General features: G+C 68.1%; 54 protein-coding genes and 1 tRNA gene (2 of these 55 only partly in view). 32 read left to right on the plus strand and 23 right to left on the minus strand.

Going from position 1 to position 56,791, the window contains the following annotated elements; translation table 11 throughout:
- On the minus strand, window positions 1–704 hold the 5' portion of the coding sequence (locus G3T37_RS05410; RefSeq protein ID WP_163472399.1) for a GAF domain-containing protein. It extends 532 nt beyond the left edge of the window; 704 of the gene's 1,236 nt are visible here — the first part of the coding sequence; its start codon is at window positions 702–704; the stop codon falls past the left edge of the window.
- Between the two features lie 114 nt (window positions 705–818).
- On the minus strand, window positions 819–2,183 hold the full coding sequence (locus G3T37_RS05415) for an O-acetylhomoserine aminocarboxypropyltransferase/cysteine synthase family protein (protein ID WP_338401192.1): 1,365 nt from the start codon (window positions 2,181–2,183) through the stop codon (window positions 819–821).
- Window positions 2,184–2,306: 123 nt separating this feature from the next.
- Here G3T37_RS05415 and G3T37_RS05420 point away from each other — a divergent pair, with 123 nt between their 5' ends.
- Window positions 2,307–3,626 carry an LLM class flavin-dependent oxidoreductase gene (locus G3T37_RS05420; protein ID WP_163472400.1) on the plus strand — a complete coding sequence of 440 codons (1,320 nt, stop codon included), beginning with the start codon at window positions 2,307–2,309 and terminating at the stop codon, window positions 3,624–3,626.
- A gap of 296 nt (window positions 3,627–3,922) precedes the next feature.
- Here the strand turns inward: G3T37_RS05420 and G3T37_RS05425 are convergent, their stop codons facing one another.
- Window positions 3,923–4,534: a VTT domain-containing protein gene (locus G3T37_RS05425; protein WP_163472401.1), complete on the minus strand. Its 612-nt coding sequence runs from the start codon at window positions 4,532–4,534 to the stop codon at window positions 3,923–3,925.
- 158 nt (window positions 4,535–4,692) lie between these two features.
- On the opposite strand from G3T37_RS05425, the gene G3T37_RS05430 reads away from it, so the two are divergent.
- The 15 genes from G3T37_RS05430 to G3T37_RS05500 all read left to right on the plus strand — a co-directional run bounded on the left by G3T37_RS05430 (window position 4,693) and on the right by G3T37_RS05500 (window position 23,347).
- On the plus strand, window positions 4,693–7,815 hold the full coding sequence (locus tag G3T37_RS05430) for a DEAD/DEAH box helicase (protein ID WP_163472402.1): 3,123 nt from the start codon (window positions 4,693–4,695) through the stop codon (window positions 7,813–7,815).
- A gap of 46 nt (window positions 7,816–7,861) precedes the next feature.
- Window positions 7,862–8,071, plus strand: a complete 210-nt coding sequence (locus tag G3T37_RS05435; RefSeq protein WP_163472403.1) for a hypothetical protein — start codon at window positions 7,862–7,864, stop codon at window positions 8,069–8,071.
- 77 nt (window positions 8,072–8,148) lie between these two features.
- Window positions 8,149–8,649, plus strand: a complete 501-nt coding sequence (locus G3T37_RS05440) for a nucleotidyltransferase domain-containing protein (RefSeq protein WP_163472404.1) — start codon at window positions 8,149–8,151, stop codon at window positions 8,647–8,649.
- A complete protein-coding gene (locus tag G3T37_RS05445) occupies window positions 8,646–9,005 on the plus strand; it encodes a HepT-like ribonuclease domain-containing protein (protein WP_163472405.1) in 360 nt (119 codons plus the stop codon). Before G3T37_RS05440 ends, G3T37_RS05445 begins: the two co-directional genes overlap by 4 nt.
- A gap of 367 nt (window positions 9,006–9,372) precedes the next feature.
- A complete protein-coding gene (locus G3T37_RS05450) occupies window positions 9,373–9,894 on the plus strand; it encodes a hypothetical protein (RefSeq protein ID WP_163472406.1) in 522 nt (173 codons plus the stop codon).
- A gap of 334 nt (window positions 9,895–10,228) precedes the next feature.
- Entirely contained in the window at window positions 10,229–11,221 is a 993-nt protein-coding gene (pstC, locus tag G3T37_RS05455; RefSeq protein WP_163472407.1) for a phosphate ABC transporter permease subunit PstC, read from the plus strand.
- Window positions 11,218–12,489, plus strand: coding sequence for a phosphate ABC transporter permease PstA (pstA, locus tag G3T37_RS05460; RefSeq protein ID WP_174247735.1), 1,272 nt, complete (start codon window positions 11,218–11,220; stop codon window positions 12,487–12,489). The genes pstC and pstA overlap by 4 nt, the downstream gene beginning before the upstream one ends.
- Window positions 12,490–12,542: 53 nt before the next feature.
- Window positions 12,543–14,234, plus strand: a complete 1,692-nt coding sequence (locus G3T37_RS05465; RefSeq protein ID WP_338401193.1) for a phosphate ABC transporter substrate-binding protein PstS — start codon at window positions 12,543–12,545, stop codon at window positions 14,232–14,234.
- 1 nt (window position 14,235) lies between these two features.
- Entirely contained in the window at window positions 14,236–16,947 is a 2,712-nt protein-coding gene (locus G3T37_RS05470) for a hypothetical protein (protein WP_163472409.1), read from the plus strand.
- A 133-nt stretch (window positions 16,948–17,080) separates the two neighbouring features.
- Window positions 17,081–18,169, plus strand: a complete 1,089-nt coding sequence (locus G3T37_RS05475) for a substrate-binding domain-containing protein (protein ID WP_163472410.1) — start codon at window positions 17,081–17,083, stop codon at window positions 18,167–18,169.
- Window positions 18,170–18,237: 68 nt separating this feature from the next.
- The gene (locus G3T37_RS05480) at window positions 18,238–19,587 is read left to right on the plus strand and encodes a carboxypeptidase-like regulatory domain-containing protein (protein ID WP_163472411.1); all 1,350 of its coding nucleotides are present in this window, start codon (window positions 18,238–18,240) and stop codon (window positions 19,585–19,587) included.
- 110 nt (window positions 19,588–19,697) lie between these two features.
- Entirely contained in the window at window positions 19,698–20,822 is a 1,125-nt protein-coding gene (locus tag G3T37_RS05485) for a WxL protein peptidoglycan domain-containing protein (RefSeq protein WP_163472412.1), read from the plus strand.
- 245 nt (window positions 20,823–21,067) lie between these two features.
- Window positions 21,068–21,466, plus strand: a complete 399-nt coding sequence (locus G3T37_RS05490) for a hypothetical protein (RefSeq protein WP_163472413.1) — start codon at window positions 21,068–21,070, stop codon at window positions 21,464–21,466.
- Window positions 21,467–21,606: 140 nt separating this feature from the next.
- Window positions 21,607–22,419, plus strand: coding sequence for a sortase domain-containing protein (locus G3T37_RS05495; protein WP_163472414.1), 813 nt, complete (start codon window positions 21,607–21,609; stop codon window positions 22,417–22,419).
- Window positions 22,420–22,537: 118 nt separating this feature from the next.
- Window positions 22,538–23,347, plus strand: coding sequence for a phosphate ABC transporter ATP-binding protein (locus G3T37_RS05500; protein ID WP_163472615.1), 810 nt, complete (start codon window positions 22,538–22,540; stop codon window positions 23,345–23,347).
- A 133-nt stretch (window positions 23,348–23,480) separates the two neighbouring features.
- Here G3T37_RS05500 and G3T37_RS05505 read toward each other — a convergent pair whose 3' ends face one another.
- Window positions 23,481–23,918 carry an SRPBCC family protein gene (locus tag G3T37_RS05505; RefSeq protein WP_163472415.1) on the minus strand — a complete coding sequence of 146 codons (438 nt, stop codon included), beginning with the start codon at window positions 23,916–23,918 and terminating at the stop codon, window positions 23,481–23,483.
- Window positions 23,919–24,080: 162 nt separating this feature from the next.
- Between G3T37_RS05505 and G3T37_RS05510 the strand changes: the two genes are divergently transcribed.
- Window positions 24,081–24,911 (plus strand): COG4705 family protein, encoded by an 831-nt coding sequence (locus tag G3T37_RS05510; RefSeq protein WP_163472416.1) that lies wholly within the window; start codon window positions 24,081–24,083, stop codon window positions 24,909–24,911.
- 58 nt (window positions 24,912–24,969) lie between these two features.
- Here the strand turns inward: G3T37_RS05510 and G3T37_RS05515 are convergent, their stop codons facing one another.
- From G3T37_RS05515 to G3T37_RS05530, 4 genes are all read right to left on the minus strand, one after another.
- Window positions 24,970–25,785, minus strand: a complete 816-nt coding sequence (locus tag G3T37_RS05515; protein ID WP_163472417.1) for a hypothetical protein — start codon at window positions 25,783–25,785, stop codon at window positions 24,970–24,972.
- 87 nt (window positions 25,786–25,872) lie between these two features.
- A complete protein-coding gene (locus tag G3T37_RS05520) occupies window positions 25,873–27,177 on the minus strand; it encodes a HipA domain-containing protein (RefSeq protein ID WP_163472418.1) in 1,305 nt (434 codons plus the stop codon).
- Window positions 27,170–27,514 carry a helix-turn-helix domain-containing protein gene (locus tag G3T37_RS05525; protein ID WP_163472419.1) on the minus strand — a complete coding sequence of 115 codons (345 nt, stop codon included), beginning with the start codon at window positions 27,512–27,514 and terminating at the stop codon, window positions 27,170–27,172. The genes G3T37_RS05520 and G3T37_RS05525 overlap by 8 nt, the downstream gene beginning before the upstream one ends.
- 255 nt (window positions 27,515–27,769) lie before the next feature.
- A tRNA-Lys gene (locus G3T37_RS05530) sits at window positions 27,770–27,842 on the minus strand.
- Between the two features lie 75 nt (window positions 27,843–27,917).
- Between G3T37_RS05530 and bcp the strand changes: the two genes are divergently transcribed.
- The gene (bcp, locus tag G3T37_RS05535) at window positions 27,918–28,394 is read left to right on the plus strand and encodes a thioredoxin-dependent thiol peroxidase (protein WP_163472420.1); all 477 of its coding nucleotides are present in this window, start codon (window positions 27,918–27,920) and stop codon (window positions 28,392–28,394) included.
- Between the two features lie 12 nt (window positions 28,395–28,406).
- On the opposite strand, the gene G3T37_RS05540 is transcribed toward bcp, so the two are convergent.
- Window positions 28,407–28,796: a hypothetical protein gene (locus tag G3T37_RS05540; RefSeq protein WP_163472421.1), complete on the minus strand. Its 390-nt coding sequence runs from the start codon at window positions 28,794–28,796 to the stop codon at window positions 28,407–28,409.
- 171 nt (window positions 28,797–28,967) lie between these two features.
- Here G3T37_RS05540 and G3T37_RS05545 point away from each other — a divergent pair, with 171 nt between their 5' ends.
- The gene (locus G3T37_RS05545) at window positions 28,968–29,216 is read left to right on the plus strand and encodes a WhiB family transcriptional regulator (RefSeq protein WP_147784762.1); all 249 of its coding nucleotides are present in this window, start codon (window positions 28,968–28,970) and stop codon (window positions 29,214–29,216) included.
- A gap of 140 nt (window positions 29,217–29,356) precedes the next feature.
- Here G3T37_RS05545 and G3T37_RS05550 read toward each other — a convergent pair whose 3' ends face one another.
- Genes G3T37_RS05550 through G3T37_RS05560 form a run of 3 tightly spaced genes read right to left on the minus strand, consistent with a single transcriptional unit; the run spans window position 29,357 to window position 32,810 of the window.
- The gene (locus G3T37_RS05550) at window positions 29,357–30,853 is read right to left on the minus strand and encodes a histidine kinase N-terminal domain-containing protein (RefSeq protein WP_163472422.1); all 1,497 of its coding nucleotides are present in this window, start codon (window positions 30,851–30,853) and stop codon (window positions 29,357–29,359) included.
- Entirely contained in the window at window positions 30,801–32,159 is a 1,359-nt protein-coding gene (locus G3T37_RS05555) for a CpaE/TadZ family protein (protein WP_179465140.1), read from the minus strand. The genes G3T37_RS05550 and G3T37_RS05555 overlap by 53 nt, the downstream gene beginning before the upstream one ends.
- Before the next feature lie 3 nt (window positions 32,160–32,162).
- Window positions 32,163–32,810, minus strand: coding sequence for a hypothetical protein (locus G3T37_RS05560; RefSeq protein ID WP_163472423.1), 648 nt, complete (start codon window positions 32,808–32,810; stop codon window positions 32,163–32,165).
- A gap of 112 nt (window positions 32,811–32,922) precedes the next feature.
- On the opposite strand from G3T37_RS05560, the gene G3T37_RS05565 reads away from it, so the two are divergent.
- Window positions 32,923–33,222, plus strand: coding sequence for a helix-turn-helix domain-containing protein (locus G3T37_RS05565; protein ID WP_163472424.1), 300 nt, complete (start codon window positions 32,923–32,925; stop codon window positions 33,220–33,222).
- Here the strand turns inward: G3T37_RS05565 and G3T37_RS05570 are convergent.
- Complete coding sequence (locus tag G3T37_RS05570) at window positions 33,194–33,847, minus strand: hypothetical protein (protein WP_163472616.1); 654 nt, start codon at window positions 33,845–33,847, stop codon at window positions 33,194–33,196. The two genes, G3T37_RS05565 and G3T37_RS05570, sit on opposite strands and share 29 nt — an antisense overlap.
- Before the next feature lie 168 nt (window positions 33,848–34,015).
- On the opposite strand from G3T37_RS05570, the gene G3T37_RS05575 reads away from it, so the two are divergent.
- Window positions 34,016–34,486, plus strand: a complete 471-nt coding sequence (locus G3T37_RS05575) for an Rv3235 family protein (RefSeq protein ID WP_163472425.1) — start codon at window positions 34,016–34,018, stop codon at window positions 34,484–34,486.
- 64 nt (window positions 34,487–34,550) lie between these two features.
- Here G3T37_RS05575 and secA read toward each other — a convergent pair whose 3' ends face one another.
- The 6 genes from secA to mtrA form a co-directional block, all read right to left on the minus strand.
- On the minus strand, window positions 34,551–37,373 hold the full coding sequence (secA, locus tag G3T37_RS05580) for a preprotein translocase subunit SecA (protein ID WP_163472426.1): 2,823 nt from the start codon (window positions 37,371–37,373) through the stop codon (window positions 34,551–34,553).
- Between the two features lie 210 nt (window positions 37,374–37,583).
- Window positions 37,584–38,282: a ribosome hibernation-promoting factor, HPF/YfiA family gene (hpf, locus tag G3T37_RS05585; protein ID WP_163472427.1), complete on the minus strand. Its 699-nt coding sequence runs from the start codon at window positions 38,280–38,282 to the stop codon at window positions 37,584–37,586.
- A 106-nt stretch (window positions 38,283–38,388) separates the two neighbouring features.
- Window positions 38,389–39,057 (minus strand): ComF family protein, encoded by a 669-nt coding sequence (locus tag G3T37_RS05590; protein ID WP_163472428.1) that lies wholly within the window; start codon window positions 39,055–39,057, stop codon window positions 38,389–38,391.
- Between the two features lie 57 nt (window positions 39,058–39,114).
- On the minus strand, window positions 39,115–40,782 hold the full coding sequence (locus G3T37_RS05595; protein ID WP_163472429.1) for an LpqB family beta-propeller domain-containing protein: 1,668 nt from the start codon (window positions 40,780–40,782) through the stop codon (window positions 39,115–39,117).
- Window positions 40,775–42,409, minus strand: coding sequence for an MtrAB system histidine kinase MtrB (gene mtrB / locus G3T37_RS05600; protein ID WP_163472430.1), 1,635 nt, complete (start codon window positions 42,407–42,409; stop codon window positions 40,775–40,777). The genes G3T37_RS05595 and mtrB overlap by 8 nt, the downstream gene beginning before the upstream one ends.
- A gap of 6 nt (window positions 42,410–42,415) precedes the next feature.
- A complete protein-coding gene (mtrA, locus tag G3T37_RS05605; RefSeq protein WP_163472431.1) occupies window positions 42,416–43,096 on the minus strand; it encodes an MtrAB system response regulator MtrA in 681 nt (226 codons plus the stop codon).
- A gap of 112 nt (window positions 43,097–43,208) precedes the next feature.
- Here mtrA and G3T37_RS05610 point away from each other — a divergent pair, with 112 nt between their 5' ends.
- The 6 genes from G3T37_RS05610 (at window position 43,209) to aqpZ (ending at window position 49,386) form a co-directional block, all read left to right on the plus strand.
- Window positions 43,209–44,366, plus strand: a complete 1,158-nt coding sequence (locus tag G3T37_RS05610; RefSeq protein WP_163472432.1) for a glycerophosphoryl diester phosphodiesterase membrane domain-containing protein — start codon at window positions 43,209–43,211, stop codon at window positions 44,364–44,366.
- Window positions 44,357–45,010: a DUF4129 domain-containing protein gene (locus G3T37_RS05615; protein ID WP_163472433.1), complete on the plus strand. Its 654-nt coding sequence runs from the start codon at window positions 44,357–44,359 to the stop codon at window positions 45,008–45,010. Before G3T37_RS05610 ends, G3T37_RS05615 begins: the two co-directional genes overlap by 10 nt.
- Window positions 45,007–46,224: a DUF4350 domain-containing protein gene (locus tag G3T37_RS05620; protein WP_163472434.1), complete on the plus strand. Its 1,218-nt coding sequence runs from the start codon at window positions 45,007–45,009 to the stop codon at window positions 46,222–46,224. Before G3T37_RS05615 ends, G3T37_RS05620 begins: the two co-directional genes overlap by 4 nt.
- A gap of 57 nt (window positions 46,225–46,281) precedes the next feature.
- Complete coding sequence (locus G3T37_RS05625) at window positions 46,282–47,238, plus strand: AAA family ATPase (protein WP_163472435.1); 957 nt, start codon at window positions 46,282–46,284, stop codon at window positions 47,236–47,238.
- A 19-nt stretch (window positions 47,239–47,257) separates the two neighbouring features.
- On the plus strand, window positions 47,258–48,550 hold the full coding sequence (locus G3T37_RS05630) for a DUF58 domain-containing protein (RefSeq protein WP_163472436.1): 1,293 nt from the start codon (window positions 47,258–47,260) through the stop codon (window positions 48,548–48,550).
- Between the two features lie 113 nt (window positions 48,551–48,663).
- Window positions 48,664–49,386, plus strand: a complete 723-nt coding sequence (aqpZ, locus tag G3T37_RS05635; RefSeq protein WP_163472437.1) for an aquaporin Z — start codon at window positions 48,664–48,666, stop codon at window positions 49,384–49,386.
- Here aqpZ and G3T37_RS05640 read toward each other — a convergent pair.
- Together G3T37_RS05640 and G3T37_RS05645 are read right to left on the minus strand one after the other, a co-directional pair.
- The gene (locus G3T37_RS05640; protein WP_241732101.1) at window positions 49,383–50,750 is read right to left on the minus strand and encodes an MFS transporter; all 1,368 of its coding nucleotides are present in this window, start codon (window positions 50,748–50,750) and stop codon (window positions 49,383–49,385) included. The two genes, aqpZ and G3T37_RS05640, sit on opposite strands and share 4 nt — an antisense overlap.
- Window positions 50,747–51,742, minus strand: a complete 996-nt coding sequence (locus G3T37_RS05645; protein ID WP_163472438.1) for a stage II sporulation protein M — start codon at window positions 51,740–51,742, stop codon at window positions 50,747–50,749. Before G3T37_RS05645 ends, G3T37_RS05640 begins: the two co-directional genes overlap by 4 nt.
- 16 nt (window positions 51,743–51,758) lie before the next feature.
- Here G3T37_RS05645 and G3T37_RS05650 point away from each other — a divergent pair, with 16 nt between their 5' ends.
- Window positions 51,759–52,619, plus strand: a complete 861-nt coding sequence (locus tag G3T37_RS05650; protein WP_163472439.1) for an RDD family protein — start codon at window positions 51,759–51,761, stop codon at window positions 52,617–52,619.
- An 86-nt stretch (window positions 52,620–52,705) separates the two neighbouring features.
- Here G3T37_RS05650 and ahcY read toward each other — a convergent pair whose 3' ends face one another.
- Window positions 52,706–54,160: an adenosylhomocysteinase gene (ahcY, locus tag G3T37_RS05655; RefSeq protein ID WP_163472440.1), complete on the minus strand. Its 1,455-nt coding sequence runs from the start codon at window positions 54,158–54,160 to the stop codon at window positions 52,706–52,708.
- Window positions 54,161–54,289: 129 nt separating this feature from the next.
- On the opposite strand from ahcY, the gene G3T37_RS05660 reads away from it, so the two are divergent.
- Entirely contained in the window at window positions 54,290–54,646 is a 357-nt protein-coding gene (locus G3T37_RS05660) for a DUF4190 domain-containing protein (protein WP_163472441.1), read from the plus strand.
- Between the two features lie 10 nt (window positions 54,647–54,656).
- Here the strand turns inward: G3T37_RS05660 and G3T37_RS05665 are convergent, their stop codons facing one another.
- Window positions 54,657–55,169: a macro domain-containing protein gene (locus G3T37_RS05665; protein ID WP_163472442.1), complete on the minus strand. Its 513-nt coding sequence runs from the start codon at window positions 55,167–55,169 to the stop codon at window positions 54,657–54,659.
- Window positions 55,170–55,520: 351 nt separating this feature from the next.
- On the opposite strand from G3T37_RS05665, the gene G3T37_RS05670 reads away from it, so the two are divergent.
- The 3 genes from G3T37_RS05670 to G3T37_RS05680 form a co-directional block, all read left to right on the plus strand.
- Entirely contained in the window at window positions 55,521–55,883 is a 363-nt protein-coding gene (locus G3T37_RS05670) for a hypothetical protein (protein ID WP_163472443.1), read from the plus strand.
- Between the two features lie 374 nt (window positions 55,884–56,257).
- Window positions 56,258–56,689: a hypothetical protein gene (locus tag G3T37_RS05675; protein WP_163472444.1), complete on the plus strand. Its 432-nt coding sequence runs from the start codon at window positions 56,258–56,260 to the stop codon at window positions 56,687–56,689.
- Window positions 56,690–56,718: 29 nt separating this feature from the next.
- A protein-coding gene (locus G3T37_RS05680; protein WP_163472445.1) for a YajG family lipoprotein crosses the window boundary here: on the plus strand, window positions 56,719–56,791 show its start. It continues 500 nt past the right edge of the window; the window shows 73 of its 573 coding nt (coding positions 1–73); the start codon lies at window positions 56,719–56,721; the stop codon falls past the right edge of the window.

Consider the following 56,791-nt stretch of genomic DNA (forward strand, 5'->3'; position numbering starts at 1 on the left):
ATGTCGAGCGCGAGAAGGATGGGGGCGACCCCGTCGACGATCGGGCGCGCCCACGCCGCGTAGGTGCGGGGACTGTGAAACCGATCCGGGTCGAGCTGGGGTCCGATCGGCATCTCGACGAGGTGGACGCCGCGCGCCGCATCGGCCACGGGTCGCAGTGCCTGGTTCAAGCGGCGCGCTCGCGCGTCGGCGTACAGCCGGGACACGAGCGGGAGCGGCATGAGGCGCGACGGTGTCGGTACCTCCAGGACGAGAACCGGGAGGGCGGCATCGCGGCGCACGCGCGCGACCAGGTGCGCGAGCTGTGCGACCCACCACCGGGCGGAGGCGCCGTCGAGGGCATCCTGCACGCCCGTGCTCAGGATGACCGCGTCGTAGCCGCGCAGGTCGACGGTCGCCGCGAGCGCCAGGGCTCCCGCGATCGTCGAGTCGCGTTCGACGACCACGTCGATGTCGATTCCCCGGCCGACCCGCGTGGCCAGCTGACGCGCGAGATGGCCCGCGATCGCGAGATCCTGCGTCGCGACGCCATAGCCCGTCGCGATCGAGCCGCCGAGCAGCAGGATGCGCAGCGGAGCGCCGCCCGAGGCGTGCACGACGGCTCGCTCGGGAGCCTGCGGTCCGCTCGACCAGCTCCCCGGGAACAGCCACCGCCACACCCGCAGGGCGGGCGGCAGATCGATGGCGTGCTGAAGCCTCCCCACCGCAGATCCCCTCACTTGCCACGCATGGACCATGGCGCCCCAGACGAGACAAGCGTAAGAGAAGGGCGTGCGGAGGTCAGGATCCGCCGCTACCCCAGTACGGGGTGGACGGGGTCAGGCGGCCACCGAATCCCGGGCGGCGAGGCTCTCCCGCGTCGCCTCTGACGCGCGGAGTTCGGCGAACGCGCGATCGAGGTCGCGGATCAGGTCGGCCTCGTCCTCGATGCCCACCGAGAGCCGAATGAGGCCGTCGTGGATGCCCAGCCGCGCTCGATCGTCGGCGGAGAGGTGAGCGTGCGAGGTGGTGCCCGGGTGCAGGATCATCGAGCGCACGTCGCCCATGTGCGTCATCCGGCTGAACAACTGCACGGCGTCGATGACGGTGCGCGCCGCCTCCTGGCCTCCGCTGAGGGTGAACCCGAAGACCGATCCCTGCCCGCGGGGGAAGTAGCGCTGCGCGAGCGCGTGATGCGGACTCGACGGCAGCCCGGAGTAGTCGACCGAGGCGACTTCGGGCTGGCGTTCGAGCCAGCGGGCGATCGCGAGCGCGTTGCGCGAGTGGCGCTCGACCCGTAGCGACAGCGTCTCCAGCCCCTGCTGCAGCAGGAAGGCGTTGAGCGGCGAGAGTACGGGACCGAGGCGCGAGGCGATCGTCGAGCGCGTGTACTCCAGATAGGCGCGTCGACCGAACTTCTGCACCCGAGTGGGGCTGCCCGGCGCGCCGAGCGGCGTCGAGAACTGCGGGTAGCGATCGGGGTGCGCCGCCCAATCGAAACTGCCGCCGTCGACGACCACCCCGGCCAGCGATGCACCGTGGCCGGTGAGGAACTTGCTGGCGGAGTGCACCACGATCGAGGCGCCGTGGTCGAGCGGGCGCACCAGGAAGGGGGTCGCGGCGGTGCTGTCGACGACGAACGGCACGCCGGCCTCCCGGGCGACCCCGGCGATGAGCTCGAAGTCGATGAGGTCGTTCTTGGGGTTCGGGATCGACTCGCTGAAGATCGCGCGGGTGGTGGGACGCAGGCGACGGCGCCATTCGCCGAGGTCGTGCGGGTCATCCACGAACTCGACCTCGATGCCGAAGCGCTCGAAGTTCTCGCGGAAGAGCGTCTTGGTTCCCTCGTAGAGACTGCGCGTGGCGAGGAAGTGGTCGCCGGCCCGCAGGATTCCCAGCATCGCCACCGTGATCGCCGCCTGCCCACTGCCGACGAGCAGCGATTCCACGCCGTGTTCGAGCGCGGTGATGCGTTCTTCCACGGCGGCGTTCGTGGGGTTGGCGACGCGCGAGTAGGTCCAGCCGCCGTCGTCGCCCTCGAAGCGGGCCTTGGAGTGGTCGAAGGAGTCGAACAAGAAGCCCGCTGTGAGGTAGATGGGCGCGATGCGCGGCGCGTAGGCACCATCGAAGCTCTCCCCGGCGTGCACCTGCTCCGTGCTGAAGCCGAAGCCGCCCGTGCCCCACTCGTCCTGCGTCGACGTCACGCGGTCCACCCTTTCTCGTCTCGTGCCCCACGGTAGGGTCTTCGCGCTGCCCCGGGCGAGCCGCGCCTTCACACAACGACACAAACGCTCACCTCGTGCACGAGCCTCGTAGGGTCGGATGCCATGGCACGGCTTCAGCACTTCGGATGGTTCTTCGCGCGCGGCTTCGGCCCGCAGGGCTGGGGTCGCCCCGACTACGCCTGGGACTACCGCTGGCAGGAACCGCGCCTCTACCAGCAGTCGGTGCGCGAGCTGGAGCAGGCGGGGCTCGACCTGCTGATCATCGAGGACGCCCTCTCCCTCGGGTCGCCGGAGACCCTGGACCTCCGCGTTCGGCGCGCCTACGGCGGACCCAAGCATGACCCGCTCATGCTCACCCCCTACCTGTTCGAGGCGACCTCGCACCTCGGCATCGCCCCCACCGTGAACGCCGGCGCGTATCCGCCGTACCTGGCGGCGCGGCAGTTCGCCAGCCTTCAGCACCTGAGCGGGCACCGCTTCGGCATCAACGTGGTGACGGATGTGAAGAGTGCACGCCACTTCGGGCTGGAGGAACTGGGGCATGATGCCGCCTACGACCGGGCGGAGGAGTGGTTGTCGGTCATCCGCGAGCTCTGGCACAGCTGGGACGACGGCGCGCTCGTCGCCGATGCCGAGACCGGGCACTACGCCGACGCGAGCCGGATCCGCGCCGTCCACCACGAGGGCGAGTACTTCCGTCTCGACGGCCCGCTCAACGCGATCCCCTTCGCCGAGGGCGACCCGTTCATCGTCTCGCCGGGCGGCTCCGGCCGCGGCCTCGGCTTCGCGGGCGGCAACTCGGATGTCCAGCTCGCGCTCGCCCCCCTCTCCCCCGGTGCCGTGCGCGACTATCGCGCGACCATCCACGAGGCCGCGATCGCGCGCGGACGCTCGCCGCGCGACATCAAGGTGCTCTTCGTCTTCGCTCCCGAGATCGCCGCGAGCGAGGAGGAGGTCGACCGGATCGTCGCCGCCTCGCAGCACCCGGGCGACGAGGTGCTGCTGCGGATCCTCGAGGGACAGTCGAGCGACCTCGAGACCGACCTCACGACGCTCGACCTCGACCGTCCCCTCGACCCGTCGATCTTCGGCCAGCACGTCTCGCGCGGCACCATCCGGGGGCTGCTCGGCGGCAGCGAGGACTTCTCCTCCCAGACCCTGCGGCAGATCGCCGAGCGCAAGGCGCGCAAGGGCCGCATCGCCGACGGCTCGGGCTTCGTGGGCACCGTCGAGCAGGTCGCCGACTTCATCGAGTTGCTGGGCGAGGAGGCCGACAACGACGGGTTCATCTTCTCGGGCGACCTCCACCCGGTGACGCTGCACCGCACGCTCGACCAGCTGGTTCCCGTGCTGCGCCGGCGGGGCGTGCTGCGCCGCGAGTACGGCACGGGCGGCGCGCGGGCGAACATCCTGGACTTCTGACGCGCCCGTCGCGAGATCACCCCCGAAGTGGGGCTGCGCTGGGGGTCCCCCTAAATGCGGACAGCCTGTAACGTCTATTCCAGTTCCGAACGCACCACCCGAACACTCGGAACCGGACACCGTAACGTGCCATCCGCGGACTTACCCACCGATCACGGATGACCACCCACCGGCTGCTCCCCTGTGCGAGCGACACCCCCCGATAGCTCGCACATTCGGATCGCCCAGCCCGGCATGACTCCTCCAAGAGTGCAGGGCTGGGCATTTCCGTTTAACCGCCCCGCCTCGGGGCGAGCTCACTCGCCCGATCGCCGGGCGAACCGCGTGCGGAGGGCGCGCACGCCGGCCGTCACCAGTCCCGTCACGAGACCGAATCCGATCGAGGCGGCGAGCGCGAGCAGCGGGTAGCGCGCGAGCAGCGTTCCCGCCGTGACCGCCACGATCACGTGGTAGCCGGTGTAGAGCGCGCTCGCGACGAGCGAGATGGTGAGGTAGCGGCGCACCCGGAGATCGCTCGCCCCGGCCGTCATCGTGACCGCCACGCGCGCGTACGGCAGGTACTTCGCGACCACGAGGATCAGCATCGGTCGCCGCTCGATGCTCCCCGCCGTCCAGGCCAGTGCGCGCACCGAGCGCGGGTGGCGCATCCACGCCCAGCGGTCGATGCCGACGGTGCGACCGATGGCGAAGGCGATGCCGTCGCCGACCATCGTCGCGGCGGTCGCGACCAGGAAGACGGCGACCGGCGACGGCCCGTGGCCGGCGGCACCGAGCGTCGCCAGCGCAACGACGACCGTCTCCCCCGGCACGAAGGGGAAGAAGCCGTCGACGACGAGCAGCGCAGCGAGCAGCACGAACGCCCACGGCGATTGCGCGACGACGCTGATGAACTCGGTGAGTGACGACACTGCCACGAGTATGCCAAGACCGCGCGACCGGTGGACGACCGCGCGGTGAACGTTCGTGCGCGGGGAACGTTCGTGCGCGGTGGCGGGCTGCGGGACGTGCCGGCCCGCCCCGCGACCTCGTGCGCGGCGGCGCCGGTGGCGCGTGCGACGCTAGGGGCATGGATTCCGCGCCGCGCCCCGCCGACGCGTCGCCGCCCGAGGTGCCGCGCCCCGGCGACTGGCGGTCCGCCCTCGAGCCGCCGCGCGACCCCGGCACCGAGCCGCCCCGCTTCACGCCGCTCGCGCTCCAGTTCGAGCTGCGCGAGCAGACCCCGCGCAGCCTCGACCGCTGGCGCGGCCCGACGGCGCGACGCGCGACCGGCGCTCCGGGCACGCCGGGGGTCGATCATCGACTCGGGGTGCGCCCGGTCACGCGCGGGCGATCGGGCAAGTGGACGCGCCAGGGCGTGGGGTGGTCATCCGTGCCCCATCAGACGCACCGGCTCGGCCTCGACCCCGCCCAGCAGAGCTGGTTTCAGCAGTTCGTGGCGCTGCACCGCGCGACCCGGGCCGCGTATACCGGTCAGGATGCCGACTGGCTGTATCTCGACGAGTTCCTCAGCCCGCTGCTCTGGCCGCTGCTCGCGCAGGCCGAGGGGCTGGGAATCGAGCTTGTCGGAACCCCGCCGGTGGAGCGCGCCGGGCTCGCCTCGCTGCACCTCGACGCCACCCGACACGACGACGCCGCGGGCGCCTCCCTCTCCCCCGCGATGCGCCTCACCGCGGTGGTCGAGCTCGACGGTGTGCCGCACTCGCCCGAGCGTGCTGCCGCGATCGGCGACCACGGTCTCTACCTCGTGACGCCGACCGCGATCACGCTCGCCCCGGTCGTTGGGCGGCTCAGCGACAACCAGCTGCGGCTGCTCGGCCGCCCGCCCGAGGTCGTGATCCCCGGCGACGACGTGAGCGAGTTCCTCACTCGGTACTACCCGAGGATGCGGCGCGGTCTCGCCTTCACGAGCTCCGATGGCGGGGTCGAGTTCCCCGCGGCGCCGCCGCCCGTGCTCGTGCTGCGTCTTCGCCACGGGCCGGCCCACGAACTGACCCTCGACTGGCGCTTCGAGTACGTGGACGACGGCGAGCCCCACCAGGTGCCCGTGCGGCCCGGTGCGGGTAGCGGCGTGCGCGGTGAGGGTGAGGGGCAGCCCGGCGCGAGTGACGGCATGCCCGGCGCCGGTGACGGCGTGCGCGACGCCGAAGAGGAGCGGCGACTGCTGGATCGCGTCGGTGATCTCGCGGCGGTCACGCCGTCGCCGCGAACCCTTCGCGGTGTCGACGCGGCGGTGTTCGCCGCCGAGGTCGTTCCGGCGCTCGGCGCACTCGACGGGGTCCGCGTCGAGGTGAGCGGGGTCGCGCCGGACTACCGTGAGCTGACCGAGGTGCCGCGGCTGAGCATCCGGGTGCTGGAGACCGACCGCCGCGACTGGTTCGATCTCGGCGTCACGGTGACGGTCGACGGGCGCGAGGTGCCGTTCCAGCCGCTGTTCTCCGCGCTCTCGCGGGGGCGCACGAAGCTCCTCATGGTCGACGGCTCGTACCTGTCGCTCACGCAGCCGGTGTTCGACCGCCTGCGCGAGCTCATCGAGGAGGCGAGCACGCTCTCGGAGTGGGAGACGGGCCCGCGCATCAGCCGCTATCAGGCGAGCCTGCTGGCCGATTTCGAGGATCTGGCCGACGAGACGAGCGAGGCGGTCGCCTGGCGCACGGCGGTCGGTCGGCTGGTGGATGCCCGGCTCGAACCCACAGCCGTGCCCGCCGGACTGCGCGCCGAGCTGCGGCCCTACCAGAAAGCGGGCTTCGACTGGCTGGCCTTCCTGTGGCGGCACGGTCTCGGCGGCATCCTCGCCGACGACATGGGTCTCGGCAAGACGCTGCAATCGCTCGCCCTCGTCGCCCACGCGATCGAGGAGCGCGGCGGCGCCCCCGGAGCCCCGTTCCTCGTGGTCGCGCCCACCTCGGTCGTGTCGAACTGGGGGCGCGAGGCGGCGCGTTTCACGCCCGGCCTTCGCGTCGAGGTCATCGACACCACCGAGCGAAAGCACGACCGCTCCATCGCCGAGCGTGCCGCGGGCGCCGACCTCGTCGTCACGAGCTACGCCCTCTTCCGACTCGACGTCGAGGCGTACCGGTCGGTGACCTGGGCGGGCGCGCTCTTCGACGAGGCGCAGTTTCTGAAGAACCCCGCGTCGCGCGTGCACGCCTGCGCGAACGAGCTGGATGCCCCGCTCAAGCTCGCCCTCACCGGAACGCCGCTCGAGAACAGCCTCACCGACCTGTGGGCCCTGTTCGCGATCACCGCGCCCGGACTCTTCCCCTCCCTCGGGCGGTTCACCGAGCAGTACGTCCGGCCCGTGGGGCGGGGGTCGAGCGCCCAGGCACGCCGCGCGGCCGGCGCCGTGGGGGTGTCGGGGGCCGCAGCGGATGCCGGCGCGGAGGCGCATGCCGCGGCTCTTCTGGCACGGCTGCGCGCGCGCATCCGGCCCCTCATGATGCGACGCACGAAGGAACTGGTCGCCGCCGAGCTGCCGGAACGCCAGGAGCAGGAGCTGCGGATCGACCTCGCCCCCGACCACCGGCGGCTCTACGACACCGTGCTGCAGCGCGAGCGGCAGAAGATCCTCGGACTCATCGACGACCTCGATCGCAACAAGTTCATCGTGTTCCGGTCGCTCACCCTGCTGCGCCTGCTCAGTCTCGACGCCTCGCTCATCGACCCGGCCCACGCGGGGGTGCGGTCGAGCAAGCTGGATGCGCTCGAGGAGCAGCTCGCCGACGTCGTGGCGGAGGGTCACCGCGCGCTCATCTTCAGCCAGTTCACGTCGTACCTGCGGGTCGTGGCCGCGCGGCTGGAGGCGGCGGGCATCCCCCACCTCGTGCTCGATGGCAGCACCCGACGGCGGGCCGAGGTGATCGACGCCTTCCGCTCCGGCACCGCGCCAGTGTTCCTCATCAGTCTCAAGGCGGGCGGCTTCGGGCTCACCCTCACCGAGGCCGACTACGTGTTCCTGCTCGACCCCTGGTGGAACCCGGCCGCCGAACGCCAGGCGATCGACCGCACCCACCGCATCGGCCAGACCCGCACCGTGATGGTCTACCGGATGATCGCCGCCGGCACCATAGAAGAGAAGGTCATGGCGCTCGCGGCCCAGAAGTCTGCGCTGGCCGACGCCGTCCTGGGCGACGACGACGTCTTCAGCGAGGCGCTGACGGCGGATGACATCCGCGGGTTGCTCGACGCGTGATCGTGACCCGCGCTCGCGTGCAGCGCGGTCGCGGCATACTACGACGATGACTTTCGACGGCGGCGTATGGATTGTGATCCAGGATTCCGAGGCAGACAACCCGATCCTGGGCGTGTTCGCGTCCGAAAGCGAGGCAGCGGAGTTCGCGCGCGACACTCCCTTCCCCTACCCGCGGAGCAGTATCTTGTACGGCCACTACAAGGTCGGGTATCGGTTCGATGGCGGGGGTCGTCGGTTCGCCTCGACGGAGAGCTGAGTCCGTCGGCGCAACCGGGCTCGCTTCTCCGTGCATGATCTAATTGACATTATTGACGATTCGCTATAATTGGCGTCATGACCTCCACGGCAGCCGCGGCCATTCGTGAGGCGCGAGCGCACGCACAATTGACGCAGACCGGGCTTGCGCAGCGTGCCGGGCTAACCCAAAGCGTCGTGAGTGCCTACGAAACCGCCCATCGCGAACCGAGCGTCGACACGTTGCGGCGAATTCTTCGCGCCGCGGGTTTCGACCTGGAGCTGTCACTCCGTACTGCGGCGCCCCGGTCGGATCGACGCGAATCCGTCGATCGCCATCGCACCGCACTTCGGCGAGCGCTCCGTCAACTCGGCGCACGCGACGTCTGGCTGTTCGGCAGCGTGGCGCGCGGCGACGATGGGCCAGAAAGCGACATCGACCTCCTCGTCGAGGTGGGGCCGTCCGTGGGCCTCTTCGATCTGGGAAGGATGCGAACGGAAGCCGAACGCATCCTGAATGCACCGGTCGATATTGTTCCGACAAACAGCCTGAAGGCCGATGTGGTCGCTCGCGCCATGTCTGAGTCGATACGCCTATGACGCGATCAGCGAGAGACCGCCTGCTCGATATTCGAGAGGCCTGTGATGCGATAGGGAGCTATCTGGTGCGCGCGGAGAGCGACGATCAGATGGCGTTCGACGCGATACGCGTGCGCCTCATCGAGATCGGGGAGGCAGTGAAGGACATCGAGCCGGCGGTGCTTTCGTCAGAGCCGACAATCCCGTGGGCGGAGATAGCGCGCATGCGAGATCAATTGACGCATCGCTATTTCGACACCGCTCATTCGATCGTGAGGGCGACCGCAGCTGGCGACATTCCTCAGCTCGCCGAGAGCGTGATTCGTCTGCTTGAGCGGATCGACGCTCGACAATCCTCCGAGAACACCGCGCACTGACGTCGGTGCGACTATTCGCCGAGTGCGGGCAACTCCCTCCTAGAGCCCACGGGGCGCGGCGACGCGGATCGGCACTATGCGGCGTTGACCCAACTCTCGCCCAGTAGTTCCGATGCGCCTGCAGTCGATGAATGGAGCCGCGAGCCTGCATATCCCGATCACTGCCTCGACACCGCTCACGCCCTGCGCGAGCGGCGTCGAGGGCGCGACGGTTTCCGTGAGGTTGCCGGATTGAGCTTCGAATGCATGCAGCTTGGCCTCAGGCGCGCCGCCGGCCGGGGATCGCTGTCCGACAATGATCCCGCCTCCTCGCTCGGTCGACGAGGCGAACAGCAGTGGTCTCCTCCCGACAGTCAGGTCTCTCCGCATGATTTCTCGACAGTTGCGCTCACTCCATTCGGCGTTTCTCGACGCGGACCTGCCCGACTGGAAGCCATCGATCTCGACGATCGGTGGTCGGCCGGCGGTCAGGGTGACGGTGATGGCTCACCCCTCGTTCTACTACCTGGAGAAGAACCAGTGGATTCGGGTGGATGTTCGACAGGGCGATGGAACGCGCCCACCGACGACGTCGGCACCCACGCCGTTCGGCATCTCCAAGCGCGATGACGTTCACACGATCTGTCTCCTCGCGGTCGAGGAGTCGATCAACTGGTGGCGACAGCGAGCATTCCCCCTCACGCCCACCGACTTCCGGCTTCGCGAGGAGGATACGACGCTCGCGTCGACCGAGGGGGCAAGCCGGGAGCGGGTGCAGCGGCTGCTCCACTACGTTCTGCGGCTGGGCAACACCGCCGCGGACTCGTCCGTGCGCGATATCGCCGCGCGGATCATCCTCGAACAGCAGCGCCTGATCCAACGCGCGGGCGAGACCCCACGGTCAGCCTGAGCCGCGGCGCACCGATGGGCTGTGCAGCTGGAATCGCCCGCTCAGCACGCGGTGCTCAGGCTGCTCCGGGAGGCCGCCTCTTCCTGCACGTACTACTGGGCGTGTGAAATACGGCCCCACCCGGCCTACTTCACCCAGATGTTCACCTAACGTCCAACAACAATCCGCATTGCACGTCATTCGAGTTCAGTGCCCATCCCTACCTTCGGTCTCGGCTCGCAATGCAACAAACTCCCCCACTCAGCGGGCCACAACCCGAGAAGAAAGATGTGGCGGCACAACGATGGGCGGCCCTCAATTAAGTTCCCCTGGCGCGACTGACGCGGACGCCCTCGTGCGCTCCGTCGCGCTCGATGTGCCACGAAGTCTGCGTTCTCGAGCGCGTCGCTCGGATCTCGCGTTTCGGGCGGGGACTCAGGGGGCCAGCACCATCGTCCTGGTCATCATGACCTTGGTGGGTCTATTCCTGCTGCTCCAAGGATTCAAAGCTCTCTCGGCGGCGGGGCTTTCATTCTTCACAACACAGGCGTGGGAGCCGAACTCCGGGACGTTTGGAATCGCCGCGGTGCTGCCGGGGACGATCTTCATCGCGATCACGGCCATTACGGTCGCGGTGCCGCTGGCGACGGGCACTGCGCTGTACATCAGCGAGTACGCGCCCCGGCGGCTCAAGCAACTGCTCATCACCGTTGTCGACTTGATGGCAGCAATCCCGAGCGTTGTCTACGGGCTGTGGGGCTTGTTCCTTCTTCAGCCCAACATCCTTCCCTTTTCGCAGTGGATCGCCACCTATTTCAGTTGGATGCCGGTGTTCGCGGTCACAGGATTCTCGCCCAGTGACCCGCTCGCCAGCCCAACGATATTCACCGCGTCAACCTTCATTGCGGGACTGGTCGTCGCAATGATGGTGTCGCCGATCACCTGCTCGATCATGCGGGAAGTGTTCACCCAGGCGCCTCTCGGCGAGCGTGAGGGCGCGCTTGCTCTCGGCGCCACTCGCTGGGGCATGATCCGGCGGGTGGTGCTCCCGTTCGGACGCGGCGGCATGATCGGCGGGACGATGCTCGGGCTCGGTCGCGCGCTGGGCGAGACGATCGCTGTGTACCTCATCATCAGCCCCGTATTCAACATCCAGCCGCAGATCCTGCAAAAGGGCGCGAACTCCATCTCGGCGCTCATTGCCCTCCGCTACAGCGAGGCATCGCCGTTCGAAATCTCCGGCTTGATGGCGGCGGGGCTCGCACTCTTCGTGATGACGCTGATCGTCAACTTCGGGGCGTCGACGATCATCTCCAGATCGCGTTCTGGGGCATCGAGCGAAGGATGACCATTCTCACGGAGCGCGTCGCTCACGGTAAGACCACGACCGTCATCGTGCCTGGGGACGCCCCTACGACACCCGAAGTTCGCCGATCGGTGGGAGTGATTCGTCGCACGGACATGTACTCGCTGGTCGGGTCGGCCGCAGCGAGCATTGCGCTGACAACCTGGCTGTTCACACAGCTCCGCGTATTCCAAGGAGCGCTGGGCTTTGTCGCGGTCGCGTTTCTCCTCTTCCTGAGTATCTACTCGGCCGTCGTGAGGTTCGACGAAACGGATCTGGCGGTGCGCGACAGGATCGTCGCCGTCCTCGTACACGCTGTTGCCTTCGTGCTTCCGCTCGTGCTCGTCATCGTGGTCGTCTACACCTTCGGGCGCGGAACGGATGCGCTGTCCCACCTCAACTTCTTCACCCACGACATGAGTCAGACAGGACCGCTCGATCCCATCACCTCCGGAGGCATCATTCATGCCGCCGTTGGAACACTGATCATGATCACGATGGCGCTGGCGATCAGTATCCCGTTGGGGATTGCATCGGCCGTGTTTTTGAGCGAGTTTCCGGGCAGGTTTTCGCGCCTCGTCAGGACAGTCGTCGAGGCGATGACGGCGCTGCCGTCGATCGTCGCCGGGCTCTTCGTCTATGCGACGATCATCCTCACCCTCGGCTTCGAACGTTCCGGGTTTGCTGCATCGCTCGCTATCACCGTCATGATGCTGCCGATCATCATCCGCTCGGCCGACGTTGTGCTGCGCCTGGTGCCCGGAAACCTCAAAGAGGCGTCGTTGGCATTGGGTTCGACCAAGTGGCGAACCGTCTGGTCGGTGACGCTGCCGACAGCGCGCTCGGGACTCACCACCGCGGTCATTCTCGGGACCGCCCGCGGCATCGGCGAGACATCTCCGGTGCTGCTCACCGCAGGACTGACCACCTACCTCAACGTCAACCCGTTCTCCGGCCCCATGGTGTCGCTGCCGCTCGCCACGTTCAGCTTCGTCAAGTCACCAGAACCCTCGATGATCAGCCGCGGGTTCGGAAGCGCGGCCGTTCTCATGGTGCTCGTACTCGTCTTGTTCCTCGTCGCCCGCCTGATCGGGGGGCGGGGGCCCGGAGTCCTCACCGAACGCCAACGAAAGCGGCGTACAACCCAGTCCCGGCAGGATGCGTACCGATTTCGGGCTCGAGAGCTTGGGATTGCGGGCCCGGGAACGTCGCGTCGTCGGGAACGCCGCGGGCGCGCGCACACTGCAGAACCAGAACGGAGTGCTTCATGACTCGTGTGATTCGACGAGTTCACCTTCGCGCAGTGCTCGCGGGAGGGCTCATTGTGCTGAGCGCCGCGTCACTCGCTTTGCCGGCAGCGCCCGCGGCCGCTGCCGTGGGAACGGAGTATTACCCGATCTCGGGCGTCGGATCGACGTGGTCGGCCAATGCGTTGCAGCAGTGGATCAGAAACGTGTGGAACAACTACCGGTGGAAGGTCGTCTACAACGACGCGGGATCGTCCGCTGGCCGTCAACTGTTCGGCCAGCAGGGTGGCGGATACGACTTCGCCGTTTCCGAAATCCCCTACCAGCTGAAGAACAGTGACTCCGTCGACCCGCGCCCGGCACGGAAGTTCGCCTACATGCCGATCGTGGCCGGTGGCACCTCCTTCATGTACAACCTCGTGATCGCCGGGAAGCGAGTGACCAATCTTCGGCTCAGCGGCCAGAACGTCGCCAAGATCTTCACCGGCGTCATCACCCGTTGGAACGATCCGGCGATCGCCGCAGACAACCCGAAACTGTCACTACCCGCTATTCCGATCATCCCGGTCGTTCGATCCGACGGCTCCGGAACGAGCGCTCAGTTCAGCACCTGGATGCGCTCTCAATATCCATCGATCTGGAGTGCGTTCTGCGTGAAAGCGAATCGCGGCGCGAACTGCGGCATCACCTCGAATTACCCGACGCCGCCCTCATCCAACTTCATTGCCCAGTCCGGGTCCAACGGAGTCGCCGGCTATGTCGCCCAGCCGCAATACGTTGGCGCCATCGCGTACGTCGAGTATTCCTACGCGCTCAACGCTCGATTCCCTGTCGTGAAATTGCTGAACAAAGCGGGCTACTACACGGAACCGACCGCGCCGAACGTCGCGGTCGCACTCTTAGGCGCGAAAATCAACCAAAACGCCGCGTCCCCGGACTATCTCACCCAAGACTTGACCGGCGTCTACACGAACGCCGATCCGCGAACCTACCCCTTGTCGTCGTACTCATACATGATCATCCCGACGGCGTTGGAATACGGATTCACCGAGAACAAGGGCAAAACACTCGCGGCGTTCGCCAACTACTTCCTGTGCGAAGGGCAGCAACAGGCGCAGGTGCTCGGTTACTCACCGTTGCCGATCAACCTCGCGCAGGCGGGGCTCCAACAGGTTCTCAAGATCCCGGGCGGAGATCCTTCCGCAGTTGACATCAAGAAATGCAATAACCCGACGTTCTCTGCGGACGGCACGAACAAGCTGGCCAAGACCGCACCGATGCCTCAGGCGTGTGACAAAGAAGGCGCCACTCAGTGCCTCACGGGGACAGGAGGCGCCGCGAACGTCGCGACGAGCTCGAACTCTGGTGGCTCGACAGCCGGCGCAGTCTCGTCGGGCAGCGGTGGTGGAGGAGGAGGTGTATCCGCGGGCGGGACCAGTTCACTCGGCGCCGGTCAAAACGGCGCGGTCGGCTCGGACGGATCCGCGGCGGCATCCAACGGTGCGCTGTTACCCGCAACCGTCGCCGGAGTTCCACAGATGCTCCCCGTCGCTGCCACTCCCGCCTGGCTATCCAGCCTTGAAATCGCAGTCGTTGCGGCGATCGCCCTGGGCTTGATATTCCTTCCTCCGGCTCTCAGCCATCGTCCTGCGCGTGGCGTGTCGCCTCCTCGAGCGAAGCCAGCCCGGCGACGCACCCCGCGGGCGCCAAGAACTCGAGCTCTCCCTGTTCTGTCGAACGGCCAGTCGGCGGAAGCGGACGGAGCCTGACATGGGGCGAGTCACCAGAAGAGCGCGCCACGCGGCTACTGTTCCCCCGGTCCAGCGCGTCGTCCGTGCCGCATGCATCGCCGTCGCCGCCCTGTCGGCAATCGCCCTCTCCCTCACCATCCCCCCGGGAGACTCGGCATCGGCCCAGGCGGCATCCGCTGTAACCGTCAAATGGGCAGGCGACACTGGATCGGCCGCGGGGTACCAACCGGCCCGTGACTCGTCGAGCCCGTTCTATCAGGAATTCAAGAACATCTCGGTCACCGTCGACCAGACGTCTGGATTGGCCGACCAGGCGATTCAGGTCGACGTCTCCGGATTCGCCGGCACACAGGGAGCGACCGACTACAGCGGCGCCTACTGGTCGAGCGCGAAGAACTTCTTCCAGGCGATGCAGTGTTGGGGAACCGACCCGCTCGCGAATGACTTCTACACGAGCTGCGAATGGGGCGGCCGGTACGCAAACAACAATGGGCTCGGCAATACCGTCTACCCGGATAACGTGCCTCGAGTCTCCACCAACTCGATTCAATTCACTGCCGCGTCACCCCGAGACGTTCCTTTTGTTACCGCGGGGGGCACCTCGATCAGCGGCAGGCAGTCGGCACCAACGGTCGCCGGCGGGCAGCCCACCTACCCGCTTGCGGATTACTTCTCCCCCGCAACGACGAACGAGGTGCAAAGCGCCCGAATCAATGTCGACGGCACGGGCACCTTCCAATTCGAGACGCAGAGTTCCGACGAGGCACCGCAACTGGGATGCGGCACCGAAGGACATCTCCGCTGCTGGTTGGTGCTGGTACCGCGCGGCACGGTCTACGGCGGGCACGATGACTACTGCAGCCAGATCTATGACGCGGTCACCAACGACCATCCCGTTTACGGTCAGGTCGGCGAAATCCAAGCGGGAAGCCCCGTGAACCCGAGTTGCGACTACTGGAAGAACCGAATCTCCGTCCCCCTCGATTTCACACCCACGGGCAACACCTGCAGTGTCGGCAACACCGAACGACGCCTCGTCGGCTCTCAACTGATGGTCGGGGCGCTGGCCTCCTGGCAACCGCAACTCTGCACCGACCTGAAGACGACATTCAGTTTCTCCAGCAATCCCGATGCCATCGCACGCGAACAGCTCCTTGACGCGGAGACTGGGCTGTCGTTCGCTTCGTACCCCATCACGCCCAAAGAAGTCGCCGACAGCGACGCAGCACTTGCCGAGTTGAAGACCGCACAGCTGTCGTACGCACCGATCGCCGTGACTTCCGCCGTCGTCGCATATCAGGCAGAGGGACCCGACGGCCGAATCACTCAACTCAAACTGTCGCCGCGGCTTCTGGCAAAACTTCTGACGCAGTCCTACGTCTTCGAGATCCCCTACACGACCTCCGATGAGGGCAAGACGATTGCGCACTTGGGGGCGGTGAATCGCACGTACCAGTACTTCAATCAGGACCCCGACTTCCAAGCCCTGAATCCGAATTGGGCACAATTCGCGTCCAACCCTTCGATCGTCATCCCTGGCCCGTCCGGCGCGGACGCGATCCGACAGATCTGGAAATGGATCGACGCGGATTCCGACGCGAGCAGTTGGCTCGCGGGCACCCCCGATCCGTGGGGAATGACCGTAAACCCCTACTACCTTCCGAAGGGCGACCCGAAGGCACAGGTCCCCACTTTCACGAGCACGGGAGCCTATGCCACCGATGCATCGGGGAAGGTGATCACCAAGCCGGTCGGTCTTATCAACCTCGACGGAAGCGGGCTTCGCCTGGCCACCGCCCCGCAGGACAATTTTCCCAAGGCTGACGAAACGGTCGCGCCCGTCGTTCTCGGCGCCGAACGCTACCGATACGGGACCCTCCAATCCCAGCCCTACGTCAACGACTTCATCACTGCAGCCCGCACCGCGTTCCGTGCCGATCCAGGCGCAAAGACGCTCTGGGACCCGACTGTCCTCAGCCAGACCGGAGACAAGGGCGACTGGGTGAGCGCCGGCGCACAGATACCGGGTCAACGCTTCATGATCGCGCTGACGGATGCCCCGAGCGCGGAGAAATACGCGCTGTCCACTGCCTCTCTTCGCCTGGACAACGCTTCGAATGATTTCGCGGGTCCAACGGATGCGGCGCTCACCGCTGCGCTCACATCCGGGTTGACCTCCACCGGTGTTGCCGGAGTCGATCAGGTCGATCCCGGCAAGGTCACCGTCGGGGGATATCCGCTCACGACTGTCGTGTACGCCATTGTGAACCTCGGGGGTACTGACGCCGCAGCCCGCACGGACTTCTCTCGGTTCATCGCGTCATCGAGCACGACCGGTCAAGTCGCCGGCGTCGAACAGGGCCAGCTCCCCCCCGGTTATCTCCCGCTGACCTCGGCGATGGTGGATCAGGCGAAAGCCTCAGCGGCGGCGATCGCGGCCTACGTCACTCCCACATCGGCGCCATCTCCCACGCCGACCACTGCGAGTAACGGCCCGGCACAGGACCCCTACTCGCCGCCCGTTGGTGCGGGCGGCGCGGGTGCGGGGGCGACGGGGCCGGCAGGCGCTACCGGCGGCACCGTGACCGCGGTCGCGAACCCGTCGGCGGACCGCACTCCGACAACACCCGTGCCGCCGATCATCCGCGGCTCACTCGCCTTGTCACTCGGCGGCGGCATCAGCGGTGCGTTGTTTGCACCACTCCTGTTTCGCGGGAGGCGCTTCCCCTAAGCGCTCCACAGAGCTTCCTCTTCGTCACTGCCCCGAAGAGAGAAAACCCCCTCGCGGAACCGCAAAGCTCGCGAGGGGGCATGTCCATCCGGACGGAATTGCAAGGGCAGAGTAACAAAGAAGGTTGCAAAAAATGCTGAAGAAGAACAAGTTGCGCCTCGGCGCGCTGGCAGCGACTGTCGTCGCCGCCGTCGCGCTCGGCGGAATGTCTGCGTCCGCAGACCCGACGCCGGGGACCTTCAAGACGCTGGCCGGTGTCGGTTCCGACACCATCCAGGACGTCATGAACGGCCTCGCCACCAAGATTCCTGCCATCGGTTCCTATGACGCGGTTGGGTCCGCCACGATCCAAACGAAGTCGGGCGGACCGTCTTTCGCCCGGCCGAACGGCTCGGGCGCCGGTAAGAACGCGCTGAGCGACTCACAGCAGGGCGGTTCACACCTGTGGAACGGGATCGACATCAGCGGCCAGGTGGACTTCGCCCGGTCGTCGAGCGGTCCTTCGGGTAGCGGCACCGACCTGACGTATATCCCGTTCGCGAAGGACGCGGTGACGTTTGCCGTGTCGGCGGCGAGCGACTTCCCGCGCGACATCCCCGTGGGATCCGCCAGCCAGGATGCGCAGTCGCCGGCTCCGTTCACGCTCCGCAACATCTACCTGTGCAAGGTCACCACCTACACCGATGGAAACGCCAACGACGTCACGATCCGCCCGATTCTGCCGCAGTCCGGATCGGGCACTCGCTCGTTCTGGCTGTCGGCGCTCGGACTGAGCGAGACCTCGAAGGGCTCCTGCGTCACTGACACGGTGAGCGTCAACGGAGTCACGACGACCGTCGAAGAGCACAACGGCACGTACATCCAGGGAGCTGGAGACATCGCGCCGTTCTCGATCGCCCAGTACATCGCGCAGGGCAACTGGGCGGGCCTTCCTGCACCCGTTGTCGAGCGTCGAGGCAACATTGCGCTCGGCAACATCGGTGGCGTGAAGCCCTACAACGTCAGTGCTACCGGTCCGGTGCTCAACACCTCATTCCCGATCACGCGCAACGTCTACAACATCGTCGCAACATCGCGCCTTGGGGAATCGGCGATCGCAGCCACCTTCGTCGGTACGTCGTCGGCGGTGTGCTCCAACTCGGCCACCATCACCAAGTACGGCTTCGGCACGCTCGGTGCTCTCTGCGGAAGCACCACGCTGACCGGCCCCTTCACGCAGTGACCGTGACCTCCTCCCCTTCCTCGACAACCCCCACATCTTCTAACGATTCCGAAAGGATCACCCCCCTCATGAATACCTTCACACGCCGCTTGGCAGCGGTTGCTGCTGTTGGCGCCATCGTGCTCGGCGGCCTGACCGTCGCGCAGGCGGCCAGCGCCGATGTCACCCCCGGCACCATCACCCTCTACGGACCGACCCCGAACCAGCTTGTCCGGGGCCCGGCCATCACCAGCGGAACTTTGGACGCCTCACCGGCCTTCAACGGCATCTCCGTGGACCAGGGCTGCCCCGTGGGATACCGCGGTCGCAGCGACACGCTCGTGTACCAGAACGGCGTGAAGCTCGGTTCCATCGCGACCTCCCGCAACTCCTCGGTCACCGCCTACGGCGCAACCGGTCTCGACGGGAACCCCATCGCCATGGACGACACGTACTCGGTACCGGGCACCAACCCGTTCGTCGCGAACAACTCGTTCAGCGGCCTCGCGTCGCCGTTGGTGTCGGGATCGTTCGAGCTGCGGGTCTACTGCTCTGCGCTGTCGACGTCGATCAACTTCACCACCGACAAGTGGTTCTCCCTCACGTTGACGGCCAACACGGCAGCCAACACGTGGAGCGTCCCGGTGACGAAGAAGGCGACCACGGTGTCGCTGACCGCCTCCTACACCGCGCCGTCCGGCATCACGCTCACTGGCACCGTCAAGGACCCGTCGGCGGCGGTCGCCACCGGCGCCGTCGGATCGATCACATTCCTCGACGCGACGGGCAGCACGCAGGTCGGCAGCGGCACGGTATCGAACGGTGTCGGCACCTACACGGTCACGGGACTCACTCCCGGCAACACCTACACCTACACCGCGAAATTCGTCGGCGCTAGCGACCCCCAGTACAACGACTCGTCGCTGTCGGGCACGGCCTCCGCGAGCATCCCCGGTGCCAACCAGGGCCAGACGCAGATCACGGTCTCCATCCCGGCGGGCGTCGGTTCGCTGTCGCTGTCCGGAGTGACCGGCTCGGTCAGCCTCGGTACCGCCGCCCTGTCGGGGGGCCTGCTGAAGGCATCCGGAACTCTCCCGGCCGTCACTGTCACTGACACTCGCCAGGTCGGGTCGCCCAGTTGGAGCCTGACGGGCCAGGTGTCCGACTTCACCTCGGGGTCGAACACCATGAGCGGTTCGTACCTCGGTTGGGTTCCGGCACTCGCGGGCAGCGTCAACGAGGGAACCGCCGGCGCGACCGTCGCCCCGTCGACGACCGCAACGGGTGGTCTGAAGGTCGCATCGACGCTCGCGTCGGCACCGGCCGTCACCGCCGCATCGCCGACGACGACCCAGGTCGGGGCAACCCTCAACCTGGCCGCACCGGCGAACACGGCGGCTGGCGACTACACGGCAGTCCTCACCCTCACGCTCGCCTAGGCGAGCAACCCAACCCGCGCGCGGCCGGGGCGAGACCCCGAGAGGGCTCTCCCCGGCCGCGTACCCCAGTCCTCACGGAAGTGACAACACTGATGAGCTATCGACCCCTCTTGACCGTGCTCGCCACGGCCGCAATCGGCGCAAGCCTCGCTATTTCGACGTTCACTGGTGCTGTCGCGAGCGCTGCCACGGCATCCTCCCCAGTTGGCACGGTGACGTGGAGCGTCAGCCCGTCGACGGCGAAAGGCCCCGACGGTCGCGAGTCATTCGCGTATTCGGTGAAGCCCGGCGTGCAGATCAATGACTTCGTCTCCGTGACGAACCAATCGAAGCAAACGGCCACTTTCACGATCTACGCCACCGATGGCATCAATGACTTCGACACCGGCGCCTTCAGTCTGTTACCGTCACGGACGCCACCGACCGACGCGGGGTCGTGGACCACAGTGCCGGTCAAGTCCCTCACCCTTCAAGCGGGTAAGCAAGCGCGTATCCCGTTCACCATCCTGGTGCCATCCGATGCAACGCCGGGTGACCACACTGCGGGGATCGTCGCCTCAGTCTTCAGTCGCGGCCGAAGCGCGAACGGTGAAGCCATCACCCTCGAGCAACGTGTTGCTTCTCGCATCTACCTCGCCGTCGCAGGCACCGCCTCCGCCCGTGTCGAGGGCGCCGGACAGGTGCTGCGCTACACCTCGCCCCTCAACCCCTTCGCGGGTGGCACGACGGATGTGGACTACTCCGTTCGGAACACCGGAAACTACCGGATGGACGTCAAACAAGCCGTCCACATCACCGGACCATTCGGCATTCCCGTTGCCAGCCTGCAGGGGAAACGCATCGTGAATCTGCTGCCGGGCCAGACTGTGCACGAGAGCGACTCAGTGAGTGGCATCCCCCCGCTCCTGCTTCTCACCGCAACGGTGACCCTCACGCCAGCACCGCCAACGGATGTGGTCGCGCTCTCGAAGCAACGCGACCAGACGGGCCACCTCGTGCCTGTTGCTGCACCGCCGACGTACCACGCGACCTCCGCCGACGCGTCGGGCGCGGCAATACCCTGGACCCTGCTCCTGCTCATCGCAGTGATCGCCGTCGCAGTCTGGTTACTGGCACGATACGTCTCGGCGTCCCGGCAAAGGGTCTACGACGCCATCGACGCGGCCGCAGCTCAGTCAGCCATTGACCGCGAGCCTGTGTCCGCGGTGTCACGCGAGAAAGAACCCGTCGGATGAGAGTTCGCAGCATCATTGTTGTGGGCATCGGCGCGATCGCGGTGACCCTGGGATGCGCGCTGCCCGCGCTCGCGGCCAGCGCAACTCCTTCTGCCGAATCGACGGGCGCCGCGTCCGTCACGGTCGTCATACCGGGATCCCCGACAACCGTGCCCGCAGGGAGCGGGGGTACCGGCGGGCAGTCGGGCGGCTCGGCCCCGACCCCGCCAGCGGTCCCCCCGCGACCGTCGACCGGAGCTGCACCCTTGTCCATCGCCCCCGACCATGTCTTTCCGGGCCATCAGGTACACATCGCCGGCAGCGGATTCACACCGCGTGAACAGATTCAGATTGTCGCCTACCCCGACGCCCGCGTGATCGCTACTGTCCGAGTCGATGCCCGTGGCGAGCTGCGAACCGCCTATCGAACCCCCGCCACCGCGCACCCCGGCACCATCGTCATCGAGGCGACGGGCTGGTCGTCCGGGCGGGTGGAGAACGGCGCGTTGCAGATTGAAGGCCACCCCGGCCACGGCGCCGGCAACGGCGCTGTCATCGGCTGGGCACTTGCATCGGGTGGGATTCTGCTTTCCGTTTCCGCGCTCTGGATTGCCGGATCAACCGGCCTGCTGCCGAAGCTTGTCGCCAAGGCCATCGTCCGATGACCGCCACGAGTGCCGCAATGCCAAGGGCGCGCGTGCGTCAGGTTGCTCTGCCATGGTGGCTTCGTCGTCGGCCCAAGGCACGACCAGAGCGACACCCACCGACGCCCAAGGAGTTCCGATGGTGGATCGGAGTGATCTGGGTGACGCTCTCCACCCTTCTGCTTGCATTCGTCGGCCACGTCACGCTGTTTGGGGCGATCCAGCACACCCAGTCGCAGCTGCAGGAATATCAAGCCTTGCGAAGCTCGCTTGCACTGGCGACCACCCCGTTGGGTCAGACGGATCTCAACGGAGTTCCGGTCGCCTCCGGTACACCCATCGCCGTCATGAGCATCCCCCGCCTCGGCTGGTCGGAGGTCATCTCGGAGGGCACCACCCCATCGATTCTCCGCGCAGGACCAGGACATCGCAGGGACTCCGTGTTCCCCGGGCAAGCTGGGACGAGCATCATCCTTGGACGCGCTGCAACATACGGGGGCCCCTTCGCCGGACTTTCGGCGCTCGTGCCTGGCGACACCATCTCGGTCATCACGGGCCAGGGAGATAACAAGTTCACCGTCATCGGCCTTCGCCGCGCAGGTGATCTCCTCCCCACGCCGACGTCGCCAACCGGCGGTCGTTTGGAACTGGTGACCGCAGATGGCCCTCCGCTCGCGCCGACCGGCATCCTCTACGTGGACGCCGCACTCAGCGGCACCGCGCACGAAACTCCTGGTCGAATCTTCCAACCGGCCGCATTGAGTCCCGGTGAGGGAGCGATGCAAACCGATCCGAATGCGATCCTCCCGTTCCTCTTCGCACTGCAATGGCTCGCAATCGCCATCGCCGGCGCGCGGTGGCTGCAGCGTCGTTGGGGCGTGTGGCAGACCTGGATCGTGGCGGCACCGGTCATTCTCGTGCTGGGAGCCACCACCGCCGACGCTGCGATCGGCCTTCTCCCCAACCTCCTCTAGACACCGCCCTTCGGCCAACACTCCACGACCAGGAGGCTCGATCATGACAACACCAACCGCTCAGTCCCTGCACGCCGGGCACGTCGATGCGTCCGACGCGCATCCGCATCCCCCGACGATGCCGACCGAGGTCCTTCACCTGCCGGCCGCGCCCCTTGCAGAACTGGATGCACGGAACATCTCCGCGTGGTTCGGCAGCCGAAAGGTGCTCCACCAGGTGTCGCTCACCATGCGTGCGGGGGAAATCACGGCACTGATCGGGCCTTCCGGGTGCGGGAAATCGACGTTCCTGCGCACTTTGAATCGGATGCATGAACTGATCCCATCGGCCGCGCTCGCGGGTGAGGTTCTGCTTGATGGACAGGACATCTACGAGCCCGCTCGAACCATCACTGACGCCCGCGCTCACATCGGAATGGTCTTCCAGAAGCCGAACCCATTCCCTGCGATGTCCATCTACGACAATGTCGTCTCCGGATTGAAACTGACCAACAAGCGTGCATCACGATCGAGGAAGGACGACCTGGTCGAGCAGTCCCTCCAACGCGCTGGATTGTGGAAGGAGGTCCGCGACCGCCTGCGCCAGCCAGGAGGAAGCCTGTCCGGCGGGCAACAGCAACGTCTGTGCATCGCGCGGGCCCTCGCCGTCACGCCGAGGGTCCTCCTCATGGACGAACCATGCTCCGCTTTGGACCCGACTTCGACTCGAGTCATCGAGCAGACGATGATGGAACTGGCCCACGAGGTCACCATCGTCATCGTGACCCACAACATGCAGCAAGCACAGCGCGTGTCGGACCGGTGCGCATTCTTCCTCGCCGCTCAGGGCACACCCGGTGAAATAGTCGAGTCGGGTTTGACGAGCACCGTATTCTCCACTCCCACCGATCCCAGAACCGCGGACTACGTGAATGGTCGCTTCGGGTAGCACGAGATACATGAAGTCGCGAGCGCGTCGCCGCCTCCGTCAGCCGAACGGTTCAGCGCACCGGATGAACTCCACTCGACGGCCCGCGCCTGTGGATTCCTGTCATCCGCGAGGACACTCGTGCACCAACCGTTCAAAGAGGCGTTCCATCGAGCGCGGCGGGCAGGCGGGCGATGTTGGCGGCCTCCGATTCCACCTGGGCGGCGATCATCCGTGACATGAGCCTCATGAGTCCGGTGGGCGTGAGGTCTATGGCGAAGGTCACGTCCGTCGTGGTGGGGCCGGTGGAGACGAGCGTGAACACTCCGGTGGGACGCGCCGGGCCCGCGATCACCTCGAACGCGAGCCGCGTGGGCGCACGGTACTCGGTCACACGGTAATCACCCGCGATCGCGCGTCCGCCCGGGCCCGTCATCGTCTGCGCGTACACGGCCCCGACGCCCGTGCCCGAGACATGCGAGATCTCCCGCACCTCCGGACGCCACCGGGGGTTGTTGAGCCCGTCCGCGAGAAAGGCGAACACCTCCTCGATCGGCTTGCTGACCGTTGTGCGATGCTCGGCGTGCGCCATGGGTGTCCGATCACTGTGCGGCGGATGATGGCGCCAGCCTAGCGCCGCAGCCAATGGCAGCCCCGAACTGGGGGCGGGCATCCGCGCCACCCTGTCGTCTCTTTCATCAGCGGCGGGCCATGCGCGGGAGGTCTCACGGGTTGGCCCCGGCAGGGTGGTCGCATGACAACATTCACTGCACCCGGCGCATCCGGGCGAAAGACAATGCTGAACAAGGTGCCCGAGGTCACGATCGCGTTCTGGGTGATCAAGGTGCTCGCAACCACCGTGGGCGAGACCTTCGCCGACTACCTCTCCGACACCCTCGGCCTCGGCCTCCAGGTGACGAGCATCATCATGGCCGTGCTGCTCGCCATCGTTCTCGTCATCCAGTTCCGCGCGCGCCGCTACGTTCCCGCCATCTATTGGCTCGCCGTCGTGCTCATCAGCGTGGTCGGCACCCTCGTCTCCGACAACCTCGTCGACAACCTGGGCGTGCCGCTGATCGTCACCACCATCGCGTTCGCCGTGCTGCTTGCCGCAACCTTCACGGTCTGGTTCGTCTCCGAGAAGACGCTGTCGATCCACTCCATCCTCACCACCCGCCGCGAGGGCTTCTACTGGGCGACCATCCTCTTCACCTTCGCCCTCGGCACCTCGGCCGGCGACCTCCTCGCCGAGCGGCTGGCGCTGGGCTACCTGCCCTCGGCGCTGCTGTTCCTGGGGATGATCGGCCTCGTCGCCCTCGCCCACTACGCCCTGAAGCTCGGCGCGGTGCTGTCCTTCTGGATCGCCTACGTGCTCACCCGCCCGCTCGGCGCCTCCACCGGCGACTACCTGTCGCAGGCCACCAAGGACGGCGGACTGGGGCTGGGCACGACCACGACGAGCCTGATCTTCTGGTCGGTCATCCTCGTCGTCGTTGCCTTCCTCAGCTGGCGGGAGTTCTCTGCCCGCGCGCGCACGGTGACCACGCCGGGCGGGCTGAAGGCGGGACACCTCGACCCCGCCTGAGCGCCTGATTGACTGCCCGAGCCTCGGTCCGCGGCGCAGTGCGAGCGCCAATCACGCGCTACGCAGATCGCCAGCGCAGTCGGCTGTCGGTGCTGGTCGTCTTGCACACCATCGCCCGCCCGGTTGTCGTCACTCCGGTTGCGCCCCGCACGGCACAGAATGCGCCCGGATGGACGATGTGGGTTGTGGGCGGCGCCGGGGCGACAGGCTGAGGTTTCACCACGGGCCGAGGAGTCGTCACGACGTACTTCCGATACGCGTCCCACCAATTGTCGGCGATCGCCTTCTGCGCGGTGAGCAGACTCACGCGGGTCTCGCAGACCAGGACGTGCAGCCGGTTCTCGAGGGCATCCTTGGCACGCGCACCTTCTCTCGCGGCGTACGGCTCGGGCCACAGGTTGGCCACTGACGACGGCGAGCCACCCAACTCGAGGCTGATGAGGTGGTCTTCCTCGTAATCGGACGTCGACGTGTCGCCATGGAAGGCGTAGCCGGATGCGAGTTGTTGAACCTTGATGGCCGTCGTCACCGACGACGGAGGTCGAACGGTCGCGGTCCAGCCTGAGACACAGATGGTGCTTCCGATCGTGGCCTGCGTCACGGCTGGATTTCTCTCCCCCGGCGTGCGCGCCGAGTTCGGCAGAACGACTCCGCCGACCAGAATGACATCGCCGCCCCGGGAGATGGGAGGCGGTGAGGGCTTCGCCGTGCGCGCGGGCGACGGAGTGGCGGCCGGCACGGTCGTCGCTGTCGCCGTCGGTGACGGCGTGATGAGACGCATCGGGGGCTGGTACACCTCCCTGACGCTCGTGCACGCACCGAGAGCCAACAGGGTGGCCGCGACGGCGAAGAATGTGAGTACTGTTCGGGTCATGGCTGATAGTAGTGGCGTGCCGCCTCGCCTGTCTATGAAGCCGCGCCGCAAAGTGCGGTCGCACTACAGGCCTCCTGCGCTGACCCGCTACCCGAGAATCCCGTCGATCCCCAATGCCCGGGCGGCTTGCTCAACGCGGACCGGCATCCAGGCGACCAGACGCGCCACCGTGTCAGTCTGCAGCTCCGCGGGCAGTGACGTCGCGACCTCTGAAATCGTCGCGGAGATGCTGGTCAGGCAGACCGCCGTCGCGGCGAGGAGGTCGTCACCGGGCATCCCGGCGGCTCGCGCGATCGCGTCAAGCTCAAATCTGGCCACGTCTTTGGCGAGGTAGCTCGCACCATACCTGACGGCCAGCTTCCTCTCTCCCGCTCGACGAAGGATCGACTCCACGTCTGTGTCGCGATCCGCGCTCAGATAGGGAATGACCGACGAAGCGTCGTACAGGGGCGTCAGGATGGCTCCGTCGGGCTGCAGGAACACCGAATAGTTCTTAGCGTGTGCGTCGGTTGAGAGTACGAGCCACGAGAACATCAGAAGGACGGCGTATCGGATGCGCGACTCCTGATCCGACGAAGCCCTGAGCAGTCCCATGATGCGGTCGATCCCGGGGCCCCCGTGCGACTCGAACTTTCGGAGACGAGGCAGGCCGAGCGACTGAACCAGATCTTCCTGGTGGAGCCGAATGATGTCGCCCGCCCGCTCGATTCGATCGAACCTCTCCACGACGAGCGAGTGCTGGTCGCCGTCGATGAAAAGATCCACTCGCGCCGTGGGAATGCCCAGCAGCTCGGCGGCCCGCATCACCACGAATTCGATGAGTTCCCCATCGGGAACACCCTTCACACGCGGCTTGAAGAGGTGCGTCGACGGGTCGTCACCAACCGTCTCGAACCACCCGCTGCCGTGCTTCGCGAGCGAGAACTTGGTCTGCGTTCCGCCGAGAGAGAACTGCCCGTCAGTTGCGATTCGATCGTCGTGCCATGCGGTGTCATCCTCGGTGAGCTGACGAATACGCTCTGCGATCTCCGCGTCCGAGATTGCGCTCCGACTGCCCGCAGCCTCCGCGCCCGGCGCGCGGAAACTGATCGCCCCGGCGACGTCTTGTCCATAGTGCTGCAGGAGGAAAAAAGGCTCGTCGCTGTCGAGCCCCGCGTCCGTCGCCCATCGCTGACGGACCTCCGGATTGTCGGGAAGCAGGTTGTCGACGAAGTTGGCCACCACCCGCCCTGAGTGCGTGCGTTGCGCCAGTGGCATCGACAGGGAGAGGGACGTCGTCTCGTCTGATGTGGCCCATTCGCCGTCGTAGTCGAAGACGTAGAGTTCGATGCCATCACGCCGTAGAGTGCCGACCGGATAGCCATACAGGAAGACGTCGAGCCGCTCACTCATCGCAGCTCGCCTCATCGAGGGGGATCGCACGCAGTCGATCCCGCACGCGAGCGAGCGCGACCGGCTCGAACGTCATCCGGGGCACGACGACCCGCGGGATGTCGTACTGTCGCGGCACGACGCTGTCCTCCCTCGCGTCAATCCTCATCATGAGGTCGAGTTCACGGAGCACCGCGAATACCTTGGACAGCGCGACCTCGGCGTTACCGCGCTCGAATCGGGTCAGCCACTGCCGTGTCACTCCTGATCGGCTCGCGAGTTCCGCCTGCGACAGGGTCAACGCCTTCCGTCGTTGGCGCACAATCACCCCGATATCGTCGACGCCCGAGATCTTCATTCCGCCCCTTGTGTAACACACATCGTACATGCAGCGATATGTAATACATATCGTACATTGTTGTTGATGTCACGCCAATGCGCTACCGCTTGGCCTTGTGCGGAGCAGCGCTACCGATGGCCTGACCGCATCGTCGCCTGGCCGCTTTCACTCCTTCACGGGTGCACCAGAAAGCGAATGCGCGGGGCTCATGCGGGGTTGAGCCCTCTCGCACGATTCCGGGCACAAAAAAAGCCGGTCTGACCGGCTTCTTTGTACACCCCCCGGGACTTGAACCCGGAACCCACTGATTAAGAGTCAGTTGCTCTGCCAATTGAGCTAGAGGTGCGCAGCCCCCGCGCGCGAGGGCCGAGAAGCAAGATTAGCATGAGACCAGACCATCAGCGACACGAAGGAGTCCACCGTGACCGGAACCCGCCTGGAGAAGGGCGACATCGCCCCCGCTTTCACCCTTTCCGACCAGGACGGCTCCCCGGTGTCACTCGCCGACTTCGCCGGTACGAAGACCATCGTGTACTTCTACCCGGCCGCATCCACCCCCGGCTGCACGACGCAGGCCTGCGACTTCCGCGACAACATCAACTCTCTGAAGTCGGCCGGCTACCAGGTGCTCGGGGTCTCCAAAGACGAGTTGGATGACCTGAAGACCTTCCAGTCCGAGCAGGGCCTCAACTTCCCGCTCCTCAGCGACCCCGACCTCACGATTCATCAGGCGTACGGCGCGTGGGGCGAGAAGTCGTTGTACGGCAAGACGGTGACGGGCACCCTCCGCTCGACCTTCGTGGTGGGCGAGGACGGCCGGATCGAGCTTCCCCTCTACAACGTCAAGGCCACCGGCCACGTGGCGAGCCTGCGTAAGAAGCTCGGCGTCGACGCCTGACCGGCGGCGGCGTCAGCGCTCGGGGCGAGCCGTCGCCTCCCGCACCGAGCGGGTGAACAGCAGGATGATGATCGCGGCCGCGGGCAGGATCAGCAGCCACGCGACGTCGGGCGCCTGGGCCTGCAGAATACTCACCGCGACCAGCACCTGAAGGATCTGCCAGCAGATGGCCGCACCGCGAATCCACGGCCGCGCCCGCACGGTCGCGACGCCCACGATCGCCAACAGCACTGCGGCCAGCGCGACCAGCGCCGCGAGCGCGATCGCGCTCGCGTAGGAGCTCGGGGTGCTCGCAACTATCTCGACGACGAGAGAGATCGCTGCGACGGCGACGGCCGCCGCCTCGAGGAAGATGAGGCCCGCCAGCACCAGCAGTGCCCTCGGTTTCGGCGCTTCGCTCACAGCTACATCCCATACAAAACTATTGATTTGACCTACCCGATGTGCGAGTCTATGTGAGGTTGATTTGACGCCCACACCGTTGTGAGCGAGTCCCGAAGTTTTCACCTCCCCCACCCGACATCCAGGTCATCGACCTCTGTTCCACTGCACCATTTAATAAGGAGTACCACTATGGATTGGCGTGACAAGGCCGCCTGTCTGACCGCAGACCCGGAACTCTTCTTCCCGGTCGGCAACACCGGTCCGGCCGTCGACCAGATCGACAAGGCCAAGGCCGTGTGCGCGCGCTGCTCCGTCACCGAGATGTGCCTCCAGTACGCCCTCGAGACCAGCCAGGATTCCGGCGTCTGGGGTGGACTCAGCGAAGACGAGCGCCGTGCCCTCAAGCGCCGCGCCGCCCGCGCCCGCCGCGCTTCCTAGCAATCCGAAACAGTCGAGCCCGTCGAGAGCGATCTCGGCGGGCTCTTCTGCTGCCCGCTGTCGCATCCCATCCGCCGACGTGCGCGCCCGCCGGCAGCGCCCGCTCGCACTCCCCCGCGCGGCGGATGCCCGGCCTCGCCTCAGCTCTTGTGCAACCAGTTCAACGGCACGTCGATCGTCACCTCGGTGCCGCTCCCCACGAGGGTGTGCCAGTCGATGGTGCCGCCCAGTTCGCCCTGAATGAGCGTGCGCACGATCTGCGTTCCGAGTCCCGACCCGACCTTGCCCTCGGGCAGTCCGATTCCGTTGTCGCGCACCTTCACGCTCAGTTTGGAGTCGGTGCGCTTGGCGACGATCGTGACCTCCCCGTCGCGCCCCGCGAGGCCGTGCTCGACGGCGTTCGTGACGAGTTCGGTGAGCGCGAGTGCGAGCGGCGTCGCGTACTCACTCGGGAGCACCCCGAAGCTGCCGACCGACTTCGGGTGCACCGTCGTGTTGTGGCTCGATGCCACCTCGGCGATGAGCAGCAGCACGCGATCGAACACCGCGTCGAAGTCGACGTTCTGACTGAGGCCCTCGCTCAGTGTGTCGTGCACGACCGCGATGGCGGCGACGCGGCGCATGGCCTGGCCGAGTGCATCCCTGGCCACGTCGTTGTGGGTGCGTCGCGCCTGGATGCGCAGCAGTGAGGCCACGGTCTGCAGGTTGTTCTTCACCCGGTGGTGGATCTCGCGGATCGTCGCATCCTTGGTGATGAGCTCGCGCTCCTGGTGCCGCACCTCCGTCACGTCCCGGCACAGCACGATCGCGCCGGTGCGCTCGCCCCGGTCGCGGATCGGGATCGCCCGAAGTGAGACGGTGACGCCACGCGCCTCGATGTCGGTGCGCCACGGTGCGCGACCGGTGACAACGAGCGGCAGCGACTCGTCCACGACGTCTTTGCGGTCGACGAGCAGCGCCGTGGTCACCTCGGCGAGCGACTCGCCCTCCAGCTCACCCGCAAAACCCATGCGGTTGAAGGCGGAGAGCGCGTTCGGGCTCGCGAAGGTGACCATGCCGTCGATGTCGAGCCTGATGAGACCGTCGGATGCCCGGGGAGCGCCGCGCCGAGGCGCTGTCGGCGCGCCGAGGTCGGGGAAGTCACCCGACGCGATCATCGCGAACAGGTCGTTGGCGCACTCGTTGAAGGTGAGCTCCTGGCGCGAGGGGGTGCGGGCCTCGCTGAGGTTGGTGTGCCGGGTAATGACGGCGATGGGAAAGTCGGTCGTGCGCTTGCCGCTGGGGGCGAGGCGCCGCAGCACGGGAACCGCGCGCACGCGGGTCGGCGTCTCCTCGTACCAGGTCGGGGTCGTGGAGTCGATGATGGTCGTCGTCTCGAACGCCTCGGTGACCTGCGCCGCCCACTCGGGCTTCACGTGCTGGCCGACGAAGTCCCGGTAGAACAGCGTCGCTGAGCTGGACGGTCGGGCGTGGGCGACGGCGACGAAGCTGTCGTCGTCCGTCGGCACCCAGAGCACGATATCCGCGAACGCGAGGTCGGCGAGCAGCTGCCAGTCGCCGACGAGGAGGTGAAGCCACTCGACGTCAGCCTCGGTCGAGCGACCCTGCGCGAGCACGAGATCTGAGAGCGTTGACACCGTCTAAGGCTAGCCGGTCGGCGCGCGGGCGGGCCGCGCGTCGGCGGGTCGCGGGGGCGGGCGGCAGCAGCTGCGACTGCACCAGCGCGCGAATCGCGGCGCGCGCGGATGACCGTGGCGCCGCATCCGCGATCGTCCGCCCGGTCAGCACCGCAGCATCCACCCCCGCCTGGTCGTGCGGGATCATCGCGGCCGCCGAGATGCCCCCGAACCGCGCCAGGGTCTGCTCGACCTGCGCGGCCGGACCGGGCCCGATCGCGCTCGCACGCAGCCGGTTCATCGCGACGATCACGCGCGTGGGATCGACGAGTTCGAGCAGATCGACGTGAGCCCGCAGGAGCCGGGAGAGTCCGACCGGGTCGGCCGCACCCACCGCGACCACGCGGTCGGCCTCCGCGAGCGCGGTGAGGGTCGCGGCGTTGCGCCGGGGTGCCTGGAGATCGGTGGAGATCTCTTCGTCGGTCTCGAGGCTGGCCCCCGTGTCGATGACAGTGAAGTCGACCCACTCCCGACACCGCGCGATGGCGGCCGCCACCCGGGTCGCGCTCAACTCGGGCCAGCGCGCGGGCCGGCCGATCCCGGTGAGCACCCAGAAGCCGGAGTGCCCGGAACGGTAGCGCTGGCCGATGCGCTCCAGCTCGCTGAGCGTCAGGTTGTCGGTGCCCGCGAGCCGGCAGGCCGCCGCGAATCCGGGTGACTCGTCGAGCATTCCCAGGGTGGGGGCGATCGATGCGCCGTGGGTGTCGGCATCCGCGAGGGCGACCGAGAAGCCCGCGGCCGCGATCTCCGCCGCGATCGCGATGGAGAGCGTCGTGCGTCCCGGCGACCCGGCCGGCCCCCACACGGCGATGACGGCCCCGCGTCGTGGCGCCTCGGGTGCGGCCGGAGCGACGGGCGGTGGTTCGGTGGGCCGCACCCGAAGAGCGGTCGCCTCCTCGATGCGACGCCAGCACGCGTCCGCCGCGACCAGGTCGACCGCCATCGGATCCTCTCCCAGCGACGCGAGCGACGCGGCGTCGAACTCGACCGTGTCCACGAGCCCGAGTGAGGTCGCGTAGCGATACTCGGCGTCGCTCGTGGTGACGACGGTGAGCCGCACTCCGGCTCCGTCGCACTCGGCGACGAGCTGCTCACTCAGGTAGCGCTCACTCGCCACGACGAGCGCGAGATCGGGTCGCGCCAGCACCACTCGCTCCGCCAGCTCATGGGCGCTCGCGCTTCGAGCGACGACCTCGTGTCCGTGTCGAATCGCGCCAACGGCGAGAGCGTTCTCCACCGACGCGGGCACGGCGAGAGCCACCCTCATCGCTCAGCCGCCCACGTGCACATCGAGCGGCACGATACTCATCGCAGCGCCGGAGGCGATCGCTTGAAGCACCGCTGCGGTGTTGTCGCGCGGAATGACCAGTTCGACGGAGGTTCCCTTGGCCACGTCGAGCGGGGAGTCCGGCAGTACGATCCGCGCCACGACGGCGGTGTCGACGATCGTGTGCGGGGTGTCGAAATGCGTGCCGTCGGTGGGCGCTGCCGACCAGAGCTGCACCCGACTCCCCACTCCGATCGTCGCGGGCACGCCAGAGCTCAGCGGAACGACAACCGAACTGCGGTCGGATTCGGCGACGGAGGCGACGGCGGAATCGGGGAGGAGCTCGCCCGCGGCGATCGAGTGCGTGAGGATGGCCCCCGCCTTCGGCAGACGCCCGGACTGCACATACAACCGCGCGACGCCGCCCCGGCGCACGGCGACCGCGATGAAGTCGTCGGCCGTCACCCGGGTGCCCTCCGCGAGGGAATGCCGCGCGGCGAGCACGGTATCGGAGGCCGCCATCGACGAGACCAGCAGGCTCACCCCGATCACCGAGGCCACGACCAGCGCCAGGCCAATGCCGAACCGCGGATCGAACCAGACCAGTCGGGGTCGCGTGCGCGGCGGAGTGCCGGGGGGATGTTCGGGCATGACGGTGCTCCTTGGGTGTGGCCGGGCATCCATCGTCACGGGCCCGGCCGATGCGTGACGAAAGTTATCCACACCCCCGTTTCGCGGGCGCCCCCCGGCGCATAATCATGGGATGGATGAGAGCGCCGCGGGTAGCCAGGTCGGGAGGTTCCTCACCCTCGCCGACACCGCTGAGATCCTGAACATCTCGGCCTCGCAGGCGTACGCGCTCGTCCGCTCCGGCGAGCTGCCCGCCATCAAGATCGGCGGTCACGGTACGTGGCGCATCGAGCGCACCGTGTTGGAGTCCTATATCGAGGCCATGTACGAGGAGACGCGGCGTCTCACGCTCTGGCACCAGTCCGATTTCGCGAATATCGCAGAGCTGCTCCCCGCGAGCCCGGTCAGACGGTTACCAGCAGGATTCGACTGAACGGGACGATCCGGTAGTCCTGCACCGCCGACTCTCGTCGCGGCACCCCGGCGTCGTGCACCGCGAGGTCGAGGTGGTCGCGCCCGACGCGATCGATCGTGCCGTGCATCCTCTCGCCCTCGAGAATGAGCTCGATGGTCACCCGACGCCGGCAGAGGTCGCGCAGTGCGAAGGCGAAGGTCAGCCGATCGGCGAGAGAGACGCGCTGCCGATCGGTGACGGGGTGGAACTCGAGGCTGTCGGCGAGCTGCTCACGCGCCAGCGACACCCCGGCGATCGCGTCGAGGGGAAGCAGGCAGGGCACCCTCCGGTCTGCGGGATCGATGAGGTCGCCCGCGATCCAGTCCTTCCCGACGTTCGCGGGAATCACCGTCAGGCGGCTGCCGTCTCGAGCGATGATGCGCAGGGGCGCCGCGCGCGAGCTCCCCGGGCCCGAGTTGCCCGAGCCCGGGTTGCCCGCGCCCCGGTTGCCGGAGCCTGACTCCTGCACCCGCACCACACGATCGCGCAGGCTCAGCCGGGCGAGTCGCAGCCGCTCCTCCTCGGCCCGCACGTCGATGTCGTCGGCCGCGAGCTCGTGGTCGAGCTGGCTCTCGAGGTCGTCGAAGAGGTTGTCCCAGCGCATCACGAACAAGGTCTAGCACGCGGATGACCACCCGCGGGCACACCGTCCACAGCGGTTATCCCCAGCCCCACGACGGGGGCGTGGTCAAAGCGGGCCTCGTCTGGTTGAGTGTCAGGCACTCCCCCGTTGTGGGGTAAACAGCCCGTTCCCCCACCCCCCTGGATGGACATGAACACTGCACGATCGATGCGCCTTGCCGACACCCCTCCGCCCACGACGTCACGGCCCCGGATCGTGCCACCCCCTCCTCGCTTCGACAGCGACGAGTTCTTCGGCCTCCAGCGGTCGTCCACCGCGCAGCTTCCCGACCCGGGCCCCCTCCTTGAGAATCTGACCCGCTGCGTCGTCGAGATCCTTGCGGGAGCCCGCGACCTCGAGCAGATCGCCCGGTGGGTCTCAGACGAGGTCTACCGCCACCTGCTGAAACGGGTCGTGTTGTCGGCGCGGGCACGCGAGGCGAAGGGGGTTCGCCCGACCCGGCCGTCTTTCTCGATCGGCTCCACGGTCGCCTGCGAGCCGCGCGACGGGGTGGTGGAGGCCGTCGTCATCGTGCGCGGGCGCGCGCGCACCCGTGCCGTCGCATTCCGGCTCGAAGGGCTCGACCGTCGCTGGCGCGCCACCGCGCTACACGTGCTGTGACTCGCAACGCCACTGAATACACGGCACCGCCCAGTGCGCGACGCCGGCTCGTGGGCGACTGCCGCTACTTGCGCTTGTCCTGCGCGCGACGCTCGGCACGGTTCGCCGGGGCGGGCGCGTTGGGATCCACCCGCTGGCCGAAAGCGCCCTTCGTCGGAGCCCCGCCGCCCGGCGCCGGCTGACCCGACTGGGCCGCCTGCTGCGCCGCCTGCGCCTGCTGGGCCCGTGCCGTCGCAGCACGCTCCACCTGGCCGCGCTGATTGCGCACCTCGACCTCGCCCTGGTTGTCGGCGCTCGGCGCGGAGTAGCTGAGTCGCTCGGCGGGAGCGCCGCTCGCCTCGAGCCCGCGCGCCTCGACGGTGGGAATGGTCGCTGTCGCGTCGCCGCCGGTCACCTCGACCTCGAGGTTGAAGAGGAACCCGATCGACTCCTCGCGGATCGACCCCATCATCTGCTGGTACAGCGCGAAGCCCTCGCGCTGGTACTCGACGAGCGGGTCGCGCTGCGCCATCGCGCGCAGACCGATGCCGTCTTTGAGGTAGTCCATCTCGTACAGGTGGTCGCGCCAGCGACGGTCGATCACCGAGAGCACGACACGACGCTCGAGCTCGCGCATCGCGGGTTCGCCGAGCGCCTCGGTGCGGCGCTCGTAGGCGAGCTTCGCATCCGACAGGATCTCCTGCTTGAGGAAGGCCTCGGTGACCCGACCACGGTTGCCCGCCTCGCTCACGACCTCGTCGATCGTGATCGAGATCGGGTAGAGCGTGCGGAGCTCGGTCCAGAGGGCTTCGAAGTCCCAGTCGTCGCTGTGCCCCTCGCCCGTGTGGGCGTCGATGACCTCGGTGATGACGTCTTCGAGGAACTTCTGCACGCGCTCGCCCAGGTCGTCGCCCTCGAGGATGTGCCGGCGGTCGCTGTAGATCGCCTCGCGCTGGCGGTTGAGCACATCGTCGTACTTGAGCACGTTCTTGCGGATCTCGGCGTTGCGCCCCTCGACCTGCGACTGCGCACTGCGGATCGCGCGGCTCACGACTTTCGACTCGATCGCCATGTCTTCGGGCACGTTGCTGCGACCCATGAGCGCCTCGGCGGCGCCGCTGTTGAACAGCCGCATCAGGTCATCCTGAAGCGACAGGTAGAAGCGGCTCTCGCCGGGGTCGCCCTGTCGGCCGGAGCGACCGCGGAGCTGGTTGTCGATGCGCCGCGACTCGTGACGCTCGGTGCCGAGCACGTACAGGCCACCGACCTCGATGACCTTCTCGGCCTCCTCGGCGACCTTGCGCTTGACCTCCTCGTAGACCTTGTCCCACTCCGCCTCGTACTCGTCGGGCGTGTCGATGGGGCTGTAGCCCTTGGCGTGCATTTCGGCCACGGCGAGGAATTCGGCGTTGCCGCCCAGCATGACGTCGGTGCCGCGGCCGGCCATGTTGGTGGCCACCGTCACGGCCCCGAGGCGACCCGCCTGGGCGATGATGGATGCCTCGCGCGCGTGGTTCTTGGCGTTCAGCACCTCGTGCTTCACCCCGCGCTTCGCGAGCAGCTTGGAGAGGTACTCGCTCTTCTCCACGCTCGTGGTGCCGACGAGCACGGGCTGACCGGCGCGGAAGCGCTCCACGATGTCTTCGACGACCTGCGCGAACTTGGACTCCTCGTTCTTGTAGACGAGGTCGGGCTGATCCTTACGCACCATCGGCTTGTTAGTGGGAATGGGCACCACACCGAGCTTGTAGGTGGACATGAACTCGGCCGCCTCCGTCTCGGCGGTGCCGGTCATGCCGGAGAGCTTCTTGTAGAGACGGAAGTAGTTCTGCAGCGTGACGGTGGCGAGGGTCTGGTTCTCGGCCTTGACCTCGACACCCTCCTTCGCCTCGATCGCCTGGTGGATGCCCTCGTTGTAGCGGCGCCCGACGAGGATGCGGCCGGTGTGCTCGTCGACGATGAGCACCTCGCCGTTCATGACGACGTAGTCCTTGTCTTTCTTGAACAGCGCGGCGGCCTTGATGGAGTTGTTGAGGAACGAGATGAGCGGGGTGTTGGCCGACTCGTAGAGGTTGTCGATGCCCAGGTAGTCCTCGACCTTGGCGATACCCGGCTCGAGCACGCCCACGGTGCGCTTCTTCTCGTCGACCTCGTAGTCGACGTCGGGGATCAGCTTGGTGGCGAGTCCCGCGAACTCGGTGAACCAGCGGTTGGCCTCGCCCGAGGCCGGCCCGGAGATGATGAGCGGGGTGCGCGCCTCATCGATGAGGATGGAGTCGACCTCGTCGACGACGGCGAAGAAGTGGCCGCGCTGCACCATGTCGCTCGCCTGCCACGCCATGTTGTCGCGCAGGTAGTCGAATCCGAACTCGTTGTTGGTGCCGTAGGTGATGTCGCAGGCGTACTGCTCACGGCGCTCCTCGGGGGTCTGGCCCGAGAGGATCACCCCCGTCGTCATGCCGAGGGCGCGGAAGATGCGGCCCATCAGCTCGGACTGGTAGCTCGCGAGGTAATCGTTGACCGTCACGACGTGCACGCCCCGAGAGGCGAGAGCGTTGAGGTAGGCGGGGAAGGTCGCGGTGATGGTCTTGCCCTCACCGGTCTTCATCTCGGAGATGTTGCCGAGGTGGAGGTTGGCGCCTCCCATGAGCTGCACGTCGAACGGCCGCATGCCGAGGGTGCGCACCGCCGCCTCGCGCACGGCCGCGAAGGCCTCCGGGAGCAGGTCGTCGAGCGATTCTCCGTTGGCGTAGCGCTCGCGCAGCTCGACGGTCTCGTTCTTCAGTTCCTCGTCGCTGAGTTCTTTGAAGTCGTCTTCGAGCTGGTTGACCGCGTCGGCGTAATGCTTGAGTCGACGAAGCAGTCGACCTTCACCCACGCGAAGTGCGCGTTCGAGAACGTTGGCCACCGAATACTCCCAAAAGTCAGTGCAGCGAGAAAGGCTGCGACGTGCGCAGGGCAGCGCAACACCGCCCGTTACAGGCTCGTTATGGTACCAAGCAAAGGTGCACCGGCGCTGCGAACACCCCACAGGGGCGACGCAGACGCCGGTGCGGGATGACCCGCGCACGCCTCACGGCGAGCCGGGCATCCTCTGCCTCAGTGCTGCACGCGCTGGTCAGCGCTGCATCGACGAGCCCGCTCCCACGCGCTCCTGGTGGGAGTCCAGCTGGTCGTCGAGACCGATGACGCCGTAATCCCAGCCCTTGCGGCGGTAGACGACGCTCGGGCGATCACTGTCGCTGTCGATGAACAGGAAGAAGTCGTGCCCGACGAGCTCCATGTGGTCGACAGCCTCGTCGGTCGACATGCGCGAGGCCGGGAACACCTTCGTGCGAATGACGACGGGGCTGTACTCCTGCTCGGACTCGGACTCGGCCTCGCCGTTCGAGATCGGGATCGATCCCGTGCTCACCGTCTCGATGACGTCGGGGCTGGCGGGCGTGATGTCGGTGAGGCGGAATCCGTCGGCCGACGCCTCGCGCAAGGAGACCGGCCGGTGCTTGCCTCGGTGCACCTTCTTGCGGTCCTTCGCCTGGCGGACGCGCTCCACCAGCTTGTCGATGGCGAGGTCGAAGGCGACGTACTTGTCGCTGCCCGCCGATTCGGCCCTGACGATGGGCCCCGGTCCGATGAGCGTGAGTTCGACGCGGTCATCCCCGTTGGATCCGGTCGATTTTTCGTGGTGCCGGCAGACCTTGATCTCGAATGCGATCGCCTTGTCCGCGAGGTGAGCGACCTTCTCGGCCTTCTCCGTCGCGTACTCACGGAATCGATCCGTGACCCCCAGGCCCTGTCCGGTGATAGAAATTTCCACGCTGACCTCCCTGCTATTCGTGCGCTCCGCCCGGGAAACCAGGCGGTTCATTCGCGCCTTTTAGGCCACCGTAGACCCCCTCAATGGCAAAGTCACTCGCGACTTCTTAGGAGTTTTCTGGTAGCCCGAACCGCCTCGGAGTGAAGGCGAGGGCGGCCCGGCCCACCACCTCGGCACCCGCGCTCTCGAGCGCTCGGGCCGCCTCGCGGATCGTCGCGCCCGTGGTCACGACGTCGTCGACGAGCAGAAATCGCCGCCCGTGCAGGGGCCGGAGGGCGATGAGGCTGCCGCTCGCGTTCGCGGCGCGCTGCTCCCGACCGAGCGATTTTTGGCGAGCGCGCGGGCCCGCGTGGGCGAGAACCCGGGCGGGACGAACGCCGGCCCGACGGCACAGCAGGGTCACCGGGTCGTAGCCGCGGCGACGCCACGCGCCGCGCGTGGTGGGAACGGCCACGATCTCGACCGGCACCGCTGCCGCATCGGCGAGCTGCCCGGCCCGGCCGACCGCGGCCGCGAGGGCCGAGGCGAGCACCGCCGCGATGTCGGTGCGCCCGCTCTCCTTGAGCGCGAGGATCGCCTGCCGCACCGCGCCCTCGTAGCGCAAAGCGGTGTAGACGACCTCCCCGCCGTCGAGCGTGCGCGGCGTGACCTCCGGGTGCATCCGCGCGACGCAGTCCTCGCAGAGGGCGCGATCGGGACGCTCGCATCCCGCACAACTCACGGGCGACAGGAGCGCCCAGGCATCACGGATCGCGTGCAGCAGGGGGGAGCGCATCCGCACAGCATGGCACAACTGGACAGCTCGGTCTACGGGCTGTGGAAACGCGCGCGGCTACTGCTGGGTGGCGAGAACCGAGGCCGTGATGCCCGTGCTCTGCCAACCGCTCGCGCGCACCTGCAGCACGGCGCCGGTATCAGTGAGCACGCGCAGCTGGTCCTGGCCGTTGCCGCCCACGATCCGGCGGGCGCCCTCCGCGACCCCGAGGTCGGTCGACGGGCCGCCGATCTCGTAGGCGGTCACGGTGTCGCCGCTGGGCCCGGAGGCGAGGGTGGCGACGGTGCGGTCATCCATCCAGGTCGCATCGAGGGGCGCCGCCGACGACACGGGGAGGTCGACGAGATCGCCGAGCGACGCGGGCACGGAATCGTGCCGCAGGATTCCGGCGACCACGAGGCGCGGGCCGGCGTTCGTCTCCAGGTAGAGCGCCACGCGCGTGCCGTCGCGGGAGACGGCGAGCGCGACGATCGTCGAGCCCTGCGGCAGGCCCGAGGTGGCGACCGTATGCGCGATGCCATCCGGCGAGTACGCCCGGATCGCGGTCGCGTCGCCGTGCGGCACCGACCACACGTAGCGCTGGGGATCGATGGACGGCGGGATGAGACCGGGCCTCGTGTCGAGGAGTCTGGGCGAGGTGAGATCGTCGCTCGCGAGCAGGACACCGCCGCGACCGAGCAGGGCCGCCGTCGACTGGTCGCGGCCGAGGGTGACCGCCGTCGCGTCCGCGGCGACGACCTGGGCGCTGATGCGTCCGATGGGCCGCAGTCCCGGCTCGAAGCCGAACTTCGCGCCGCGGCGCAGCAACTCGGAGGGGTTGGCCGCGGTGGGCAGGATCGCCTTCGGCACGGCGGCGTCGGCGATTGCGATGGGCGCACCCTTCACCGTGATGGTCGCCTGCAGCCCGAGGCTCTGATCGAGCTGCTGCAGCATGCGCGCCTTGTCGGTGTTGCTCGCGGTGTTGACGTCGTCGCTGAGATCGACCACGGCGAGGCCGGCCCGCACCTCGACCGCGCTGCCCACCTGGGTGCCTTGCGGGAACGCGGAGACGGTGGCGCCCTGCTGGAGTCCCGTCGCGGGACCGCCGAGCAGCGCCGTCACGATCCGCGACTGCACCCCGATGCGCGCCGGGAACCAGCGCACGTCGGGAACCAGGTAGCTGTAGCTCGGGTCGAAGAAATAGAGCGCGTTCTCCGAGAACACCTGCGCGAAGCTCTGCCGCGAGAGCACGATGCCGTCGCGCAGCTTGCTGATGCGCCACTGGCCGTCCACCTTGGTGAAGCCGAAGGCGAGGTCGGCCGTCGCCTGCCGGTTGTCCTCCGTATAGACACCCGTCGCCGTCACCGAGGCGCGCGTGACCACCGAGTAGTCGATGATGTCGCCGGGCTCCGAGGTCTGCAGCGGCGCGGCCTCGCGGATGAGCACGCTCGCGTTCGGGTCCCAGCTGCGGGCCGCGTCCTTGGTGAGGAAGAGGCGCGCGATCGCGTAGTCGCTGTCCGACGAGGTGGCGGCCTGCATGAAGTCGGTGAGGATCTCATCCTTCGTCGCGTTGCGCTGCGGGCCGGAGGGCAGCGGCGCGAAGGAGTTCGACCCGCCCTCCGTGATGGTCTGCCCGGCGTTGACGCCGCTGCTCGTGGGGATTCCGACGCAGCCGGCGAGCAGGGCGACGAGCAGGAGTGCGGCGGCGGTGGCGGATGCCCGGCGCAGGGCGCGGCGGTCAGGCACGGTCATCCTCCCGGCTGTCTGCGCCCAGCTCGTCGGGCGGAAGGTCGAGCGGCGAGGAGGTGAGGTGGCCGTCGCGTTCGCGCGGAAGGGTGAGCCGGAAGCACGAGCCCTGCCCCGGCGCGCTCCACACCTCGAGCCAGCCGCCGTGCAGGGCGGCGTCCTCGAGCGAGATCGCGAGTCCCAGCCCGGTGCCGCCCGTGGTGCGCTGCCGCGAGGGGTCGGCACGCCAGAAGCGGTCGAAGACGCGCTCCATGCTCGCGGTGGTCATCCCGATGCCGTAGTCGCGCACGGCGATCGCGACGGCGGTCTCGTTGCTGTCGATGTAGACGACGATCGGATGACCCTCCCCGTGGTCGATCGCGTTGCCGAGCAGATTCTGCAGGATTCGCCGCACCCGTCGCGAGTCGACGTCGGCCTCGAAGTAGCCGCCGGGGGCGATGAGCCGGAGCTCGGATCCCTTCGTGGCCGCGAGCGACTCGAGCCCCTCGATCGTCTCCTCGACGAGCCGCACGAGGTTCGTCGGCTCGGTCTCCAGCTGCACGGCGCCCGCGTCGAAGCGACTCATCTCGAGCAGGTCGCCGAGCAGTTCCTCGAAGCGCTGCACCTGGGTGCGCAGCAGCTCGGCCGTGCGGCGGGTCGCCGGCGGGAAGGTGTCGCGCTGGTCGTACAGCACGTCGCCCGCGAGCCGGATTGTCGTGAGCGGAGTGCGCAGTTCGTGCGAGACGTCGGAGACGAAGCGCTGCTGGATCTGCGAGAGCGTGGCGAGCCGCACGATCTGCTTCTGCAGGCTGTCGGCCATGCCATTGAACGATCGCGCGAGCGTCGCGACGACGTCGTCACCGCGTTCCGGGATGCGCTGCTCCAGCTGCCCGGCGGCGAGCTTCTCCGCCGTCGAGGCCGCCACCCGGATCGGCGCGACGACTAGCCTCGCGATGACCCAGGTGACGACGCCGATGAGCAAGATGAGCGCGAGCCCGCCGATGAGCAGCGTGGAGTGCACGAAGTCGAGGATCTGCTGCGAGTCGGAGAGGTCGTAGATGAGGTACAGCTCGTAGTAGCCGGAGCCGGGCAGCGAGACGCTCGACCCGATGACGAGCCCGGGCGCGGTGGCGGTGGGGTCGGTCGCGCTCGGGATGGCGATGGACTGCCAGTAGACCTTCGACTTCTTCGTCTCGGCGGCGGCGACCGCCTTGCGCAGCTCGGGCGAGACGAGCAGTTCGGTGGCGCGGCCGGGAATGCTCGCGAGATCGGCCGGCACCCGGGGGCCGGGCTGGTCTGGGCTGCGCAGGATGGCGATCCGCGTGCCCGTCGTGCTCGCGTTGGCGTTCGAGCGCAGGATCAGGTTGAAGGCGTCGGTCGCCGCGTTCTCGACGTCGGTCGAGCCGCCCTGGTCGGCGGTCGAGTTGAAGAGCGTCTGCACCGCGTCGTTGGCGTTGGCGGACGCCGCGAGGAGTTGGTCACGACGCGCGTCGAACAGGTTGGTGCCGATGCTGAAGGAGACGTAGCTGCCGATGATGCCGACCGCGATCGATGACAGCACGACAGTCGCCGCGACGGTGCGGAACTGCAGCGACGAGCTCCAGAGGTGCGTCAATCGCGCGAGCCACGACCGCCAGTCGAACTGCATGGAGGGCTACGAGGCTGTTCCCGCGCGGTAGCCGACGCCGCGGACGGTCATCACGATGCGCGGGTTGTCCGGGTCGTGCTCGACCTTGGCGCGCAGTCGCTGAACGTGCACGTTGACGAGGCGCGTGTCTGCCTTGTAGTGATAGCCCCAGACCTGCTCGAGCAGCATCTCGCGGGTGAACACCTGCTGCGGCTTCACCGCGAGCGCGAGCAGCAGCTCGAACTCGAGCGGCGTGAGGTTGATGCGCGTGCCGCCGCGCCGCACCTCGTGGCCGGCGACGTCGAGCGTGAGGTCGCCGATGTGCAGCACGTCGGCGGAGGTCTGCGGGGTGGGGCGAAGGCGGGTGCGGATGCGCGCCACGAGCTCCTTCGGATTGAACGGCTTCACCACGTAGTCATCGGCACCGCTCTCGAGCCCGCGAACCACGTCTGAGGTGTCGCTCTTCGCGGTCAGCATGATGATGGGCACGCCCGACTCCTGGCGGATGCGCGCGCACACCTCGATGCCGTCGATGCCCGGCAGCATGAGGTCGAGCAGAACGAGGTCGGGGTCGGCGGACCGGAAGGCGGCGACCGCCTCGGAGCCATCGGAGCAGAAGATCGGCTCGAACTCTTCCGCGCGCAACACGATGCCGATCATCTCAGCGAGCGCAGTGTCATCATCGACAACGAGAATTCGAGCGTTCATAGTCCTCTATGTATGACGGTATCCCCAGAGTGTGAGGAGCTTTCGCACAACAGTAGTCGAGTGTGAAAGCATATCCCCGAGAGCTGACTGTCGAAGCAGTGCCACTGAGGGGATGACCGTGTCAGACAACAACGAGTGGCAGTCGCCGGGGGGCCTGCCGCAGCCGTCACCGGAGAGCCGACCGGCTCCGCAGTGGGGCGAGATCGCGCCGGGACAGTGGGCACCACCGCCGCGCCCCGGGCTGATCCCCCTGCACCCGCTGGGCCTCGGCGACATCCTCGGCGGCGCGTTCCGCGTGCTGCGGCGCAACCCTCGGCCGGTCGTGGGGGCTGCGCTGGTCATCCGCGGCATCGTCGCCGTGCTGACGATCGCGCTCATGGGCCTCTTCACCTACTACGGCCTCGCGGGCGCGATCGACGCGACCGGGAGCGGGTACTCGCAGCTGGTCATCGGCCAGCAGGTGCAGTCCGCCGCGAGTTCGGTGTTCACTGCCATCCTCGGGCTGGTGGCGGATGCGGTGCTCCAGGGCATCGTCACCCTCGAGGTGGCGCGCGGCACCCTGGGCGAGAAGCTGCCGCTGCGAGAGCTGTGGGCGAGGGCCCGTGGTCGGGTGGGGGCGCTCGTCGGCTGGAGCGTGCTCGTCGGTGCGGTGATCATCGTCGCCGTTCTCATCGTCGCCGGGCTCATCGCCCTGCTCGCCATCACCGGTGGCGCGGCCGGAGTGGCGTTCGCGGTGCTGCTGGCTCTGCTGTTCGGCGCCGCGGCGGTCGCGCTGTTCGCGTGGCTCGGCACCCGACTGCTGTTCGTGCCGAGCGCCATCCTCCTCGAACGCCTGCCCATCCGGGCCGCGGTCGTGCGGTCGTGGACGCTGACGCGCGGCTACTTCTGGCGCACCCTCGGCATCGAGCTGCTCGTCTCGCTGATCGTCTCGGTCGCGTCGGCCATCGTGCTCACCCCGTTCACGCTCATCCTCGGGATCATCGTCGCGATCTCGGTGCCCGCCAGCGCGGCACCGAATATCACCGCGAGCTTCCCGGTCTTCGCGGCGACGACCGCGATCTCCGCGCTCGTCTCCGCGATCACGGCCATCATCGCGGTGTCGGCCACCTCCCTTCTCTACATCGACCTGCGCATGCGCAAAGAGGGCCTCGACCTGGAGCTGGTGCGGTTCGTGGAGGCACGCCAGACCGGCACCGAGCTCCCCGACCCCTACCTGCCCCTCCTGTCGGCGCCGCCGACCGCGACCACGACGGAGTCGCCTTGGGGCTGATCCTGGCGCTGACTCCACCGCTCGACCCCTCGGCCGCGGAAGCACGGCGGCTTCTCCTGCTCGAGCTGTCGAAGCCGGAGTATCAAGCGGGTCGGGAGACACTCGCCGAAATGATCATGAGGTGGATCCAGGCCTGGCTCGCCTCCCTGATGCTGCAGTTCAACCCGGGCAGCGGCTCCGGGGCACTCGGCCCGATCCTCCTCGTCGTCATCGTCGCCGCACTCGCGATCGTCGCCCTGCTCGTCTTCGGCCGACCGCGGCTGCGGAGGCGAAGTGCCGACGCGGGGGCGCTCTTCGGCGAGGATGACCGGCGCGACTCCGCCGCCCTGCGCGAGGCCGCCCTCCTCGCCGCCGACGCCGGCGACTACGCCCTCGCGATCGAGGAGGGCTTCCGCGCGATCGCTAGGGGCCTTGCCGAGCGGTCCATCGTCTCCACCTTCCCCGGCACGACCGCGGCGTCGTTCGCGCGATCCGCGGGCGACGCGCTCCCCGAGCTCGCGGCCCGGTTCCAGGCGGCCGGCACCGTCTTCGACGGGGTGCGCTACCTCGATCATCCGGGCACGGCGACGGGCTGGGAGCAGGTGCGCGACCTCGAACGCGACGCGCGCGCCGCGAAGCCCAGGCTGGTGACCACCTCCGCATGAGTCTCGACCTCGACCCCCGCACGCGTCCGTCCGGGCCGAGCGTCGTCGCGACCCCGCGCCTTCGCACGATCGGGCGACGGTTGCGCTTCTGGGGGGTTCTGCTCGCCGTCCTGGGCATCGTGACCGCGCTCGTGATCGCGATCGGCGGCATCCCGACGACGGGACCGACGCTCTCCGCGGCGAACGCCGATGGCAACGGTGCGAAGGCGCTCATCGAGGTGCTGCGCCAGAACGGCGTGCACGTCTCGACGCCGACCACGCTCGCGGCGGCCGAGCGCGCGGTCGCCGCCGCGCCGGGTACCACGACTCTCGCGATCATCGACGAGTACGGTCGACTCGACCGTGCGCGGCTCGGTGCGTTGACCGCGGGTGCAGCCGAGATCGTGCTCGTGGACCCCGACGACGCGCTGCTGGGAGCTCTCGCACCGGAGGTCTTCGAGGCCGGCGTCGTTCCGTCGAGGCTGCGCGCGGACTGCGGCCTCCGCCCCGTGCAGCGCGCGGGCACCGTGAGCGCCAACACCACCATGTACGGGTACACCGTCGATGGCACGGTGGCGAGCGAGAAGTGTCTGGGCAGCGGGGGCGGCGTCTACTCGCTGATCCGGCTCGCCGAGAACGGCACGCCGACGACCGTGCTGGGCACGGGGAGCGCCCTTCGCAACGACACGATCGCGGTGGAGGGCGACGCCGCGCTCGGGCTCGGCGTGTTCGGTGCGCACCCCAATCTCGTCTGGTTCCGGCCCGCGCACGCCGAGGGGGCGACCCCGAACGCAACCGGTCCCGTCGCTCCTCCCCTGCCCGGCTGGGTCGGGCTCATCGAGCTGCTCGCGATCGTCGTGCTCGCGGCCGCGATCGCGTGGCGGGGGCGCCGATTCGGTCCGCTCGTCATCGAACGGATGCCCGCCGTGGTGCGCGCGAGCGAGACCATGGAGGGGCGCGCGCGGCTGTATGCGCGGTCATCCGATCGCCTGCACGCGCTCGACGCACTTCGCATCGGCAGCGTGGGTCGGCTCGCGGTGCTGTGCGGACTTCCTCACACCGCGACCGTCGAGGACATCATCGGCAGCGTGTGCGCGCTCACCGGGCGGTCGCGCGACGAGGTCAGGGGAATCCTGCTCGATGACGTGCCCCGCACCGACCGCCAGCTCGTGCAGATGTCGGACGCGCTCGTCGCGCTGGAGCGCGAGGTCGACGCTGCCGCACGACCCAGCTGACACCCCTGACTCGACCGACCGAACCGTATGAACAGTGACAGAGAAGAGAATGGCCGAATGACCGACACCGAACTCCGCGAGTCCTTCTCGCGCGTCCGCTCCGAAGTCGCGAAGGCGGTGGTGGGGCAGGATGCGGCCGTCACCGGTCTGATGATCGCGCTCCTGTCGGGCGGCCACGTGCTGTTGGAGGGCGTCCCGGGCGTCGCCAAGACCCTGCTCATCCGCACCCTCGGCCGCACTCTCTCGCTCGACTCCAAGCGCGTGCAGTTCACTCCCGATCTCATGCCCGGTGACGTCACCGGCTCGCTCGTCTACGACGCGAAGGCGGGCGAGTTCGAGTTTCGCGCGGGACCGGTGTTCACGAACATCCTGCTCGCCGACGAGATCAACCGCACGCCGCCGAAGACGCAGTCCGCGCTGCTGGAGGCGATGGAGGAGCGTCAGGTCTCGGTCGACGGAGAGACCCGACCGCTTCCCGTGCCCTTCCTCGTTGCCGCGACCATGAACCCCGTCGAGTACGAGGGCACCTACACGCTGCCGGAAGCCCAGCTCGACCGCTTCCTCATGAAGCTCATCCTGGATCTGCCGCCGCGCGACGCCGAGGTCGAGGTGCTGCGTCGCCACGCGGAGGGGTTCAACCCGCGCGATCTCTCCGCCGCGGGAGTCGCCCCCGTGCTCGACGCCGGCCTGCTCGCCGCGGCGCAGGCCGCCGTCGCCCGGGTGGGGGCGAGTCTCGACGTGATCGGCTATGCCGTCGATGTGGCCCGGGCGACACGCCAGAGCCCCTCGGTGAAGCTCGGGGTGAGCCCGCGCGGCACGACCGCCCTGCTGGCCGCCGCCAAGTCGTGGGCGTGGCTGAACGGCTTCGACGCGATCACCCCCGACCACGTGCAGGCGATGGCGCTCCCCGTGCTGAGGCACCGCATCCAGCTGCGGCCGGAGGCGGAACTCGAGGGCGTGTCGGCCGACACCATCCTCCGAGCAATCCTGCAGCAGGTGCAGGTGCCGATCTGATCATGAGAGCGGTGCGCTGATGGCCGTCTCCGGACGCCTCGTCCTCCTCGTCGCGATCGGGGCGATCCCGATCGTGGTGATCGGCGCGCCCATCGTGCTCGTGGCCTGGATCGCTCTCGCGATCCTGCTCGTCGTTCTCGATCTCATCCTCGCGGGGTCGCCCCGCGCGGTCAGTGTGCAGCGCGATCCCCCCTCACGCGTGCGACTGGGCGACACGGTGCGCGCCGACGCGCTCGTGACGAATCGCGGGCGCCGACGCATCCGCGGGGTGATCCGGGATGCGTGGCAACCGTCCGCGGGGGCGACCGTGCGTCGCGTGCGGGTCGACATCCCCAGCGGCGAGACGCGCACGGTGTCGACCCCGTTGACGCCGTTCCGTCGGGGCGAGCGATCCTCGGCGGCGCTCACGATCCGCTCCTTCGGCCCCCTCGGCCTCGCGGCTCGACAGGCGAGCATCGTCGCCCCGGGCGCGATTCGGGTGCTTCCCGCCTTCGCCTCACGCAAGCACCTGCCGTCGCGACTCGCGCGGCTTCGCGAGCTGGATGGCCGCACCTCCGTCATGATCCGCGGCCAGGGCACCGAGTTCGACAGCCTGCGCGAGTACGTGCGCGGAGACGATGTGCGCTCCATCGACTGGCGCGCAACCGCGCGACGCTCCGGCCTCGTGGTGCGCACCTGGCGCCCCGAGCGCGACCGACGCGTCGTCGTCGTGATCGACAGCGGACGCACCTCCGCCGCCCGCATCGACCGCGAGCCGCGCATCGACACCGCGTTCGAGTCGACGCTCCTCCTCGCGGCGCTGGCCTCCCGGGCGGGTGACCGGGTCGACGTCGTCGTGTTCGATCGCCGCGTGCGCGGGCGCGTGCAGGGGTTCTCGGGCGCGGAGCTGATGTCGACCCTCGTCGACACCATGTCTCCGATCGAACCAGAACTCATCGAGATGGACTGGACCGCGGTGCCCGCCCTCGTGCGCTCGATCACCTCCCAGCGGGCGCTCGTCGTGCTCGCGACGTCGATCGATGCGCCGGGCTCGTCCAGGGGACTGCTCTCGGTGCTGCCCGAGCTGGCCCGCAAGCACATGGTGGTCGTGGCGTCGGTCACTGACCCGTCTGTTCTGGATGCCGCCGCCGACCACACCGACGCGGAGGCGGTGTATCGCGCCGCTGCCGCTGAACGCGCGCTGCTCGACATCACGCGGGTCTCCGCGGCGATCCGGCAGCTCGGCGCCGACGTGGTGACCGGCGCACCCGCGGCCCTGCCACCGGCCCTGGCCGATCGCTACCTCGCGCTCAAGGCGGCCGGGCGGCTGTGAACGACCGGCCGCGGGGACGTCACATTCCCGCAGCCGATTCGCGGCTCGCCGCGCGCTCCCGATAGCGTGGGGTCGACCACCGCTCAGCCCCCTCCCAGAAAAGGCTCCTGACCATGGCAGAATCCCCCGTCACCCCCGCTCTCCTCCCCCGCCTCATCGCGGAGGTGTTCGGCACCTTCCTGCTCGTCTTCGCCGTGATCGGCACCGCGCTGTACTCCTCGAGCAACACGGGCTACCTGGGAGTCGCGCTCGCCGTCGGTCTCGCCGTCATCGCCGGCGCCTACTCCGTCGGCTCCATCTCGGGGGGCCACTTCAACCCCGCCGTCACCCTCGGGGTCGCGGTGGCGGGCCGCATGCTGTGGAAGGACGTGCTGCCGTACATCGTGGCGCAGATCGTCGGTGGCGCCGTCTCCTCCACCCTCCTCTTCGCGATCGCCGCGGGCGGCCCCGCCGGCTTCCTCGCGAAGGCGCAAGCCGGTGGCTTCGCGTCCAATGGTTTCGGCGCGCACTCCCCCGGCGGGTTCGGGCTGGTGTCGGTGATCCTCGTCGAGGTCGTGCTCACCGCGCTGTTCCTCTGGGTGATCCTCGGGGTCACCGCGCCGGGATCGACCACCCCCGGATTCGCCCCGCTCGCGATCGGGCTCACGCTCACGGCGATCCACCTCGTCGCCATCCCCGTCAGCAACGCCTCGGTCAACCCGGCACGCTCCATCGCGACCGCAATCTACGGTGGGCCGGATGCCCTCGCGCAGCTCTGGGTGTTCCTCGTGGCCCCGCTAGTGGGCGCGCTCATCGCGGGTGCCAGCTACAAGGCGCTGTTCGCGCGCAAGGCCTAGTCAGCGCTCGGGGCGGGATCGCTGGGCCCGGGGCCTTCGGGCGTGGGCTCGCCCGGTGCACCGGACTCGGGCTCGGGCGTGACCTGAGCCTGGGCATCCAGTTCGGTGGGCAGCACGCGCATGCCGGTGAGCGGCGAGAACAGCACGAACACCGCGGCACCGAGGCCGCCGGCGAAGGCGATCCAGAGGGTTGGCACGAGGCCGATTCCGCCGGCGATCGCGCCGCTGATCAGGGCGGCGATCGGCATGACGCCCCAGACGAAACAGCGGATGGAGGCGTTCATGCGCCCGAGCAGCCGCGGCGGACACAGGCGCTGACGCATGGTGACCTGCGTGATGTTGTAGACGAGCACCATGAAGCCGGTCACGAACTCCCCCGCCGACAGCACGACCACCGCGGCGGGGCCGTGCAGGAGAGAGGCCACCGGCACGAGGATGAACACCAGACCGTAGGCGATGGCGGAGACGACGATCACCCGCCCCTCCCCGATCCAGCGCGCCAGTCGCGGCGTGGCGACCGCGCCGAGCAGTCCGCCCACGGCGCCCGCGGAGAGCGTGATGCCGAAGCCGAGCGAGCCGATGCCAAGCTCCCGCAGGGCGTACAGCGGGTAGATGGTCTGCGCAAGGGTCGAGAAGAAGTTGGACGTGGCCGTCGTGGCGGAGATGCTCCGGATGAGCGGCTGGCCCCACACGAACCGCACTCCATCGGCGATCTCCCGGTGCAGCGGCTGTCGGAGGGTGGGGTCGGCCGGCACTTCGTGGTCGCGCACCCGCAGCAGACTCAGCACCGACACGAGATAGCTGATCGCGTCGGCGATCAGCAGCACCGGCGCGCTCACCACCGTGAGGAGCGCGCCCGCGAGACCGGGCCCGCCGATGCGCGCGACCTGCGCGGTGGCCTCGAGCGTCGAATTGGCCGAGCCCACCTGGGTCGGCTGCACGAGCAGCGGGATGTAGCTCTGGTACGAGACGTCGAAGAACACGGAGGCGACGCCCACGATCGCGACGATCACGATGAGGTGCCAGATCTGCAGCACGCCCGCGAACCACAGGATCGGCACGAGGGCGAGCGCGACCGCGCGCACGACGTCGGCGAGGATGAGCACGCGCCGCTTCATCCAACGGTCGACCCAGGCGCCCGCCGGCAGACCCACGATGAGGAAGGCAGCCGTGGAGGCGGCGCCCAGCACGCCCATCTGCCAGGCGACGGCGTGCAGGAGGGTGACGGCGAGCACCGGCACCGCGAGGCCGGTGAACTGCTCGCCGAACACGCTGACCGTCTGGCCGCCCCACAGCCACAGGAACGAGGGACTGCGGCGCACCGACGCGGCCGGCGCGCCGGGCATCCCCTGCGGCGAACTCATGCCGCCGTCAACTGACGGGCACCCGCCTCGAACTCGTCGAGGTCGCCGGTCTCGCCCGCGCGCGCCGCGCGACGACCGAGCACCCACTGATAGGCGAGAACGAGCAGCAGCGCGATCGTGCCGAGGCCGATCTTGACCGGCCACGGCCACTCCTGGCGGGTGATGAAGCCCTCGATGAAGCCGGACATCGCGAGCATGATCATGAGTCCCGCGACGATCGTGAACAGGGAGCGGCCCGCGTCGGCGAGCGCGACCGCACGCGTGCGCGGGCCGGGCGCGATCCACGCCCAGGCGATCATGAGGCCGGTCGCCACCGCGACGAAGATGCTGTACAGCTCCAACTGGCCGTGCGGTGCGATGTAGAGGAAGAAGTGGTCGAGGTGGTGGTAGCGCGCCATGATCGCGCCGGCCATGCCGACGTTCATCGCGTTGCCCACGGCGACGTAGACCGGCCACGCCCCGGTGATGCCGAAGGCGACGCTCTGCGTCGCGATCCAGGCGTTGTTCGTCCACACCTGGCCCGCGAACGCCGGCGAGGGGTGAGCCGAGTAGTAGCCGACGAACCGTTGATTGGCGTACTCCCGGAGCTGCGCATCGGTGCCGTACTGCAGCAGGGCGGTCGGGTTCGAGCTGAGCCAGAAACCCCAGAGCACAGCGATCGCGGCGCTGCCGACCGCAACGACGAGGGTGAGCCAGCGCACCCGGTAGAGCGCCGCGGGAAGCTGCAGCAGGAAGAAGCGGGGAAGCCCGGCGAGGACGTTGGTGCGGACGCCGGTGAAGCGCAGGCGGGCGCGGCTGAGGGTGATGGAGAGGCGATCGCCGATGATCGAGGCGCCCGCCGTGGTGCGGATCGCGGAGAGGTCACTTGCGCCGGACTGGTAGCGGTCGATCAGGCGATCGGCGTCGGCGCCGGAGAGCCGACGCTGGCGGGTGACGCGGGCAAGGTCATCCCATTCATCGCTGTGAGCGGCGGAGTACGCATCGAGGTCCATCTGGTTAAATCATGACATGGCATCAGGTCCGGCGGGCAGCGAGACTGCACAGCACGACGACGACGTCGTGGTCACCGGAGAGGCGGTCGCGCTCGACCTGCGACCGACGCCGTTCGTGCTCGCAGCGGCGGGGGCGATCATCGACGTGCTGCTCTATCTGATCGGCGGACTCGCGCTCGTCTTCCTCGTGCTCGTTCCCGTGTCGCGCGGGCCGCTCGGGCAGGACTCCGCCGCGTCCTCGGCGATCACCCTCGGCCTGACAGTGCTGGTCCTCGTGGTGGCCCCCATCGCGGTGGAGACGCTCTCGCACGGCAAATCGCTGGGCCGCCTCGCGGTGGGTGCGCGCATCGTGCGTGACGACGGGGGCGCGATCGGCTTCCGGCACGCGGCGATCCGCGGGCTCGTCGCGGTGCTCGACTTCTACCTCACGCTCGGCGGGTTCGCCGCGATCGTGGGGCTCCTCAACGGCCGGTCGAAGCGGCTGGGCGATATCCTCGCCGGCACCTACAGCCAGTACGAGCGGGCGCTCGGCCAGCCCGCGCCCGTCTACGGGGTGCCGCTGCAGCTGCAGGAGTGGGCCGCGACCGCCGACGTCGCCAGGATGCCCGACCGCCTCGGTCGCCGCATCGCCCAGTTCCTCCGCCAGGCGCCCAAGATGACGCCCGCGACGCGCGTGCGGTTGGCCCGCCAGCTCGCGGTGGAGGCATCGCCGTGGGTGTCCCCGCTGCCCGACTCCGACCCGGAGCTCTTCGTCGCCGCAGTCGGAGCGATTCGGCGCGACCGCGAATTCTCGGCCCTGCAACTGGAGCGTCGACGCCTCGACACGCTCGATCCGACACTGAGCGGCCTGCCGCACGGGTTTCCCGACCGCGGCTGAGGCGGCGCTGTGGCCCGGGTCATCGCGCGGGGCGGGTGCTGGGATGACCGTGCCGGGCGTGGGGCCGAGGCACGGTCATCCGCGGATCAGTAGCGGTAGTGGTCGACCTTGTACGGGCCCTCGACCGGCACCCCGATGTAGTCGGCCTGCTGCGGCGTGAGGGTGGTGAGCTTGACGCCCAGCGCATCGAGGTGGAGGCGCGCGACCTTCTCGTCGAGGTGCTTCGGCAGCACGAACACCTCGGTGGTGTAGTTCTCGCGGTGCGCCCATAGCTCGATCTGCGCGAGCACCTGGTTGGTGAACGAGTTGCTCATCACGAAGGACGGGTGGCCGGTCGCGTTGCCGAGGTTCATGAGCCGACCCTCGGAGAGGATGAGCACGCTGCGCCCGGAGGGCAGGCGCCACTCGTGGACCTGCGGCTTGATCTCCACCTTGACCGCGCCCGGCAGCTTCTCGAGCGAGGCCATGTCGATCTCGTTGTCGAAGTGCCCCACGTTCGCGACGATCGCGAGGTGCTTCATGCCGAGGAGGTGCTCGACGGTGATGACGTTCTCGTTGCCGGTGCCCGTCACGACGATGTCGACCTCGCCCAGCACGTCTTCGAGGGTGGTGACCTGGTAGCCGTCCATCGCGGCCTGCAGCGCGCAGATCGGGTCGACCTCGCTCACGATCACCCGCGCACCCTGGCCGCGCAGGGCCTCGGCCGCGCCCTTGCCCACGTCGCCGTACCCCGCGACGAACGCGACCTTGCCGCCGATGAGCACGTCGGTCGCACGGTTGATGCCGTCGGGCAGGGAGTGACGGATGCCGTACTTGTTGTCGAACTTCGACTTGGTGACGGAGTCGTTGACGTTGATGGCGGGGAACAGCAGCTCCCCCGACTTCGCGAGCTCGTAGAGACGGTGCACCCCCGTCGTCGTCTCCTCGGTGACGCCCTGGATCTCGGCGGCGATGCGCGTCCAGCGGTCGGGGCTCGCGGCGAGGGAGCGGCGCAGCACGTTCAGGATGACGCCGTACTCGTGACTGTCGGTCTCGAGGGTCTCCGGCACCGCCTTCGCGAGCTCGAACTCGCGGCCCTTGTGCACGAGCAGGGTGGCGTCGCCGCCGTCATCGAGGATCATGTTGGGGCCGAGCTCGCCCTCGTCCGACCAGTCGAAGATCTGCTCGGTGCACGACCAGTACTCCTCCAGCGTCTCGCCCTTCCACGCGAACACCGGGACGCCCGCGGGCGCCTCCGGCGTGCCGGTGGGCCCGACCGCGATCGCCGCCGCCGCCTCGTCCTGGGTGGAGAAGATGTTGCAGCTCGCCCAGCGCACCCGCGCGCCGAGCGCGACGAGCGTCTCGATCAGCACCGCGGTCTGCACCGTCATGTGCAGCGAGCCCGCGATGCGGGCGCCCGCGAGCGGCTTCGACTCGCCGAATTCGGCGCGGAGAGCCATCAGGCCGGGCATCTCGTTCTCGGCGAGCCGGATCTGGTGGCGGCCGGCCTCGGCGAGCTGGATGTCGGCGACGCGGAAGGAAAGGGTGGTTGCGGTTGGCATGGCTCCATTGTCGCAGGCCGCGGGTGGGAGAGAGGCGTGAGGCGGGCATCCGTCGCCAGCGATTCGACCCTCTATGCTGAGGGGCACTCGCTGTTAGCCGACTACCCCGCAGTCTCGGAGGGCACCGCTATGACCGTCGTTCCACCCGGCCCCGACCAGCCGAACCCGCAGCCGCAGAACCCCTACATTCAGGCGCAGCCCGTCTACCTGGTCGCTCAGCCGAAAGGGCTCAGCGTGACGAGCCTCGTGCTGGGACTCGTCTCCATCTTCTTCGGCTTCACCTTCTTCGTGCCGCTCACCGGGCTCATCCTCGGCATTCTCGGTGTTCGGCGGGAGCCCGCGGGGCGGGGAATGGCGATCGCCGGGTCGGTCCTCAGCGGCATCATGCTGCTCGGGTGGGTGATCGTCGCCGGGTTCTTCGTGCTGTTCTGGCTCGGGCTGGCGGGCGCGACCGGTGCCGCGGTGCTCAACTCACCGAGCCAGTAGGGCTGCGCGGTCAGCGCGCGAGCGCGTCGCGGAGGACTCGTTCGTCGGCGGCGCTGTGGGCGACGAGCGTGATGGTGCGGAGCGACGTGGAGGGGTGGGCGGTCATCCACTGGCGTATCGCGCCGACCGCGACACCGGCCGCCGCCTGCGCCGGATACCCGTAGGCACCGGTCGAGATCGCCGGGAAGGCGATGGACGTCATTCCCTCGGCGAGGTCGAGGCTGTGGCGGTAGCAGTCGGCGAGCAGTTCGGCCGCTCGATGGGGTTCGTGCTCGCGGTACACGGGGCCGACGGTGTGGATGATCATCCGTGCGGTCGCGATGCCGAACGCCGCGGTGCTCTTGGCCTCGCCCACTCGCGCACCTCCCAAGCTGCGGCAGGCCGCCAGCAGCTGTGGTCCCGCGGCCCTGTGAATGGCGCCATCGACCCCGCCCCCACCGAGCAGGCTGGGGTTCGCCGCGTTCACGATCGCGTCGGCGGGAAACCGCGTGATGTCACCCAGGTGAACGGTGAGATCGGTCATGACACGCACTCTAAGCCCGGTCGTCGTCTCCTCCCCAGCCCTGCCTGTTGATAATTCCGGCCTCGAGGCGGCGATACTGCCTACCGTGCTGGGATGCCGCCGCACCGCAGACCAGTCCCGGCCCTGATCGTTTCTCTCCTCATCGTCGCGATGGTGGCCGGATGCACCGACGCACCTCCCCGGCCCCTGCACCTGTCTCCCCCGCCGACGCACAGCAGCCCACCCACGACAACTGCGGCTGAGCCGCCTTTACCCCGCCAGCTCCCCGTCTCGGTCGCGAGTACTGATGCCGAGGTGCTGACCGCGGCGACGAATGCATACACGGGGTATGTGCTGGCCGCGGAGAGATTGATGCACGGTAGCGACACAGACCTGCAGACTCTGCGCGACTGGACCACAACGAAGTTCGGCGACTCCGAGATCGAGGGAACGCGGGCCTGGCTCGCGAAGGGGAAGCGGCTTGTCGGCGCCTCCGTCGTGTCCGACTTCCACTTGCTGGATCGGCAGAACAAGGGAGGGGTCGTCATCGCCGTCGTCTTCAGTTGCGTCGACCTCAGCCGCACTCGCGTCGTCACTAGGACTAGTCAGCAGGCGGCGACACCTAGCGACACATCCAAGTTGACCATGCAGGTCAGCCTCCGCCAATCGCATCCGGGCGTCGCGCAACTTGCGGTCGATAGGGTTGTCGCTCTAGCGAAGGTGGACCGGTGCTAGGGCTCGCAATCGGTGTCGCTCTGCTTCTTGGCCACCAATCGATCAGCACTGGCGCGCAACCCGACCGAGGCCAATCCTGCGGCGTTCGTGCGTCCATCGAACGGGAATGCAAGGTGACGGCGCGGAAGCAATCCGCAGCGGTCAGTCTGAGCCTCACGGTTCTGGAGCGGCGACGAGCCCATCCGTCATCATCGCCGGCGCACGTCGCGGTCGTTGAGGATGCACCCCTCGCGTCGTGGCGAACCACTGAGTTCAGCGACAAGCCGCGATGCCTTCCCACCAAGGGCAGCACAAGTCGTAAGCCGCTGAAATGCCCCTACCCCACCTTGACCATCAAGGATCTCGCCATATTCAAACCTCAAGCCGGAATCGCAATGTCCGAACCCGGCTGGTGGGCGGCCCTCAACCTACCCGCGAACTTCTATGCGCTCACCCCGTCCGAGATTCAGAAGGGAGTGTTGAAGAAGTTCGACGTCGAAGTCCACTTCTACCCGGTCGCCTGGCATTGGGACTACGGCGACGGAACGACCACCACCACCACGGCCCCCGGCGCGAGCTGGGCGGCCCAGGGTCTCCCCGATCTGACCACCACACCCACCAGCCACCGCTACCGAGAACGCGGCACGGTGATTGCCACGCTCACCGTCGACATGGCCGCCGAATACCGATTCGACAACGGCGACTGGATACCCGTCTCAGGCACGATCGCGGTGCACCCACCAGCCATCCACCTTCGGATCTACAGCGTGCACACCGTGCTCGTAAACCCCAACTGCCCACCCGACCCGAGAGGAACCGGATGCTGAACCCTCACCGCAAACACACTCGCGCCATCGTGGGCGGCATCCTCGCGAGCATCCTCCTCGCCGGCTGCTCCGACGCACCACCCCGGCCCCTGCACCTGACGC

Source organism: Galbitalea soli (assembly GCF_010686725.1).
In the GTDB taxonomy this organism is placed as follows: domain Bacteria; phylum Actinomycetota; class Actinomycetes; order Actinomycetales; family Microbacteriaceae; genus Galbitalea; species Galbitalea soli.

Bases quoted from the DNA above. Each gene is read 5' to 3' on its own strand.
- mtrA (WP_163472431.1), bottom strand. From the start codon at position 43,096: ATGAACGCTCGAATTCTCGTTGTCGATGATGACACTGCGCTCGCTGAG.
- G3T37_RS05505 (WP_163472415.1), bottom strand. From the start codon at position 23,918: ATGGCGCACGCCGAGCATCGCACAACGGTCAGCAAGCCGATCGAGGAG.
- G3T37_RS05525 (WP_163472419.1), bottom strand. From the start codon at position 27,514: ATGAAGATCTCGGGCGTCGACGATATCGGGGTGATTGTGCGCCAACGA.
- G3T37_RS05500 (WP_163472615.1), top strand. From the start codon at position 22,538: ATGCCGACCGAGGTCCTTCACCTGCCGGCCGCGCCCCTTGCAGAACTG.
- G3T37_RS05440 (WP_163472404.1), top strand. From the start codon at position 8,149: ATGACCTCCACGGCAGCCGCGGCCATTCGTGAGGCGCGAGCGCACGCA.
- ahcY (WP_163472440.1), bottom strand. From the start codon at position 54,160: ATGCCAACCGCAACCACCCTTTCCTTCCGCGTCGCCGACATCCAGCTC.
- G3T37_RS05545 (WP_147784762.1), top strand. From the start codon at position 28,968: ATGGATTGGCGTGACAAGGCCGCCTGTCTGACCGCAGACCCGGAACTC.
- G3T37_RS05555 (WP_179465140.1), bottom strand. From the start codon at position 32,159: ATGAGGGTGGCTCTCGCCGTGCCCGCGTCGGTGGAGAACGCTCTCGCC.
- G3T37_RS05470 (WP_163472409.1), top strand. From the start codon at position 14,236: ATGGGGCGAGTCACCAGAAGAGCGCGCCACGCGGCTACTGTTCCCCCG.
- G3T37_RS05575 (WP_163472425.1), top strand. From the start codon at position 34,016: ATGAACACTGCACGATCGATGCGCCTTGCCGACACCCCTCCGCCCACG.
- G3T37_RS05510 (WP_163472416.1), top strand. From the start codon at position 24,081: ATGACAACATTCACTGCACCCGGCGCATCCGGGCGAAAGACAATGCTG.
- G3T37_RS05590 (WP_163472428.1), bottom strand. From the start codon at position 39,057: ATGCGCTCCCCCCTGCTGCACGCGATCCGTGATGCCTGGGCGCTCCTG.
- G3T37_RS05515 (WP_163472417.1), bottom strand. From the start codon at position 25,785: ATGACCCGAACAGTACTCACATTCTTCGCCGTCGCGGCCACCCTGTTG.
- G3T37_RS05665 (WP_163472442.1), bottom strand. From the start codon at position 55,169: ATGACCGATCTCACCGTTCACCTGGGTGACATCACGCGGTTTCCCGCC.
- G3T37_RS05630 (WP_163472436.1), top strand. From the start codon at position 47,258: ATGGCCGTCTCCGGACGCCTCGTCCTCCTCGTCGCGATCGGGGCGATC.
- G3T37_RS05565 (WP_163472424.1), top strand. From the start codon at position 32,923: ATGGATGAGAGCGCCGCGGGTAGCCAGGTCGGGAGGTTCCTCACCCTC.
- G3T37_RS05420 (WP_163472400.1), top strand. From the start codon at position 2,307: ATGGCACGGCTTCAGCACTTCGGATGGTTCTTCGCGCGCGGCTTCGGC.
- G3T37_RS05435 (WP_163472403.1), top strand. From the start codon at position 7,862: ATGACTTTCGACGGCGGCGTATGGATTGTGATCCAGGATTCCGAGGCA.
- G3T37_RS05445 (WP_163472405.1), top strand. From the start codon at position 8,646: ATGACGCGATCAGCGAGAGACCGCCTGCTCGATATTCGAGAGGCCTGT.
- pstA (WP_174247735.1), top strand. From the start codon at position 11,218: ATGACCATTCTCACGGAGCGCGTCGCTCACGGTAAGACCACGACCGTC.
- G3T37_RS05620 (WP_163472434.1), top strand. From the start codon at position 45,007: ATGAGTCTCGACCTCGACCCCCGCACGCGTCCGTCCGGGCCGAGCGTC.
- G3T37_RS05430 (WP_163472402.1), top strand. From the start codon at position 4,693: ATGGATTCCGCGCCGCGCCCCGCCGACGCGTCGCCGCCCGAGGTGCCG.
- G3T37_RS05480 (WP_163472411.1), top strand. From the start codon at position 18,238: ATGAATACCTTCACACGCCGCTTGGCAGCGGTTGCTGCTGTTGGCGCC.
- G3T37_RS05660 (WP_163472441.1), top strand. From the start codon at position 54,290: ATGACCGTCGTTCCACCCGGCCCCGACCAGCCGAACCCGCAGCCGCAG.
- G3T37_RS05475 (WP_163472410.1), top strand. From the start codon at position 17,081: ATGCTGAAGAAGAACAAGTTGCGCCTCGGCGCGCTGGCAGCGACTGTC.
- G3T37_RS05670 (WP_163472443.1), top strand. From the start codon at position 55,521: ATGCACGGTAGCGACACAGACCTGCAGACTCTGCGCGACTGGACCACA.
- mtrB (WP_163472430.1), bottom strand. From the start codon at position 42,409: ATGCAGTTCGACTGGCGGTCGTGGCTCGCGCGATTGACGCACCTCTGG.
- aqpZ (WP_163472437.1), top strand. From the start codon at position 48,664: ATGGCAGAATCCCCCGTCACCCCCGCTCTCCTCCCCCGCCTCATCGCG.
- G3T37_RS05645 (WP_163472438.1), bottom strand. From the start codon at position 51,742: ATGGACCTCGATGCGTACTCCGCCGCTCACAGCGATGAATGGGATGAC.
- G3T37_RS05450 (WP_163472406.1), top strand. From the start codon at position 9,373: ATGATTTCTCGACAGTTGCGCTCACTCCATTCGGCGTTTCTCGACGCG.
- G3T37_RS05560 (WP_163472423.1), bottom strand. From the start codon at position 32,810: ATGCCCGAACATCCCCCCGGCACTCCGCCGCGCACGCGACCCCGACTG.
- G3T37_RS05570 (WP_163472616.1), bottom strand. From the start codon at position 33,847: ATGCGCTGGGACAACCTCTTCGACGACCTCGAGAGCCAGCTCGACCAC.
- G3T37_RS05625 (WP_163472435.1), top strand. From the start codon at position 46,282: ATGACCGACACCGAACTCCGCGAGTCCTTCTCGCGCGTCCGCTCCGAA.
- G3T37_RS05520 (WP_163472418.1), bottom strand. From the start codon at position 27,177: ATGAGTGAGCGGCTCGACGTCTTCCTGTATGGCTATCCGGTCGGCACT.
- G3T37_RS05640 (WP_241732101.1), bottom strand. From the start codon at position 50,750: ATGAGTTCGCCGCAGGGGATGCCCGGCGCGCCGGCCGCGTCGGTGCGC.
- G3T37_RS05675 (WP_163472444.1), top strand. From the start codon at position 56,258: ATGTCCGAACCCGGCTGGTGGGCGGCCCTCAACCTACCCGCGAACTTC.
- G3T37_RS05650 (WP_163472439.1), top strand. From the start codon at position 51,759: ATGGCATCAGGTCCGGCGGGCAGCGAGACTGCACAGCACGACGACGAC.
- G3T37_RS05610 (WP_163472432.1), top strand. From the start codon at position 43,209: ATGACCGTGTCAGACAACAACGAGTGGCAGTCGCCGGGGGGCCTGCCG.